At 41.5% G+C, this 55,937-nt stretch carries 63 protein-coding genes, 1 rRNA gene, 2 pseudogenes and 1 other annotated feature (1 of these 67 running past the window's edge); of the genes and pseudogenes, 46 read left to right on the top strand and 20 right to left on the bottom strand.

The window, feature by feature from the left end:
* From ACSLGF_RS14960 to ACSLGF_RS14950, 3 genes are all read left to right on the top strand, one after another.
* Positions 1-773, top strand: the 3' portion of a protein-coding gene (locus tag ACSLGF_RS14960; protein ID WP_456006808.1) for a DNA-3-methyladenine glycosylase family protein. The gene continues 97 nt to the left of window position 1, outside the view; the window shows 773 of its 870 coding nt (coding positions 98-870); the start codon falls outside the window, past its left edge; its stop codon occupies positions 771-773.
* A 96-nt stretch (positions 774-869) separates the two neighbouring features.
* Complete coding sequence (gene rlmD, locus ACSLGF_RS14955; RefSeq protein ID WP_456006805.1) at positions 870-2,261, top strand: 23S rRNA (uracil(1939)-C(5))-methyltransferase RlmD; 1,392 nt, start codon at positions 870-872, stop codon at positions 2,259-2,261.
* Between the two features lie 404 nt (positions 2,262-2,665).
* Positions 2,666-2,839 (top strand): DUF6508 domain-containing protein, encoded by a 174-nt coding sequence (locus ACSLGF_RS14950; protein ID WP_456006803.1) that lies wholly within the window; start codon positions 2,666-2,668, stop codon positions 2,837-2,839.
* A 123-nt stretch (positions 2,840-2,962) separates the two neighbouring features.
* Here ACSLGF_RS14950 and ACSLGF_RS14945 read toward each other — a convergent pair whose 3' ends face one another.
* The gene (locus ACSLGF_RS14945; protein WP_456006801.1) at positions 2,963-3,835 is read right to left on the bottom strand and encodes a LysR family transcriptional regulator; all 873 of its coding nucleotides are present in this window, start codon (positions 3,833-3,835) and stop codon (positions 2,963-2,965) included.
* A gap of 110 nt (positions 3,836-3,945) precedes the next feature.
* Here ACSLGF_RS14945 and ACSLGF_RS14940 point away from each other — a divergent pair, with 110 nt between their 5' ends.
* The 7 genes and pseudogenes from ACSLGF_RS14940 (at position 3,946) to ACSLGF_RS14910 (ending at position 11,025) form a co-directional block, all read left to right on the top strand.
* On the top strand, positions 3,946-4,335 hold the full coding sequence (locus ACSLGF_RS14940; RefSeq protein ID WP_456006799.1) for a tautomerase family protein: 390 nt from the start codon (positions 3,946-3,948) through the stop codon (positions 4,333-4,335).
* 26 nt (positions 4,336-4,361) lie between these two features.
* On the top strand, positions 4,362-4,685 hold the full coding sequence (locus ACSLGF_RS14935; protein WP_456006796.1) for a carboxymuconolactone decarboxylase family protein: 324 nt from the start codon (positions 4,362-4,364) through the stop codon (positions 4,683-4,685).
* Between the two features lie 172 nt (positions 4,686-4,857).
* Positions 4,858-6,045: a DUF1835 domain-containing protein gene (locus tag ACSLGF_RS14930; RefSeq protein WP_456006793.1), complete on the top strand. Its 1,188-nt coding sequence runs from the start codon at positions 4,858-4,860 to the stop codon at positions 6,043-6,045.
* A gap of 74 nt (positions 6,046-6,119) precedes the next feature.
* Positions 6,120-6,344: a binding site (T-box leader), on the top strand.
* 51 nt (positions 6,345-6,395) lie between these two features.
* Positions 6,396-8,307 (top strand): annotated as a pseudogene (gene thrS, locus ACSLGF_RS14925) (threonine--tRNA ligase).
* A gap of 174 nt (positions 8,308-8,481) precedes the next feature.
* Complete coding sequence (locus tag ACSLGF_RS14920; protein WP_456006791.1) at positions 8,482-9,048, top strand: hypothetical protein; 567 nt, start codon at positions 8,482-8,484, stop codon at positions 9,046-9,048.
* A gap of 32 nt (positions 9,049-9,080) precedes the next feature.
* On the top strand, positions 9,081-10,361 hold the full coding sequence (locus ACSLGF_RS14915) for a hypothetical protein (protein ID WP_456006789.1): 1,281 nt from the start codon (positions 9,081-9,083) through the stop codon (positions 10,359-10,361).
* A 382-nt stretch (positions 10,362-10,743) separates the two neighbouring features.
* A complete protein-coding gene (locus tag ACSLGF_RS14910; RefSeq protein WP_456006786.1) occupies positions 10,744-11,025 on the top strand; it encodes a hypothetical protein in 282 nt (93 codons plus the stop codon).
* Positions 11,026-11,066: 41 nt separating this feature from the next.
* Here ACSLGF_RS14910 and ACSLGF_RS14905 read toward each other — a convergent pair whose 3' ends face one another.
* From ACSLGF_RS14905 to ACSLGF_RS14895, 3 genes are all read right to left on the bottom strand, one after another.
* Positions 11,067-11,381: a DMT family transporter gene (locus ACSLGF_RS14905; RefSeq protein WP_099727630.1), complete on the bottom strand. Its 315-nt coding sequence runs from the start codon at positions 11,379-11,381 to the stop codon at positions 11,067-11,069.
* A 1-nt stretch (position 11,382) separates the two neighbouring features.
* Positions 11,383-11,727: a DMT family transporter gene (locus tag ACSLGF_RS14900; RefSeq protein WP_456006784.1), complete on the bottom strand. Its 345-nt coding sequence runs from the start codon at positions 11,725-11,727 to the stop codon at positions 11,383-11,385.
* A 72-nt stretch (positions 11,728-11,799) separates the two neighbouring features.
* Positions 11,800-12,378 (bottom strand): TetR family transcriptional regulator, encoded by a 579-nt coding sequence (locus ACSLGF_RS14895; RefSeq protein WP_456006782.1) that lies wholly within the window; start codon positions 12,376-12,378, stop codon positions 11,800-11,802.
* A gap of 171 nt (positions 12,379-12,549) precedes the next feature.
* Here ACSLGF_RS14895 and ACSLGF_RS14890 point away from each other — a divergent pair, with 171 nt between their 5' ends.
* From ACSLGF_RS14890 to ACSLGF_RS14850, 9 genes and pseudogenes are all read left to right on the top strand, one after another.
* Positions 12,550-13,098: a VanZ family protein gene (locus ACSLGF_RS14890; RefSeq protein ID WP_456006779.1), complete on the top strand. Its 549-nt coding sequence runs from the start codon at positions 12,550-12,552 to the stop codon at positions 13,096-13,098.
* A complete protein-coding gene (locus ACSLGF_RS14885) occupies positions 13,095-13,559 on the top strand; it encodes a DUF6884 domain-containing protein (RefSeq protein ID WP_456006776.1) in 465 nt (154 codons plus the stop codon). Before ACSLGF_RS14890 ends, ACSLGF_RS14885 begins: the two co-directional genes overlap by 4 nt.
* A gap of 151 nt (positions 13,560-13,710) precedes the next feature.
* Positions 13,711-14,340 (top strand): rhamnogalacturonan acetylesterase, encoded by a 630-nt coding sequence (locus tag ACSLGF_RS14880; RefSeq protein ID WP_456006774.1) that lies wholly within the window; start codon positions 13,711-13,713, stop codon positions 14,338-14,340.
* A 155-nt stretch (positions 14,341-14,495) separates the two neighbouring features.
* Positions 14,496-15,536: an NAD(P)/FAD-dependent oxidoreductase gene (locus ACSLGF_RS14875; protein WP_456006771.1), complete on the top strand. Its 1,041-nt coding sequence runs from the start codon at positions 14,496-14,498 to the stop codon at positions 15,534-15,536.
* A gap of 73 nt (positions 15,537-15,609) precedes the next feature.
* Positions 15,610-16,197 carry a hypothetical protein gene (locus tag ACSLGF_RS14870; protein ID WP_456006769.1) on the top strand — a complete coding sequence of 196 codons (588 nt, stop codon included), beginning with the start codon at positions 15,610-15,612 and terminating at the stop codon, positions 16,195-16,197.
* A 263-nt stretch (positions 16,198-16,460) separates the two neighbouring features.
* Positions 16,461-16,964 carry a hypothetical protein gene (locus ACSLGF_RS14865; protein ID WP_456006766.1) on the top strand — a complete coding sequence of 168 codons (504 nt, stop codon included), beginning with the start codon at positions 16,461-16,463 and terminating at the stop codon, positions 16,962-16,964.
* A 90-nt stretch (positions 16,965-17,054) separates the two neighbouring features.
* Complete coding sequence (locus ACSLGF_RS14860) at positions 17,055-18,107, top strand: zinc-binding alcohol dehydrogenase family protein (RefSeq protein WP_456006763.1); 1,053 nt, start codon at positions 17,055-17,057, stop codon at positions 18,105-18,107.
* A pseudogene (locus ACSLGF_RS14855) lies at positions 18,061-18,237 on the top strand (DinB family protein); the annotation flags it as partial. The gene ACSLGF_RS14860 and the pseudogene ACSLGF_RS14855, both read left to right, overlap by 47 nt.
* Before the next feature lie 12 nt (positions 18,238-18,249).
* Positions 18,250-18,531 (top strand): hypothetical protein, encoded by a 282-nt coding sequence (locus ACSLGF_RS14850; protein ID WP_456006761.1) that lies wholly within the window; start codon positions 18,250-18,252, stop codon positions 18,529-18,531.
* A 23-nt stretch (positions 18,532-18,554) separates the two neighbouring features.
* Here ACSLGF_RS14850 and ACSLGF_RS14845 read toward each other — a convergent pair whose 3' ends face one another.
* Positions 18,555-19,034, bottom strand: coding sequence for a MarR family transcriptional regulator (locus tag ACSLGF_RS14845; protein WP_456006758.1), 480 nt, complete (start codon positions 19,032-19,034; stop codon positions 18,555-18,557).
* Between the two features lie 168 nt (positions 19,035-19,202).
* On the opposite strand from ACSLGF_RS14845, the gene mprF reads away from it, so the two are divergent.
* The 3 genes from mprF (at position 19,203) to ACSLGF_RS14830 (ending at position 23,218) form a co-directional block, all read left to right on the top strand.
* A complete protein-coding gene (gene mprF, locus ACSLGF_RS14840; protein ID WP_456006755.1) occupies positions 19,203-21,773 on the top strand; it encodes a bifunctional lysylphosphatidylglycerol flippase/synthetase MprF in 2,571 nt (856 codons plus the stop codon).
* A gap of 91 nt (positions 21,774-21,864) precedes the next feature.
* Entirely contained in the window at positions 21,865-22,416 is a 552-nt protein-coding gene (locus ACSLGF_RS14835; protein WP_456006753.1) for a thioredoxin family protein, read from the top strand.
* Positions 22,417-22,753: 337 nt separating this feature from the next.
* Positions 22,754-23,218 carry a thiol-disulfide oxidoreductase DCC family protein gene (locus ACSLGF_RS14830; RefSeq protein ID WP_456006751.1) on the top strand — a complete coding sequence of 155 codons (465 nt, stop codon included), beginning with the start codon at positions 22,754-22,756 and terminating at the stop codon, positions 23,216-23,218.
* Between the two features lie 18 nt (positions 23,219-23,236).
* Here ACSLGF_RS14830 and ACSLGF_RS14825 read toward each other — a convergent pair whose 3' ends face one another.
* A complete protein-coding gene (locus ACSLGF_RS14825) occupies positions 23,237-24,493 on the bottom strand; it encodes a helix-turn-helix domain-containing protein (RefSeq protein ID WP_456006748.1) in 1,257 nt (418 codons plus the stop codon).
* Between the two features lie 272 nt (positions 24,494-24,765).
* Here ACSLGF_RS14825 and ACSLGF_RS14820 point away from each other — a divergent pair, with 272 nt between their 5' ends.
* Complete coding sequence (locus ACSLGF_RS14820; protein WP_456006745.1) at positions 24,766-25,353, top strand: nitroreductase family protein; 588 nt, start codon at positions 24,766-24,768, stop codon at positions 25,351-25,353.
* A 34-nt stretch (positions 25,354-25,387) separates the two neighbouring features.
* Here ACSLGF_RS14820 and ACSLGF_RS14815 read toward each other — a convergent pair whose 3' ends face one another.
* The 3 genes from ACSLGF_RS14815 to ACSLGF_RS14805 all read right to left on the bottom strand — a co-directional run bounded on the left by ACSLGF_RS14815 (position 25,388) and on the right by ACSLGF_RS14805 (position 26,665).
* On the bottom strand, positions 25,388-25,543 hold the full coding sequence (locus ACSLGF_RS14815) for a YfhD family protein (protein ID WP_099727612.1): 156 nt from the start codon (positions 25,541-25,543) through the stop codon (positions 25,388-25,390).
* 61 nt (positions 25,544-25,604) lie between these two features.
* The gene (locus ACSLGF_RS14810; RefSeq protein ID WP_456006742.1) at positions 25,605-25,715 is read right to left on the bottom strand and encodes a YfhE family protein; all 111 of its coding nucleotides are present in this window, start codon (positions 25,713-25,715) and stop codon (positions 25,605-25,607) included.
* Between the two features lie 53 nt (positions 25,716-25,768).
* A complete protein-coding gene (locus tag ACSLGF_RS14805; protein WP_456006739.1) occupies positions 25,769-26,665 on the bottom strand; it encodes a TIGR01777 family oxidoreductase in 897 nt (298 codons plus the stop codon).
* Positions 26,666-26,759: 94 nt separating this feature from the next.
* Here ACSLGF_RS14805 and recX point away from each other — a divergent pair, with 94 nt between their 5' ends.
* Together recX and ACSLGF_RS14795 are read left to right on the top strand one after the other, a co-directional pair.
* Complete coding sequence (gene recX / locus ACSLGF_RS14800) at positions 26,760-27,551, top strand: recombination regulator RecX (RefSeq protein WP_456006737.1); 792 nt, start codon at positions 26,760-26,762, stop codon at positions 27,549-27,551.
* A gap of 3 nt (positions 27,552-27,554) precedes the next feature.
* Positions 27,555-27,869 carry a YfhH family protein gene (locus tag ACSLGF_RS14795; protein ID WP_105928239.1) on the top strand — a complete coding sequence of 105 codons (315 nt, stop codon included), beginning with the start codon at positions 27,555-27,557 and terminating at the stop codon, positions 27,867-27,869.
* Positions 27,870-28,083: 214 nt separating this feature from the next.
* On the opposite strand, the gene ACSLGF_RS14790 is transcribed toward ACSLGF_RS14795, so the two are convergent.
* Together ACSLGF_RS14790 and ACSLGF_RS14785 are read right to left on the bottom strand one after the other, a co-directional pair.
* Positions 28,084-28,257, bottom strand: coding sequence for a YpzG family protein (locus ACSLGF_RS14790; protein ID WP_008360604.1), 174 nt, complete (start codon positions 28,255-28,257; stop codon positions 28,084-28,086).
* 25 nt (positions 28,258-28,282) lie between these two features.
* Positions 28,283-28,432, bottom strand: a complete 150-nt coding sequence (locus ACSLGF_RS14785) for a small, acid-soluble spore protein K (protein WP_003217849.1) — start codon at positions 28,430-28,432, stop codon at positions 28,283-28,285.
* 116 nt (positions 28,433-28,548) lie between these two features.
* Here ACSLGF_RS14785 and ACSLGF_RS14780 point away from each other — a divergent pair, with 116 nt between their 5' ends.
* From ACSLGF_RS14780 to ACSLGF_RS14770, 3 genes are all read left to right on the top strand, one after another.
* Positions 28,549-28,821, top strand: coding sequence for a YfhJ family protein (locus ACSLGF_RS14780; protein ID WP_099727607.1), 273 nt, complete (start codon positions 28,549-28,551; stop codon positions 28,819-28,821).
* Between the two features lie 301 nt (positions 28,822-29,122).
* Positions 29,123-30,106: a glycosyltransferase family 2 protein gene (locus tag ACSLGF_RS14775; protein ID WP_456006733.1), complete on the top strand. Its 984-nt coding sequence runs from the start codon at positions 29,123-29,125 to the stop codon at positions 30,104-30,106.
* Between the two features lie 87 nt (positions 30,107-30,193).
* Positions 30,194-32,779: a YfhO family protein gene (locus ACSLGF_RS14770; protein ID WP_456006730.1), complete on the top strand. Its 2,586-nt coding sequence runs from the start codon at positions 30,194-30,196 to the stop codon at positions 32,777-32,779.
* Between the two features lie 74 nt (positions 32,780-32,853).
* Here ACSLGF_RS14770 and ACSLGF_RS14765 read toward each other — a convergent pair whose 3' ends face one another.
* Complete coding sequence (locus ACSLGF_RS14765) at positions 32,854-33,984, bottom strand: FAD-dependent oxidoreductase (RefSeq protein ID WP_456006728.1); 1,131 nt, start codon at positions 33,982-33,984, stop codon at positions 32,854-32,856.
* 241 nt (positions 33,985-34,225) lie between these two features.
* Between ACSLGF_RS14765 and ACSLGF_RS14760 the strand changes: the two genes are divergently transcribed.
* The gene (locus ACSLGF_RS14760; protein WP_456006726.1) at positions 34,226-34,693 is read left to right on the top strand and encodes a DinB family protein; all 468 of its coding nucleotides are present in this window, start codon (positions 34,226-34,228) and stop codon (positions 34,691-34,693) included.
* A gap of 10 nt (positions 34,694-34,703) precedes the next feature.
* Here the strand turns inward: ACSLGF_RS14760 and ACSLGF_RS14755 are convergent, their stop codons facing one another.
* The 3 genes from ACSLGF_RS14755 to ACSLGF_RS14745 form a co-directional block, all read right to left on the bottom strand.
* On the bottom strand, positions 34,704-35,126 hold the full coding sequence (locus ACSLGF_RS14755) for a regulatory YrvL family protein (RefSeq protein WP_456006724.1): 423 nt from the start codon (positions 35,124-35,126) through the stop codon (positions 34,704-34,706).
* Between the two features lie 68 nt (positions 35,127-35,194).
* Positions 35,195-36,358: an oxalate decarboxylase family bicupin gene (locus tag ACSLGF_RS14750; protein ID WP_456006721.1), complete on the bottom strand. Its 1,164-nt coding sequence runs from the start codon at positions 36,356-36,358 to the stop codon at positions 35,195-35,197.
* Positions 36,359-36,452: 94 nt separating this feature from the next.
* Entirely contained in the window at positions 36,453-36,617 is a 165-nt protein-coding gene (locus tag ACSLGF_RS14745) for a YvrJ family protein (protein ID WP_008360622.1), read from the bottom strand.
* 166 nt (positions 36,618-36,783) lie between these two features.
* On the opposite strand from ACSLGF_RS14745, the gene ACSLGF_RS14740 reads away from it, so the two are divergent.
* Together ACSLGF_RS14740 and rsoA are read left to right on the top strand one after the other, a co-directional pair.
* Positions 36,784-37,386, top strand: coding sequence for a sigma-70 family RNA polymerase sigma factor (locus ACSLGF_RS14740; RefSeq protein WP_456006719.1), 603 nt, complete (start codon positions 36,784-36,786; stop codon positions 37,384-37,386).
* Entirely contained in the window at positions 37,334-37,555 is a 222-nt protein-coding gene (gene rsoA / locus ACSLGF_RS14735; RefSeq protein ID WP_034664988.1) for a sigma-O factor regulator RsoA, read from the top strand. Before ACSLGF_RS14740 ends, rsoA begins: the two co-directional genes overlap by 53 nt.
* 332 nt (positions 37,556-37,887) lie before the next feature.
* On the opposite strand, the gene ACSLGF_RS14730 is transcribed toward rsoA, so the two are convergent.
* The gene (locus tag ACSLGF_RS14730) at positions 37,888-38,868 is read right to left on the bottom strand and encodes a metal-dependent hydrolase (RefSeq protein WP_456006717.1); all 981 of its coding nucleotides are present in this window, start codon (positions 38,866-38,868) and stop codon (positions 37,888-37,890) included.
* Positions 38,869-39,059: 191 nt separating this feature from the next.
* On the opposite strand from ACSLGF_RS14730, the gene mutY reads away from it, so the two are divergent.
* On the top strand, positions 39,060-40,160 hold the full coding sequence (gene mutY / locus ACSLGF_RS14725) for an A/G-specific adenine glycosylase (protein ID WP_456006715.1): 1,101 nt from the start codon (positions 39,060-39,062) through the stop codon (positions 40,158-40,160).
* Here the strand turns inward: mutY and ACSLGF_RS14720 are convergent.
* Positions 40,147-40,371 (bottom strand): hypothetical protein, encoded by a 225-nt coding sequence (locus ACSLGF_RS14720; protein ID WP_456006713.1) that lies wholly within the window; start codon positions 40,369-40,371, stop codon positions 40,147-40,149. The two genes, mutY and ACSLGF_RS14720, sit on opposite strands and share 14 nt — an antisense overlap.
* An 81-nt stretch (positions 40,372-40,452) precedes the next feature.
* On the opposite strand from ACSLGF_RS14720, the gene fabL reads away from it, so the two are divergent.
* The 10 genes from fabL (at position 40,453) to ACSLGF_RS14670 (ending at position 50,076) form a co-directional block, all read left to right on the top strand.
* Positions 40,453-41,205 (top strand): enoyl-[acyl-carrier-protein] reductase FabL, encoded by a 753-nt coding sequence (gene fabL, locus ACSLGF_RS14715; protein WP_024425211.1) that lies wholly within the window; start codon positions 40,453-40,455, stop codon positions 41,203-41,205.
* Positions 41,206-41,265: 60 nt separating this feature from the next.
* A complete protein-coding gene (locus ACSLGF_RS14710; RefSeq protein WP_456006711.1) occupies positions 41,266-41,502 on the top strand; it encodes a gamma-type small acid-soluble spore protein in 237 nt (78 codons plus the stop codon).
* Between the two features lie 175 nt (positions 41,503-41,677).
* On the top strand, positions 41,678-41,938 hold the full coding sequence (locus ACSLGF_RS14705) for a YgaB family protein (protein WP_456006709.1): 261 nt from the start codon (positions 41,678-41,680) through the stop codon (positions 41,936-41,938).
* Positions 41,939-42,085: 147 nt separating this feature from the next.
* Positions 42,086-42,616, top strand: coding sequence for a nucleoside tri-diphosphate phosphatase (ntdP, locus tag ACSLGF_RS14700; RefSeq protein ID WP_012009337.1), 531 nt, complete (start codon positions 42,086-42,088; stop codon positions 42,614-42,616).
* A 96-nt stretch (positions 42,617-42,712) separates the two neighbouring features.
* Positions 42,713-44,455, top strand: a complete 1,743-nt coding sequence (locus ACSLGF_RS14695; RefSeq protein ID WP_456006706.1) for an ABC transporter ATP-binding protein — start codon at positions 42,713-42,715, stop codon at positions 44,453-44,455.
* A gap of 112 nt (positions 44,456-44,567) precedes the next feature.
* Positions 44,568-45,590 (top strand): ABC transporter ATP-binding protein, encoded by a 1,023-nt coding sequence (locus ACSLGF_RS14690; protein WP_456006704.1) that lies wholly within the window; start codon positions 44,568-44,570, stop codon positions 45,588-45,590.
* Positions 45,559-46,536, top strand: coding sequence for an ABC transporter ATP-binding protein (locus tag ACSLGF_RS14685; RefSeq protein WP_456006701.1), 978 nt, complete (start codon positions 45,559-45,561; stop codon positions 46,534-46,536). The genes ACSLGF_RS14690 and ACSLGF_RS14685 overlap by 32 nt, the downstream gene beginning before the upstream one ends.
* Positions 46,511-48,097, top strand: a complete 1,587-nt coding sequence (locus ACSLGF_RS14680) for an ABC transporter substrate-binding protein (RefSeq protein ID WP_456006699.1) — start codon at positions 46,511-46,513, stop codon at positions 48,095-48,097. The genes ACSLGF_RS14685 and ACSLGF_RS14680 overlap by 26 nt, the downstream gene beginning before the upstream one ends.
* A gap of 62 nt (positions 48,098-48,159) precedes the next feature.
* Positions 48,160-49,161: an ABC transporter permease gene (locus tag ACSLGF_RS14675; protein ID WP_456006697.1), complete on the top strand. Its 1,002-nt coding sequence runs from the start codon at positions 48,160-48,162 to the stop codon at positions 49,159-49,161.
* A gap of 18 nt (positions 49,162-49,179) precedes the next feature.
* On the top strand, positions 49,180-50,076 hold the full coding sequence (locus ACSLGF_RS14670; RefSeq protein ID WP_456006694.1) for an ABC transporter permease: 897 nt from the start codon (positions 49,180-49,182) through the stop codon (positions 50,074-50,076).
* A 199-nt stretch (positions 50,077-50,275) separates the two neighbouring features.
* Here the strand turns inward: ACSLGF_RS14670 and ACSLGF_RS14665 are convergent, their stop codons facing one another.
* Positions 50,276-51,349 carry an FUSC family protein gene (locus ACSLGF_RS14665; protein WP_024718258.1) on the bottom strand — a complete coding sequence of 358 codons (1,074 nt, stop codon included), beginning with the start codon at positions 51,347-51,349 and terminating at the stop codon, positions 50,276-50,278.
* A 247-nt stretch (positions 51,350-51,596) separates the two neighbouring features.
* Positions 51,597-52,892 (bottom strand): glutamate-1-semialdehyde 2,1-aminomutase, encoded by a 1,296-nt coding sequence (locus tag ACSLGF_RS14660; RefSeq protein ID WP_456006692.1) that lies wholly within the window; start codon positions 52,890-52,892, stop codon positions 51,597-51,599.
* 129 nt (positions 52,893-53,021) lie between these two features.
* Between ACSLGF_RS14660 and bcp the strand changes: the two genes are divergently transcribed.
* Positions 53,022-53,489: a thioredoxin-dependent thiol peroxidase gene (bcp, locus tag ACSLGF_RS14655; RefSeq protein ID WP_456006690.1), complete on the top strand. Its 468-nt coding sequence runs from the start codon at positions 53,022-53,024 to the stop codon at positions 53,487-53,489.
* A gap of 159 nt (positions 53,490-53,648) precedes the next feature.
* Complete coding sequence (gene perR, locus ACSLGF_RS14650) at positions 53,649-54,086, top strand: peroxide-responsive transcriptional repressor PerR (protein ID WP_335349641.1); 438 nt, start codon at positions 53,649-53,651, stop codon at positions 54,084-54,086.
* Between the two features lie 34 nt (positions 54,087-54,120).
* Here perR and ACSLGF_RS14645 read toward each other — a convergent pair whose 3' ends face one another.
* Positions 54,121-54,468 carry a YgzB family protein gene (locus ACSLGF_RS14645; RefSeq protein ID WP_024425201.1) on the bottom strand — a complete coding sequence of 116 codons (348 nt, stop codon included), beginning with the start codon at positions 54,466-54,468 and terminating at the stop codon, positions 54,121-54,123.
* Between the two features lie 189 nt (positions 54,469-54,657).
* Here ACSLGF_RS14645 and ACSLGF_RS14640 point away from each other — a divergent pair, with 189 nt between their 5' ends.
* Positions 54,658-55,536, top strand: a complete 879-nt coding sequence (locus ACSLGF_RS14640) for a nucleotidyltransferase-like protein (protein WP_024425790.1) — start codon at positions 54,658-54,660, stop codon at positions 55,534-55,536.
* A 315-nt stretch (positions 55,537-55,851) separates the two neighbouring features.
* A 16S ribosomal RNA gene (locus ACSLGF_RS14635) occupies positions 55,852-55,937 on the top strand; the annotation flags it as partial.

Genomic DNA, 55,937 nt, shown 5'->3' with positions numbered 1-55,937 from the left:
AAAGAGAAATCAAAGTGCCGATGAGGTTGGATCAAAAGCCGTACGTGGTGGTCGTTCAAGCCACAGGAACAAAAGAAACGCCCACGTTCCGAGTGCAAGCAAACGGCCCTGAGGAACCCATCATTTCTGAGGTGAAGCGGATTTTTGGAATGGAGCATCAATTACACGTTGTTCATGACCATTTTTCTCAAACAAATCTTGCGTCGATTTTTGAACGTCACATGGGGACACCGCTCATGCTGGATTTTCATTTGTATCATTGTTTGATGAAATGCATCATTCATCAGCAGCTCAATCTTTTATTTGCTTATGAGCTCACGAAACGGTTTGTCCATACCTGCGGTGAGCAAATAGAAGGTGTTTGGTTTGACCCTTTACCGGAGACCATCGCATCGCTTGAAACAGACGATCTGAGAAAGCTCCAATTCAGTCAGCGGAAGGCGGAATACGTCATTGATGTATCAAAGCGAATTGTGAGCGGCTCTCTTTGTTTAGAGGAATTACACGATTTGCCGGATATAGAAATTGAGGAACGTCTACGTCCGATTAGAGGCATTGGACCTTGGACGGTTCAAAATGTCCTGATGAATGGACTTGGAAGACCAAATCTCTTTCCGGTAGCAGATATTGGTATTCAAAACGCCATCAAACGGCACTTTGACCTGCCTGAAAAACCGACAAAAGAGGAGATGGCAGCCTTAAGCAAGGAGTGGACGCCTTATTTAAGCTACGCTTCCCTTTATTTATGGAGAAGCATTGAGACAGATAAATAAATGAAAGGCATTTTCTCTCTTTGTCCAAGTCGTGATATACTAATGAGATGGAATAAAATGAGGACAACCTATAAAGGTTCAAATAGAACGGAGAGAATGAAATTGAAAGAAAAACAGCAAGGGACCCTTCTGCAAAAGGGCCAGCAGTTCCCGCTTACCATTAAACGCCTTGGTATTAATGGTGAAGGGGTCGGTTATTTTAAAAAGCAAGTGGTCTTTGTCCCGGGTGCGCTTCCAGGTGAGGAAGTGGTCGTTGAAGCAACAAATGTACAGGCAAAATATGCAGAAGGTACGGTCAGAAAAGTGCGAAAGCGCTCGGAGCATCGAGTGAAGCCGCCATGCCCAGTATACGAGCAGTGCGGCGGCTGTCAGCTTCAGCATTTGGCGTACGAGCAGCAGCTAAAGGAAAAACGTGATATTGTCATTCAATCAATGGAACGACACACGAAGCTATCGGTCGAAACGCTAGATATTAGACCAACGATCGGCATGGAAGATCCGTGGCACTACCGGAACAAAAGTCAGTTCCAAGTAGGGCGGTCTCATAGCGGCGACATCATCGCTGGGCTTTACGGACTGAATTCTCATAAGCTTGTATCGATCAAGGAATGTATTGTGCAGCATCCGAAAACGAACAAAACAACAGGCGTTGTCCGCAAAATTTTAGAGAAATTCGGCGTATCGGTTTACAATGAACGGACAAGAAAAGGTGACGTGCGGTCGATTGTCGTGCGAGTCGGCTTTGAAACAGGTGAAGTACAGGTCGTCCTTGTCACATCAAAACCTGAATTTCCAAAGAAAAAAGAAATTGCCGAAGCTATTCAAAAACGTCTGCCAGAAGTGACATCCATTATGCACAATATCAATGGCGAAAAAACGTCTGTCATTTTTGGACATAAGACATCACACTTAGCAGGCAACATGGTCATCCAAGAATTTTTAGGAGACGTCTCATTTGAACTAAGTGCACGTGCATTCTTCCAATTGAATCCGAAGCAGACATTAAAGCTTTACGATGAAGCGAAAAAAGCGGCCAAACTGACAGGAAAAGAAAAGCTCGTCGATGCCTATTGCGGCGTTGGCACCATCGGCATGTGGCTCTCAGATGGCGCAAAAGAAGTCAGAGGAATGGATGTCATCAAAGAATCAATTGATGATGCCAAGAAAAATGCCAAAAAACACGGCATGAAACACGCGACCTATGTGACAGGAACAGCTGAACATTGGCTGCCAAAATGGGTCAAAGAAGGCTTCCGCCCTGATGTCATCGTCGTGGACCCGCCAAGAACAGGCTGCGAAAGCACCTTCTTAGACACCGTCAAACAAGTGAAACCAAAACGCTTTGTCTACGTCTCTTGCAACCCATCTACACTAGCAAAAGACCTCGAATACTTGTCAAAAGACTACAAGATCGAATACATGCAGCCAGTGGATATGTTTCCGCATACGGCGCATGTGGAGTGTGTCGTATCAATGGTAAGAGTGTAAAAAGTGAAGTGAATAAAGACTTTCCGTGATTTGAATACTGGTTTCTAGCTGGTAGGATCATCACGGAATTTTTTTTGTGAACTTATCCAAAATCGGTATGATGCGTATACAGAGGTGTCGATCAGAATAAACCATTATTTGATATTGATGAAATGGAGGAGGATGAGGGTGAGTCAATTAGAGATTCTGACAAACTATATACCTATGTTTCAGGACGATTATATTGGTGAATGGGTGATAGATCAAGCAAATGATGGAACAGCTGAACACGCAATCCAGATGCCCTTTGTGAATGATTCTGAAACGGTCCGTCACTTTATCGAAGATGTCTATACCTTTGCAGAACAACATCAAGAGATGGAGCTTACTCGCTACAGAGATATCCTCAAAGAAAATGGCATTGAATGGGGATTGAACGATATGGAGAACGTGGACGTCTCAAATTTAAATACACAATGTGTACTTGCTCTCATGATGGGGGTTGTGATGCTGAGCGGTTTTGCGATGGTGCCATCTTCAATTTTTTTAAAAGCGGAGCCATATTAAAGTGCCTTGAAAGATTGGATTGTTTGGAGTAAGGGATGTGTACGTCTGATAAAAACTGAACATGAATGGATTGAAACAATGAAAAACCTAGATGATATGAAATCTAGGTTTTTTTGGAACATTTCTTCTGTTTCCGAACAAGATCACGAGCATGTTCACTTCTCAGCTTCTTGACGAAATAGATCAAGCAAGAGCTGCTTGGTGTTTTTCAGAAATAGATGGGGTTCCTTATGAGATAAGATTCCTATAGGAATAAAAGGGTCCTCCATTTCGATTGGAACTTTCACAAACTCGTCTGACAATGGTGTAGAGGAAAGTACGACTCCGACGGAGGGGAATTCCTTTAGAAATGGCGGAATCGCTGAAATCTGGCTGATAGTATAAGTGAACGGCTCAATATTTATTCTTGAGAGTTCCTTTTGTAACTTCATGTGATATAAACAACTTTCCCCACCTATGATCAGTGGTTGTTGATAGAGATCCTTGATCAATGAAATCGTTCCAACTTGATCTGCCTGCTTTTTTGCGATGATAAAAGACATTTCCTCTTTGTACAATTCCTCAAACGGAAGTGGGTTCATCGCCGGTTCTCCTGCAATAGCAAAATCGATCTCCCCCTTGAGGAGCTGCTTGTGAAGGAAATCTGTATTACCGATGATAAAGTGGCATGTGATATTCGGTTTTTGCTTTCTGAAGGTTTGAAGGACTGAAGGAAGAATAGAGATAGCAATTGGTTCTATGACACCTATATTCAAGGTTCCGACTTCTTCTTTTTGGAGTTTTTGAGATTGATCTAATACAAAATTCCAGTGGAGAATCAGCTGATCAATCTCTTTGGCAAACAATTGCCCTGAAGGGGTTAATTCAGCCTCCCATCCTCTCACAAACAATTGAAACCCTAACTCTTGTTCTAATCGTTTGATCTGATTTGTTATCGTTGACTGTGCATAATTCAATTTTTGAGCGGCTTTTGAAAATGTCCCTTCTTGAATCACGGCTTGAAAAGCTTTTAATTCTTTTAAATCCATTTCTAATAATCTCCATTCGTTTTATGAATAATATTTTATATATTATTCAATTATACAAAACGAGTGTTGAGACGTAAAATGAAGTAAGACAGAAAGAGGAGTTGACATACATGCCATTTGTAAAAGTCAGTTATATGGAAGATGAGTACGATAAAGAAAGCTTAGCTTCTATTAGCCAAACGATCATGAAGGCTCTGATGAAAGAATTTCATGTTCCTGAAAAAGACTACTTTCAGGTGTTCCATTCACATAAGAAAGAAGAATTTTATTATGACCCCAATTATCTTCTTCGTCATGATAGGGATCATCGTCTCTTATATATCCATATTACATGTGGTTCAGGAAGAACTTACGAACAGAAGCAGTCTTTATATAAGGAAATAGCTGACCAGTTATACAGCCAACTCCATATACCGAAAGAAAATGTATTCATTATGCTGGTTGAGACGGACTTGGAGAATTGGTCCTTTGGAGAAGGACTTGCTCAAATGATCAAGTAACGAAATGAATGGAAGGGGAAATAGATATGCATCAACCAATTAAGCCAACTGTGAATTTAACCCTCGGAGATTTTGCTCCAGCATTTGTTGAGTACTCCGAAAAAGTTCTCTTTGGGGATTTGTGGCGAAGAGAGGAACTTTCGCTAAGAGATCGAAGTATGATTACAGTTTCAGCCTTAGTAAGTGCAGGCAGCCTAAATCAGCTGGAATACCATTTACATCTAGCCAAAGAAAATGGTGTAACGAAGAATGAATTGATTGAAGTCATCACACACCTTAGTTTTTATATCGGATGGCCTAAAGCAGCTTCAGCATTAGAAGCAGCTAAACACATGTTGGAGGAAAAATAAAACAATCAAATCAACGAGCCCTTATTTGAGTTAGGGCTTTTTTCTATGCGAATAAATTGGATTTTAAAATCTTCTATGTCATACTTTTGAATGAAATTGACTCAATAGAATTGACGCAAGAACCATGAATAGGTCAAGATGAAATGAAATGTAAGATAAAGGGAGACAAATGATGATGATACATATCGTATTTGGGGCAGCACCTGCTGGTAGTTTAAAACAAGCATTACGCGAAATGAAGCAAGATCAGGCTGATGATATCATCGCCTTTGATGACATTTATTCGATTGGACCCCTTCTGCATTTGCATGAACATGAAGGACAAGCGAAGCGTAAAGAGTGGCTGCGTAACGTGATATCAAATGAATTTGGACATTTTGACGACATGGTCAACGATCAGCACAGAATGCTTCAGCAAATAAAAGATATAAAAGATGGCAGTCGTATACTCATCTGGACAGGCAGTAATGCACATGAGCAAATTGGTTTACGTTATGCCATCTATTTATTAAAAGAGAAAAGGATAGAATTGTCTTTAATCAATACAACGACTGCTTTTGACCAGCTGTTCAATACAAATACAAGAATAATGATCCTTCGACATGCCGGGGAGATCACATCTGAAAAATTCAAAATTTTGTACGGAAGTAAAGAGCATATTTACACAGTGGCAAAAGAAGAAAGAGAGAGATTACAAAACGAATGGCTTTCATTCGCTAAAGAAAATCATACACTGCGGATATGGCAAAAAGGACAAACGATCAGCGTACCTGAAGATGAATTTGATGCTTATTTAGTGAAAATGGCTAAGCGAGTTCAGCAGTCCGAGTCAGAAGGGGAGTACATCAAAACTCCACGCTTAATTGGTGAAGTGATAGGTTATTTAGAACAGTATATCGGTGATGACTTTATTGAGTATCGACTGAAGACATTAATTGATCAAGGGATTTTTGACATGATAGGAAGGCGCACTTCCATGCGTTATTACTCAATTAAACTAACAGAATTCGGTCAGCACTTCAAAAAATGGGTGTGCTGTCGCGAGTTTGAGGATCACCCTTATGTGAAAATAGAAGGGACCTACGGTGGTGAACCTTTTCAATGTGGACATTGTCAATGCCATTTAGAAAGAGATGATGTACCTCTAAGCGATGCGCTCCTCTCGAAAATCTGGAATTGGGCCATACAGTATGGCCGCTGGTTTGATGAAGAGACAGAAGACTTGCTGCCAGATGGGGTAGAAATGGAAAAGAAGTTCAATCATGCAGGGGAGCGTATAACGGAAGAAGTGAAGAATGCGTTATCTCCTATGTATCAAGTCGAGTATAGCCCGAGTGAAATGACAAGACATTTCATTTAAAGAATAAAATTCAATAGCAATGTACAAAATAAATCTTTACATGATTACCCATCATCATGTAAGATATGGAGAAATTAAAAGCGAAGAAAAGGACATGAGCAATTTTTTACTGGTTACCAGAGAGGGGAGTCACGCTGAAATCTTCCTAACACAGAAAAGTTGTCTTACCACCTTTGAGCTGTATTGGGGAAATCACAGTATCCAATATCGTCTACGCCACGTTACGGCACCAGAGCCATAAAGCGAATACGCATTATGGGAATTTGGGTGGAACCACGGATCACACATTCGTCCCTCTATGAGGGATGGGTGTGTTTTTTTATTTCAAAAAAATGAAAGGTGTGTCAGTCATGAGAGAAAACATGGTGAAGATTCAATTTCCGGATGGAAAGGCGAAGGAGTTTTCCGCAGGTACGACTGTCGCAGAAATTGCCTCCTATATTAGTCCGAGTTTAAGAAAGAAAGCAGTGGCGGGAAAGGTAAATGATCAAACAGTTGATTTAAGTTATGAGCTAAACAGCGATGCAGTGCTGTCTATTTTGACACTCGATTCGGAAGAAGGGCTTGAAGTGTTACGTCATACATCTGCACACGTATTAGCCCAAGCCGTGAAAAGGTTGTATGATGATGTAACACTTGGGATCGGACCTGTCGTCGAAAATGGATTTTACTATGATATGAAACTAAATCGAACTTTACGTTTAGAAGATTTGGCAGCGATTGAAAAAGAGATGGAAAACATCATGAACGAAAATCATCTGATCCAAAGAATCGAAGTGTCTTACAAAGAAGCTGAAGCGTTGTTTGCGAATGACCCATATAAGCTGGATATTTTAAAAGGTCTCCCTAAACAAGAGACAATCACGGTTTATCAGCAAGGAGAATTTATAGATTTGTGCCGTGGTCCTCATCTGCCATCTACAGGATATATGAAGGCATTTAAATTAACACGTGTTGCAGGGGCTTATTGGCGAGGGGATCGCAATCACGATGTATTGCAACGGGTGTATGGTGTTACGTTTCAACATTCAAAACATCTAGCTGATTATCTTCGTTTCATAGAAGAAGCAAACAAGCGAGATCACCGAAAATTAGGCAAACAATTATCTCTATTTATGTTCTCTGAAGAAGCTCCAGGTATGCCATTTTATTTACCAAAAGGGCAAATTGTCATTTTCAAGAGAAGTGCGAGGTAAAGCACAATATGAAGAAGTGAGTACGCCATTTATGATGAACCAAGAACTTTGGGAACAGTCAGGCCATTGGGATCATTATCATGAAAATATGTATTTCTCAGAAGTAGACCATACAAGCTTTGCTTTAAAGCCGATGAACTGTCCAGGGCATATGCTCATGTTTAAAAACAACTTATATTCATACAGGGATCTTCCAATCAGGATGGCCGAATTTGGTCAGGTGCATCGTCATGAATATAGCGGTGCATTAAATGGATTGTTCAGGGTCAGGACATTTTGCCAAGATGATGCCCATATATTTTTGAGAGAAGATCAAATTGAGTCTGAAATCAAACAGATTTTCCAATTAGTTGATCACGTATATCGAACTTTTGGATTTGAGTATTCAGTTGAACTTTCGACTCGTCCAGAAAAAGCATTAGGGGATGATGCAATTTGGCATCTATCTGAAACAGCCTTAAAGAATGTGCTTGACCAGCTAAAGGTCAACTACCAGCTAAATGAAGGAGATGGGGCCTTTTATGGTCCAAAGATCGATTTTCATATTAAAGATGCACTAGAGCGGAGCCATCAGTGCGCCACAATTCAACTTGATTTCCAAATGCCTGAAAAATTTGACTTAACATATATCAATGAAAAAAACGAAAAGGTCCGGCCGGTTGTCATTCACAGTGCCATTTTTGGTTCTCTTGATCGTTTCCTTGGCATTCTGATCGAGCATTTTGCAGGCGCCTTCCCGTTATGGCTAGCACCAGTACAAGTACAAATCATACCTGTCTCAAGCGTTCACCTTGATCACTGCTTGGAAGTTCAGCAGCTATTAAAAAGTAGTGGGATAAGAGTAACAATTGATGAACGGGATGAAAAACTCGGCTATAAAATGAGAGAAGCACAAATGCAAAAAACGCCTTATATCGCTGTGATTGGCGATACAGAAATGCAAGAAAAAACGCTTAATATCAGGCAACATGGAGAAAAGGCTTCAGAGCAGATGTCTATGGAAGACTTTAAACCCTTGGTAGCTCAACAAATAAAAGATAGAATGGCTGCTCAAGAAAAGATATGATGCGTTTCAGCAAGTAAGATACGAAGGATTAGACGTTCATTGGATGGGCGTCTTTTCATTTGTGAAAAAACCGAATATGCGATGCAAAGGGAAAATATTGAAACATTTACTCAATAAACTCGTAATATAGATAGAGCGCTCATCAGAAACATTTGAAACGGAGAGGAGCATTACATGGAACAAGCAACGCTAAAAAAAATGAGAACAAAACAAATAGCCGCCTCTAATTTAATATTTGGCATCATGATCGTGATCTTTTTTATCATCATTCAAATTTCTGACATTCGATTTACACATTTCTTTTTTTGTTTAGGAATTTTCATGCTTCTTCAAGGTATTTTAGGCTTTATCAAAAAAGGATCAACGAAGTCTTTCATTCCTATTTTTGAGCAGGTAGCTATTTATGAAAAAGAGAAACTGGGGAAAGAGTGGGAGAAAGAACAGAGAATGGAGAATATTCGGAAATTGATATTGAGTGGGCTTATGTTCTTTCAGGCATTTAGTATTCAAAATATACCGAATCCATTCTTTGATATAGATCCTATATTTCTAGTTTTCTTATTGGTTCTGTTTCTAGCTATTATGAATGTAACCATGCTTTTTCGCTTTAGAAAAATTGATCGATCTACTGAAGGCCAATTAAAAGGCTTTACAAAGGAATCAAACATGATGGCAATGGCTTTAGGATTCTTAACAGTGATCGTCATATTCATCTTTATCGTCATCTTTGTCCTTCCATAAGACGAATCACTTAACATGTCGAGGTGAAACAAATGAATGAAACGATACAGCATCTGATAGACGAGACAAGGAAGAAATTTGGCTTAGATCATTATCATTTAAAAAACCACGAGTATTATCGATATGTCAATATGTTCAATGAAACCATTTATAAATTGTGTATGGAGTGGTTTCCTCCTCACGAAACGGAACCTAAGGACGACGATTTAAACCCAGATGGCACAGCCGTAATAGAAGTAAATTTGAATACGGGAAAGGTTGAGAGTGCTGTTTTTGTCATGGGCAAGACATATGCAAAGGAGGGTGTGCAGTTTGATAGCGCCCAGTCCAATGACGTCATCAAATGGATTGAACAAGAAACAGATTTGATTTATGGAGAGCATTTCCACTTACAAAAGGAGGAAAAAGGGGAACTTCTTTTCGAAGAAAAAATTGCTGGTGTACCAGTGACTCCTTCAGGCATGATTGAGGTGAAATGGGATGAACATGGACAGCTCATTTACTTTGTTCATCACGGGCCATTTCTAGCTAAAAAAATGCTGAGAGCTGAAAAATATTCGCTTTCCATTGAGATGATCGAGAGCTTAGCACAGCAGCAAGTGCAAAGGGTTGAATGGCCTTCCTTTGAGCAGAATAAAATCCGTCCTGTTTATGCGTTAGAAGAAGTGTATGTTAAGAATGATGGAACAGGAACGATTCCATTTGAAAGTACGATTCACGAACATCACTGTTTCAATATAAATAAAATCATAGAATGGGAGGAACCGATAACTGAACCTTTTGTAATAAAGGAATTAAATATTCAGGAAGTCATCTCAGCTGATCAAGCCTTTTCATTTGAACCTTCACCAGATACAATGCCAATTTCAGAAGAAGAAAAAGATAAGTGTTTGAAAGCAGTTCAAATCTTTTTGCGCCAGGAATATCCTAACGACACCGGAGAATGGATCTTACTTTCTCTCCACCGTGATCATGGTTACATTCATGCAACAGTAAAAGCAAATAGACAAGAGAAAAGCGTGCTTACAGGTAAAATCATGATATTCATTGATGCCTATACATTTGAGGCAGTCAATTACATAGATAGACAACAAATATTCAAGATGTGTGGGATGTTTGATGAATTCCAATCTCCAGATAAAATCACCCTATCAAAGGAAGAAGCCTTTGGAAAATTGAGAGAGTGCTTGGAGCTTACACCCATCTATGTGTATGACTATGCACAAAAACAATATGTTTTATGCGGAAAACTGGATTGTCATTATGGGGTAGATGCAGCCAGTGGTGAAGTCATTCCATTACAGGACATTTGAAGTAATGAAGACAAAGCACTTTACGACTTTTTAAAGAACAGTGAGGAGCTGTTCTTTTTTCTGTCTATTTAACCTATTTTTTGAAGAAAAATGGAATTTTTCAGCAGGAAGTTGTCGTTTCATCACGAAAGAAAACAGATAAGAATATGATCATAGGTCCATCGTTTGGATTCGTGGTTGAGTTAATGAGAAGATATAGTAAACGTCATATATACTAAACAGTCGTGACAGTACAGTTGATCTACAATTGATCTCTAGAATAGAGAAATTGTGTCTCAAGTAGTATGCGAAAATACGTGTGCCGAGATCATATGATGAGTTGATTACGTTTATTTTTAGGTGAGTTTGAAGTCAAGATAGAAGAAAGTGAGGAATATCTACCTTGAGTACATTGGAAGTGTTTCGTCAGTTTTTGGTTGACCATTATCCTGCGTTACAAGATGAGCTTTGGCTAAAAGATGTTGATACCCTTCGAATCTCTCCTATTCTTCATCCTTTTCTGAAAAGCAAGCTGCCAGAGGGGATCGAAAAATTCACTTGTGTGCTATTCACGCAGCAGACAGATCAAACAGCTGCTCCGCTCAAAGTATATCTTCTGTTAGATGAACATGAGCAGTTAATTTACGCCATTGATTTGATGAATGAACAGATCGTGCTTCATTAAAAAGATAGGCAGGAGAGGATTTCCTGCCTTTTTGTTTTAAATCACGCAAACAACTTCAGCCCAACAACACCAATTACAATCAGCAGCAGGCTGAGCATGCGAATTATGTTTTTCGGCTCTTTAAATAGAATCATATTAAACAAGACAGAGCCCGCAGTTCCAAGTCCAATCCAGACCGTATAAGCGACGGATACTTGAACGGAAGAGAACGAGGCGTATAAAAACAAAAAGGATAAGGCAAAACCGCCGACAAATAGGATGCCTGTCGTGATTTGCTTTTTCTTACTAAACATATTCAAGCCAATGGTTCCGCCGATTTCAAAGGCAGAGGCTAACAACACAAAAAACCAGCCCATATTATACCGCTTCTCCTTTCTGCTCAAGTGTCTCACCATCAGACACTTTTAGTCCAATAATGCCGAGGACCAATATCCCCATAAATAAGAGCTTCTCGAATGAAAACGAACCGCCGAACAGCGCATAATCCATCATAGACGTACCGATTGTTCCAACTCCGGCAAATACGGCGTATACCGTTCCAGTCGGCAGCTTCTCACAGGCTTTCATTAAAAAATAAAAATCAATTGGGATGAGGCAGATAATGACCGCCCATTCCCAGACAGCATCTGCTTTATTTAAACCAAACACCCAAAGTAATTCGAATAAACAGGTGAGGGCGACATACATCCAGCTTTTCTTCATGTTATTTCCTCCTAAAACTGACGATTCGTCATTTTGTAGCCAAAAAAGAGCGTACAGCAAGTGCTGTACTTTTTAAGGTGTCTCTATGCCAAGTGCGTAAACGAGAAATTGCTTGACCTCTCGTTTTTGAATCAGAACCTCTTCTGTATCTGTTTCTGTAAATAAATACATTTGCTCAGCTGACGATTCAAGTAAACCGATAATGAACTTCGCCGCGTAATGACAATTTAAATTGGCACGGACTCTTTCGTCCTGCTTTGCCTTTTCTAAAAAAGCAGCGACCCATTTGTAAATCGGCTCATAAATATCTTCCCATTCCTTTAAATGCTCAGTGGCAGCTAAACCTGAATAGGTCAGGGCAAGGACATCACGGTATTGTCTTGTAAAAGAAAATATAAATTCAACAAGCGCATCTGCTTGATCGAGGACATCCGCATGCTGAGTTAATTCCTTTTCAATTGCAGGGACCATCTCCGAGATAAGATGCTCTGCGATAGCAGGCATGACAGACAACTTTGAAGGGAAGTATAAATAATACGTTCCTTGCGCCACCCCTGCTGCTTTCACAATATCCGAAATGGTCGTCTTTTCAATTCCTTTTTCTTTAAACGCGTCAATGGCAGCAAGCATAATCTTTTCTCGTTTTGACATATCATCACCGACCTTAAATGACTGAATGTCAGTCAGTTTAGCGGAAAACTGACAATTTGTCAATATGCATTTCCTTCATTGATGGAGAGAATAAGTGATGAATAGATGCGGGCAGACCTGAATAAGCTGTAATATGGTCAAGCATCATGTAAGAAAGGGGCAGCACTCCGTATGACATCGAGCGCTATGTTTTCAATGGGTTATTTCCTCCTGCTCGTCCCGCTATATATACATATGAGATACAGACAGGCAAAAAGGCACAAACGCTTTATCTATTTGCGAACAGAAATGGTTCTTGCCTGTCTGTTTGTTTATACGAATGTTTTATTATATTTGACGGTCTTTCCTAATCGTTTCTCCGCACCAAGGGATCAGGTGAGTGTCAATCTTATTCCTTTGCAATCTATTTATCAAAATCTTCACGCCTACCATCACGGCTATCCAAATCTCGTCTTTTTAAATTTGACAGGGAACATCTTATTATTTGTGCCACTCGGTTTTTTTCTTTATCAAGCCTTTCGGACAATGCGCTGGCAAAAAGCGATTTTAGCCGGCTTGATCTTGTCAGCAATGATCGAAGTGCTTCAATGGATGTTCTCACAATCTGGTATGATTACAAGAAGCAGCGATATTGATGATATCCTCTTAAATACACTTGGCACAGCGCTAGGCTGCACCTTGTATCAGATGTATCGACGAAGGAAGGAGAAAATCAGGTGAAGCGAGTTTGTATCATTCCATGTGGCGCTAAGAAAATATGGGACGTAAATCCAGAGGCAGGAAGCCAGCCGGCGAACCTTGTATACTTAAGCCCACTGCATCAGCGTACGAAAAGCTACGCTCAAACATTCTTTTCAGACTGGCTGATTTTATCAGCAAAGCACGGATTCTTAAAGGCAGATGATTTCGTTCATGAAAATTATGATGTGGCATTTGGCACGCCGCACGCTGAACAGATGACACGAGAAGAGCTGAGTCATCAATTTCATGAGAAAAATCTGTCCGCCTATGATGAGTTTGTGATACTAGGTGGAAAGAAATATCGAAAAGTGATCGACCCTTTATTACATCCTCATCAAAAAGCGAATTATCCGCTGGCTCCATATAAAGGAATTGGCTATATGCTTCAGGCGTTAAAGAGAGCCGTTGAGACAAAAATAGAACTTCCGCCGCATATTTAACCCATTCACATCTCCCAGTAAGCAGGGTTTTGATCATCAAAAAGAGAATGATTGAAGTAGCGATGCTGATCGTTTCTTATCTTTTCAGCAGCCACCAGGATGTCTGCATCGCTCATAAGAGGTGGCTCAATGACAAAGGGGGCGTATGAACATGACAACCATCTATTTAGCTGGTGACTCAACCGTTTCATCTTACCCAGATCGTCCTGTTCAAGGAGGATGGGGAGAGTTTTTACACCGCTATACGGCGCATGATGTCAAAGTCGAGAACCGGGCAATCGGTGGAAGAAGCTCAAAAACATTCATTGAAGAAGGACGCCTTGATGCCATATTGGCTGAGATTCAGCCGGGAGACTGGCTTTTCACACAAATGGGGCACAATGATGCTTCGAAGGATAAGCCAGAGCGGCATACAGAGCCTTTTACCACGTATAAAAGCTACTTGTCTCAATATATTCACGGAGTAAGAGCGAAAGGGGCAACCCCGCTTTTATTAACCCCTGTCGGCCGTTTTCATGAAAAAGACGGAGAATATATCAATGATTTCCCTGATTACTGTGCCGCTATGAAAGAACTAGCCGATGAAGAAGAGGTTCTTCTCGTGGATTTAAATACCGCAAGTCTTCAGTTTTATCAAATTTCCGGCATTGAGAAAACGACTTCTTTCTTTATGCTGTCAACAGGCATTGAAGATCGCACGCATTTTACAAAAGAAGGAGCAGATGCGATTGCAAGACTTGTTTCTCTTGAACTAAAGGACCTTGGTTTAACCATTGTATGATGGACGGCAGGACGAGCGAGCGCTCGTCCTGTTCTTTTTTGCAGAAAGCTATTGATTCCCGTAACCAGAGTAGACTACAATAGATACATATGATAATGAGAATCAATATCACTTATAAATAGATCGAACGATGAAAAACAACTGGAGGGACTCAAATGACAGATCAGCTTGAATTGTTTGACGTCACCATTATTGGCGGCGGTCCAGCAGGAATGTACACCGCCTTTTATAGTGGGATGCGGGACTTAAAGACGAAGGTACTTGAGTACAACGAAAGCCTTGGCGGAAAAATCCTTCTGTATCCTGAAAAGGTCATTTGGGATGTGGGCGGTTTGCCGCCAACAAGAGGAGAACAGCTGATTCAGCAGCTCGAGACGCAGGCGAAAACATTTGAACCCGAGATTGCGCTGAATCAAAAAATGACGAAATTCGAGCGCGTAGAGAATGATCACATCTTGCTGACGGCTGAAAATGGCGACCGTCATTTGACAAAGACCCTCATATTAGCCATGGGTCACGGGATCCCAGTCCAGCGGAAACTTGAAATCGAGCATGCAGACCGTTATGAGGTGACAAACCTGTATTACACAGTGCAGGAGCTCAAGACATTTGCAGGGAAGCGAGTGGTCATCTCTGGAGGCGGCGACTCAGCTGTTGATTGGGCAAATGCCCTTGTTTCAATTGCTGAAAGTGTCACCGTTGTGCATCGCCGTGACATGTTTGGCGGACATGAGAAAAACGTCGCCAACATGAAGGCATCTTGTGCACGAATTTTAACCCCGCATGAACTGACAGAGCTTCACGGTCAAGGTGACAAAATTGATGCTGTCACGATTCAGCATTTAGAGACAGGTGACATCGAGCGAATTGAAACAGACGCTGTCATCGTCAATCATGGCATGAAAGGTGATTTAAGTGTTCTATCAGAATGGGGCTTAAAGCAAGGTGAATGGGGACTGATCGAGGTCAATGAAAAGATGGAAACCAATTTACCGGGCGTATATGCGGTAGGCGACTTATGTACACACAAAAGCAAAGTTCGTTTAATTGCTGGTACGTTTGTTGACGGAGTAAATGCGCTGAATAGCGCAAAGCTTTACATCGAACCAGAAGCCGAAAAAGTGGCGTACGTCTCTTCCCATAATGAACGCTTTAAAGAGAAAAACAAAGAATTACAAACAGCTGGAGCTCGTTGATCAACATCCAGTCAAACATTGAAGTGCTGCCAGGGCGGGCAGCACTTTTTTCATATGGAAGGAGGAAGCAAAATTGAAGTCTCATACAGATACAATTCTTTATATGAAAGAAAGCGGTCAACGATTTCTTTCGATGAAACAAACGGTCTACTGGCAAACAACGTCACCTGTGATCCTGACAACTGACGGGGCTGTGAGAATTGAAATGGAAGGAATCGAATATAAGCTAAATGCAAAAGACAGTGTGTTTGTTCGGTCAGATATCGCTGTGATGATGCAATCTTTAGATCACGCACAGGTGGTCATCCATACTGTATCATTTGAACAATACACCTTAGCGAGTAATGCGCAAAATGAATTGATCTATAAATTGAATCACGATGATCTCCCTGATAATGGTGAGCTTGTCAAAGGCTCTTCCCTGCTTTTTTCCTATATCAAACAGATCAAAGCCTGTAAAAGTATACAAGAACAGATGAAATGGCTTGAAGACATGATACACATCTTCCGCCACCAATCTCAGCCATACACTGAAAACGTGCATTATTCAATCGAAATGATTTTGCAATATTTGGCTGAGCATTATGATCAAAAACTAACGAGAAAAAATTCAGCTCATAAGATGGGTTCAAACAAAGTATGGGACAGCAGCGATCTATGAAATGAGAGGGCATGACAAAGTGTATATGTGGTTCTATCAGGCGAGAGGAGCCCTCCACCTTAAAAAGAAGCAAGCGAATCATGGGATACCGTGGCTGTCACCCTTGAACCAAAAAAGGATAACCAGCTTCCGTAAGGTCCTGTCGTACTAAGTGCCGCATTTTAAGTTTTATTCATGAAGGATGCCTTTTTCAGGGCATCTTTTTTGATAGGCAAAGGGAACCTTTTAAAAAATGAGACGTAGTACATGTAGAGGTGAAACACATGCAACCATACACAGAAAAACAACTATTTCTCTTATCATTCAGATACGCATTTATCGCATTGTACTCTTTGGTGATTCCATTCATTGCAAAAGCCCTTTTTGTGCCATCCCCTTTATTTATTGTTTTGATCGCTCTTTTTATAACTCATCATCTAGTCGCAAGTATCGTGTGGTTTTACAAATCGAGACACATCCGAAAGCGTCAGTCAGGCGACCTATCCAAGATGGGACATGTCTTTGTCCAGATCGTGCAAAGGCTCGAACAGCTCATGATGATCGGTTTTGTCATTCTCTGGATCAGCGAATGGATACAGGGAGGGGCAGATACCTTTACCCTCTCGTTTACTATTTTTCTATTGATCATCTTTTCCCTGCATCACATTCAGTTTTATTACGTCCAGCTATTCTTTAAGTCCAAGAGCTGGTTCACTTATGTTCCTTCTTTGAAAAAGGCTCGTCCTTCTTATATGGTGAGGGAGCGAAAGGCTTTGAAGAGGTCATAAATGTGCAATCGCTCTGTTGATCCACCTATAAACATCAGAAAATGATGATAAAATGTGGAAAAGAAGCATGGAGAAAGGGAGTGCGAGCGAGTGAAAGCAGTTGGACTATTTGAGTACTTGCCGATTGAGCATGAGCAAAGCCTGATTGATCAGGAGGTAGCAAAGCCTCAAGCAGCTGGCAGGGATATATTGGTGAAGGTAGAGGCTGTGTCGGTGAATCCAGTTGATACAAAGGTGAGGTCACCGAAGGATCAGAAGGAAGAAGAACTGAAAATTCTTGGCTATGATGCAAGCGGAACGGTTGTTGAAGTAGGCGAAGCGTGTACGTTGTTTCAGCCTGGTGACCACGTGTACTACGCAGGAGATATCACGCGTCAAGGCTCAAATAGTGAGTACCAGCTTGTGGATGAGCGAATTGTTGCGAAAAAGCCTGCAAATCTCTCTTTTGCAGAAGCGGCAGCGATGCCCCTTACAACAATTACGGCATATGAGGCTTTATTTGACCGGATGCATGTCGAGCGAAATGCAGAAGGCTCGACACTGCTTATCATCGGTGGTGCAGGCGGTGTGGGCTCGATTGCCATTCAGCTGGCCAAATTGGCGAAGGCAACTGTGATCGCCACCGCATCAAGACCAGAAACAAAAGAATGGTGTCTGTCATTAGGGGCCGATCATATCATTGACCATCATGAGCCGCTCTTCACGCAGCTTCAGGAAAAAGGGGTTGGCGAAGTGGATTTCATTTTATGCTTAAATGATACAGACGGGCATTTTAAAGGCATGACAGAAGCCATTAAACCTCAAGGCACGATCTGTACCATTGTTGAAAATCAGCACCATCTAGACATTCAATTGCTCAAAAACAAAAGTGCTGCATTTGTGTGGGAATTCATGTTCACACGGCCTATGTACGAAACAGCGGATATGATCAAGCAGCACGAGCTTTTAACTGAAGCGAGCGAGTTATTTGAACAGGGAAAATTAACGCATACCTTAACAAAGGTACTCAGCCCGATCAATGCCGCCAATTTGAAACAGGCACATCAAACGCTTGAGCAAGGGAAGATGATTGGTAAATTTGTGCTAGAAGGGTTTGAGAGAGGGGACAGCATTGCTTCGCGGGATGACAGAGGAAGACTTTAGCACTGCTTATTATCATCCAGCCGATCAACAAACGGTGTCTTTATATGATGCAACAGGAATGTACGTCTGGCATTCACAGCATCATCTTGCCCATATCACGGAATTAATCAAAAGAAATCAGTGGAGTTGAAGGAGTAGCAATATGTCTGGTAGAAGAATTGTCGGCGCTATGTTTATCTGTATGGCTGCATTGTTTTATATAGCAAAATACGTTCTGTTCGAGATACGCTATAGTAAAAGCTTAGGCTCAGAAAGAATAATTGAAGAACTTGAAAATCTGCTGCCTGGCGGGACGTGGATCAGCATCTTTTTTCTCATCATCGGTGTAGGTTATCTCTTATGGGATGACAGGGAAGTCATTCGTCAATATCTCTTCACCCCAGATCGACAAGTAGAAGAAATAAAAAAGACGGATCTCAAGTGACCGTCTTTTTTCCTTTTCTACTGTTAGCCACGCTCGGGACGTAGTGCCTTTTCTAAAATGGCTAGACCTTCATTGACTTTTTCTTTTTCCTCATCATTGAGCCGTTGCAGGGAATTTTTAATTTTTTCGTGTCCTTTTTGATAAATACTTCTGAAAATATTTTTGGCTTCCTCTGTCAGTTCTACAACAATGATTCGCCGGTCACGCTCAGAATGCTTTCGCTCGACAAAGTTAGACTGTTCTAAACGGTCAAGCAGTCCAGTCATATTGGACAAAGAAGCCCCCATTTTTTCAGCAATTTCGGATACCTTGAGAGAGCCATGGTTATTGAGCAGCATGAGCACCTTCATTTGAGGCATACTCATATCAAGCTTCATCCATTCAGAAACATCTCCAAGTCCTGCAGCAGTGAGCACTTTCATATACAGCACCCATGTCTTTTTTTCCTCAGGAGATAGAATTTCCTCGTTTAGTACGGTGGTGTCATGAATATTATATTCCACGCTTGTTCACTTCCTTTAAGCGGCTCTTTTCTTTATATTACTGATTTTCCCTTCTAATTGAAAGTATCATCAAGCTTTTGAATGTTAAACTGCATGAATCAAGTGGTATTTGTTGTATAATAATGTTCAGTTGAAATAAATGAAGCAACCTAGAAAGTTGGGAAAAACATGTGGAACAAAAAAACGGGTATGACGATCTTAAAAATGCTCTTTCCGATCGTGATTATCCTTGTCTTAATTTTTGTCGCCAAGCAGGAGCTGAGCGGCCTTTCCATTAAAAAGACTTTTTATATTATTGACAGCTTGAATCGAATGGACTTGTTTATTCTTGTCTTTCTTGGACTTGTCGCGGTTTTATCGATGTCCTTATATGATTTTATTTTAAGAAGAAGCCTTAATATGCCAATCAGCGGCTGGAAAACGATTCGCATTTCTTGGATTGCGAACTCCTTTAACAGTGTACTTGGTTTCGGCGGCTTATCGGGAGCAGGGCTCAGAACGCTTCTATACAAAGAGTACATAACAGATACGAAAAAACTGCTGAAAGGCATTGCCCTTTTGACATCCTCTGTCCTTTTGGGCCTATCTATTTTCAGTGATTTGATCTTGGTCAGGGTTCTGCCTGTTGAAAGTATTATTAGTCAGGAGCCGTGGCTATGGGCATTTGTCATTATCTTTGCCTGTATTGTGCCAATTTACATCATCATGGCCTCAGTTCGAAAAAGCTCGATTGAGAGCGGTGAAAATGGACTGAAGCACCCGATCTACGCTTATATTGGCGCATCGTTTTTAGAATGGCTGGCAGCAGGTCTTGTCATGTACATGGCTGTCGTCTCAATGGGGATGAACGTCGATGTCCGTATTGTATTAGGTGTGTTTGCCATTGCATCAATCGGCGGTTTAATCAGTATGGTTCCAGGTGGATTTGGTTCATTTGATTTGATCTTTTTACTCAGCATGCAATACATTGGTTTTGACCAAGAGATGGTGCTGACGGCGCTAGTATTGTACCGTTTCGTATACTCGATCTTCCCGTTTATTCTTGGACTATGTCTTGCTGCATATGATTTAACCGGAACGACGCTTAGACGTCTTGAAGGCAACCCAAGAATGGCATCTGCCGTAGAAACAACGAACGTCTTAATTATCTTACACCGCGCCCTATTAATCCGCTTATTGTACGGATCTTTATCCATTTTAACGTTGGGAAGCGGCCTGCTCATTATGGCTTCTGTTGTGCTTCCTGTTGATCGTTTAGGCGTGATTACCAGCATTCCACGCTTTCTGTTATCGGGATTTAATGGTCTTTCTTTAATGTTTGGGATCATTCTGATGATTTTGTCCATAGAAGTGTATAAACGAACAAAAAGATCTTACGTGCTGACGATGATTGCCTTAGCTGGCGGCTTTGTGTTTACTTTGTTAAAAGGGTTTAACCTGAGTCTAATCTTTATTTTGCCAGTCATCATGGCGGTGTTTTTCTCTCTTCGACATCAATTTGTGAAGCAGCAGGCGCCGTATTCCTTGTATCAGTTTGTGGCGGCTGCCGCCGGATATTTACTCGTTTTGTTTAACTATAATGTCATTGGCAACTTTATTTGGACAAAAATCGGGCATTTCTTGAGCAAGGACTATTGGGTTCATAATGAACGGCATATCACGATGACAAGCATGATTGCTTTAATCGGTGTACCGCTTTTCTTTTTCATTAGTAAATTGATTTTTAATAAAAAGGCATTTCCAATTGGAGAAGAAGCAGAGGAAGAAAAATTAAAAGCGTTTTTAGAAGAAAAGGGGGGAAATGCCCTCAGTCATCTTGGCTTTTTAGGAGACAAAAAGCTGTTTTTCTCAAGTGATGGAGAGGCGATGCTACAGTTTGGCCGAATTGGCCGCTGCGTCATTGTGCTCGGAGATCCATCTGGACGTAAAGCGTCTTATCCACTTGTACTTGAAGAGTTTTTGCAGCAGACGGAAAAAGCAGGCTATCGTGTCGCTTTTTACCAAGTAGAACGAGAAGGGATGGCTCTCTATCATGACTTAGGCTTTCACTTTTTTAAGCTTGGGGAAGAAGCCATGGTCGACTTAGAGACGTTTTCTCTATCAGGTAAGAAAAAATCAAATTTACGTGCTGTCGCTAATAAGTTTGAACGAGAAGGCTATACCTTTGAGATGGTGGAACCCCCCTTTTCAGATGAATTTATCTCTACCTTAAAACAGATCTCTGACAGCTGGCTTGGAAAGAAAAAAGAAAAAGGATTTTCTCTCGGCTACTTTCATGAAGACTATCTTCAAAAAACACCGATTGCGATCTTAAAAGATGAAAAGGGACAGATCATTTCCTTTGTGTCATTAATGCCGATGTACCAAGAAGGAGAAATATCCATCGACTTAATGCGTCATATGGATGATGCACCGAACGGAATGATGGATGCGCTGTTTATCCACCTTTTTCAATGGGGGAAAGAAAAAGGCTATAAATCCTTTAACATGGGAATGGCGCCTTTATCAAATGTCGGCACGTTCCATCAGTCGTTCCTCACAGAACGTTTGGCAAGTGTCATCTACAATAACGTCAGGTATATGTATAGTTTCAGCGGATTACGGTCGTTTAAACAGAAATATAAACCCGAATGGCACGGGAAATATTTAGCGTATAAAAAGAATACGTCACTAGCTGTCACCATGGTGCTTGTCACCAAGCTGATTGGGATGGACCCAAATCGGAAACGGCGTCAATAAATCAAAAACCTTTACCTTTCACTAGGTGAAGGTTTTTTTAGACAAAGGAATAGCAAAAGTGGTAAAGTTGAAAGGTAAGGGGGATGTTAAAATGACGACATTGAATGAATGGTTTACAAAGGGATTAGCTGAACGTACATATGTACACAACATGGAGAAAAACCGTGAAAATCTGCTCACGGTGTACAACCAGTACGCAATTCATCAAAAAGAAAAAGAGCTGCTTCAACGGCTACAAAAGAAAAAGCTCAGAGCGCTTGTCATCACAGCGGATTGGTGCGGGGATGCGATGGTCAATGTACCGATTTTCATGCGTATCGCGAGTGAAGCACTCATTGATGTGCGCTATTTCATTCGGGACGAGCATCTAGACCTGATGGATCAGTATTTAACGAACGGGACCGCAAGATCTATTCCGATTATCGTCATCATTGATCAGGATGGGAATGAAGTGGGGAAATGGGGACCTCGCTCAGCAGAAGCGCAGCGCTTTGTCGACGAGAAAAAACCGGACAAGGATGCACCTGACTTTGAAGAAGTATTTAAAGTTTTTGCGAAAGAAGCCGCACATCACTATACGACAGATCGTTTCTTATGGAAAGATATTGAGAAAGAAATAGTAGAAGTTCTGGAAAAAATATAAACCAAAAGACTGCTTCGCCGCAATGGGAAGTAGTCTTTTTTTATCTTGTTTTTGCGTTTTACCTACAAAACACCGCATAAAGTTGTAGAAAAACCGCAGATTTCTATCAAATACCGCAGAAAACCGCAAAGCACCACGATTTTCCCAACCACTTTTAGTTGAAAAACCTCATATATGCCATGAAATCATCAATTTTGCCCTTATCTAAAGGCTCATATAACGCACGTTGGTTTGCTTTTTCCCAATACAAGAGGCCCAGCAACTATAGTAATCTAATTGTAATCTCCTTTGAACGAACTAAAAAAACAAATGACGGAAAAGGACTGGCGATCAATCTATGAAAAAAATCATTTATCTCGACCAAGAAAAGAAGAAGCTCGCTGAATCAAAAAAAAGAGAACAGCGTTCCATCAAATCACTTAGACTGCTTGTGTTTTATGATGGACAAAGTCCTTCATGTGCAAAAGCGATTGACCTGTTAAAATCACTCGATTGGAAGAACCGTATATACTTTGAATCATTTAGACATTCACAGCTGCTTAGGCTGAATAAAATAAGTGAAGAGAAGGCAGAAAAACGAATCGTGTCTATTTCCTTAGCCAAAAATCAGAAAAATTCAGGGATCTATACTTGGCTGCGTATTGCTTGTAACATCCCTGCATTATGGGGAACGGTCCCATTCATTGTGCTCAGCATTTGGCTAGGATTTGGACAACATGCGTATGATTATTTTGCGAGAAAACGGTATATTCATTCTGTTGAACAAGTCACCCGTCCTGATACAGATCAACAAAAAGCATGACCTTCGATCGGCAGAAGGTCATGCTTTTTTGTAATAGGGAACATATGACGCTAAATGATCAAGCAGCTTCCCCGTGTAGGACATATACGCACGTTCGTCAAGCTCAGAAGCTGCATAGGAAAGCAAGGTTCTAAGAGCAAACAAGTACTCACTGTGTAGCTGATTGTGTTCAAAATAAGGAATGGCTGCTTCGACTAAATATGTTTTCAAATCATGAGGATTCTCCTCAATCATCAATTTATATATTTTAATCATATATAAACAGTTTGGCTGAATACGAGGCTGTTTTAACAGCTCGTGTATGTAAGGAAGCGCCTTTTTACGATCATATTCAGCATACAATGTCGCAATTTCATATAGCGTTTCACAGTAACGATCTTCTATCTGTTCTTGATTAAAGTAATTGAGTGAATCTAGTAAATAAGGCACAGCTGAAGAGAAATCACCTTCACGTTTTAAGAGCACCCCATAATAAAAATAAGCCGTCATTTTAATATAGGCATCAGGATGAAGGGAAGTGTGCAAAATCACTTCTTTTAAATATTTCTTAGCTGTTTGAAAAGCTTTTAGTTCCAGTGAGATCACGCCATGAATGAGTGTACAGTGAATGATCCGCTTGAAATTGTTCTTTTGTCTATATAAATCCATCGCTTGATGTGTGGCTTCAAGCGCATCACCAAGATGTCCCATATTTCCAAGTGCTTTTGCATAGTGATAATACAGGTCACTTTGTTCAACAGACGCGTAGGAAAAGCAGCTTTCAAGTTTTTTCAGCCCTTCTTCAAGCTGACCATTTTTAATCTGATGGATGCCATCTAGATATTCAAAAATTTCTTTTTCCGTTTCAATAAAGGTTTTTTCAAACTTTTTGAGAACGCGGTGTGTTTTTAAGGCAAGCGGCTGTTTTTCCGTTAATAAATAAAATTGAAATAAGGACAAATGATACTGAATTCCTAAATCTAGCGAAAAGAACTGTTCCTCGTGTTGAATGATCATTTCTGCATTTTGTTCAGCCTGATCGAGTGCATAGAAATACATATTCATTTGAAACTCATCCAAGAGAGACAGTAGGTGACGCGCCTTTTGCGACAGCGTTTCTTGGCTGATACCAAGCCGTTCAAGCAGCAGATTGATCGTATCTTGATTGGCCTCCTTTGAGCCATTTTCAATTTTACTTAAATGAGAGACAGAACAAATTCCTTCTGCCAATTCAGATTGGGTCATATTTTGTTTATAACGATAGAGTTTAATGATTTGCCCAATATTGATTTTCATTCCATCCAGAAGCCTCCCTTCCAATCATGGGTTGAAAGCCTTTTGAAAAAATGACCGAATCAGACGAAATGGGAATACCTGAAATCATTTCATCATCTTGGCGGATTTCTCAAAATTTGTTTAAAACGTAATATGATTGTAACATTACTTGAAAAAGTCAAACAACTTTTTAGCAGATGGGGAGGGATACTCTATTTGCAACAACACGTGATGATGTTTATAATGTGAATGAGAATCAATTTCAATTAAAATTGATTGAAAGGATGACATATATGCCAAACATGAAACAACAAACAGAAGCGTTAACGGTTCGAGACGCTGTCAGATATAGACGATCGATTCGAACATTCAAAGAAACGGCAGTGACCATTGAGCAGCTTCAGCCATTATTAGAGGATGCGGTCTATGCACCGAATCATAAAATCACTGAGCCATGGCGCTTTCTATACGCGACAACTGATGAAGCAAAAGCGACATTTGTTGAGCGCTTCATTGCTTTCTTTAAACGCAACAACCCAGATGCAAAGGAAGAAAAGATTACTCAATACAGAGACTACTTTTCAAAAGTCCCAGCGCTATTATTTGTCGTATTAAAGGAAGACGAGAACCCAGTGGTGAGAAATGATGATTTTGCCGCAGTGAGCGCTTTGATTCAAAACTTCCAGTTGCTCGCTTGGGATCAAGGGATCGGTATGGTATGGAAGAGTGGCCGCATTTTATACGACAAAGGCTTTCAACAGGAGATGGGATTAAAGGAAAACGAGCGTTTTGCAGCCATCCTTCACATCGGTTATCCAGAAGAAGTCCCTGAGGAAAAATCACGTCAGAAGGCATCAAGTCTGCTTACTGAAATTAAATAAAAGCAGCCCTTTTTGAAAGGGTCTGCTTTTTTACTTATTGTTTTTTGGCGCGCTGATCGGCTGCTTTCATACGTGCCATTGCTTTTACGTCATTTGGATCTGCAAGTTCTTTGGAAAATTCAACAAATTCGCCATCCGTCTCTTGTGCCGCGATTTCTTGGACAGATTTTTTGTGTTGGTCTTTTTTCAAAGCCTTCTCCTCCTTTACAAGATCACTATAGTTATGTGCTTGTTGGAGTGGAATATCCGTCTTATTTGCTTCTTTTTTCTGCTACTCTTTCCGCTTTTTTGAATTCCTGCTGATACAGGACTTCCTGGGTTTTCTTCAGCTTCGAAGTTGGTTGGTGGTCTTTTTTCTTCATCAAATTGGCCCCCTCATATCGTTTCTTCATAGGGTGGGTGTTTTTGACAAACTTTATTCCTCTGAATATAAAATCGCTTCTTTTAGCTCAGGGTGCAAAAATTCATAAGAAGAAAGCTGGGCCTTTTTCGGCAGGGCACGCTGGCCCTCTAAAACAAGTAATGACATTTCGCCAAGTGCCGTTTTGATAACAAAGGGTGGCACCTTCAGCCAGTGGGGACGGTGAAGGGCGGAGGCGATGGTTTGTCCGAGCTGCTTCATTTGAACAGGATTCGGAGACGTGACATTGAGTGGACCCGATACCGCGTCATGACGGATGGCAAAGGCAATGAGATGTGCCACATCTTCCACGTGAACCCACGATACCCATTGTGACCCCGAGCCGATGGTTCCACCGGCAAACAGCTTGTATGGCATGGTCATCAGAGGCAGTGTCCCTTTTTCTCCTAACACAACCCCAAAGCGTGTATAGACAGTACGGATGCCGAGAGCTTCCATTTTTTGACCCTCAGCTTCCCAAAGCTTTGACGTATGACCTAAAAAATCTGTATCGGCTGGAGGGGCTTCCTCCGTAAAATCCTCTGTCTTAGAAGTGCCATAAATACCGACAGCACTTGCTTGAATGAGCACGGACGGTTTCGTTTCCTGCGCTTCTATAATGCGTCTCACTTCTTGTGTTGATTGTAGACGGCTAGAGAGAATGCCTTCTTTCGCCTTGTCTGTCCAGCGTGTGAAAATGGATTTTCCAGCAAGGTTAATCCATACATCGATGGCAGGCAATTCATGTTCAGGCGCAGCACCTTCTGTCAGCCACTGCACGTAATGTAAATGATTTTGTTCGGATTCCTTTGAATTTCTTGTTAAAATATATAGATGATGTCCTTCAGCTGCGAGCACCTTTGTGACGTGCTGGCCGATAAAACCGGTTCCTCCGGTGATGGCGATATTCAATTGACATCTCTCCTCTCATATACATACCTATATCTTTCACAATTTTGAATCAGAAGAAACATCCTGACTGTTTTAGAAAAGGAGTGATTACAGGATGCCCTATATTACAAAAATTTCTGCTCAGAAAAACAATACAGAGCGCGTGAACATCTTTCTTGATGAAAAGTACGCCTTTAGCGTTGATCTAGATGTGCTCGTCCAGCACGATTTGAAAAAAGGGAAAGAGCTGGACGAAGCAGATATCATTCAGATTCAATTCGGTGATTCTGTCAAAAAGGGATTTCAGCAGGCCGTCGATTATTTATCTTACCGCATGAGATCAGTGAAAGAAGTCACCGATTATTTAACGAAAAAAGAAATACCAGCACCTGCTATTAGTGAAATTATACACAAATTAAAGCATTATAAGTATGTAAATGATCTTGAATTTGCAGAAGCATATGTGAGCACCCACCGGAAAACGAACAGCAAAGGGCCGTCCGTCCTGAAAAAAGAATTAAAGCTGAAAGGCATAGACGATGACACCATTGAACAAGCGCTATCGCAATATCCTGATGACTTACAGCTGGAGGAAGCCGTCAAGCAGGTTCTCAAGCTTGCGAGAAAAGAAAAGAATCGTTCTGCAAAAGAGATCGAGAAGCGCATCAAGCTCCAGCTTCAGCGAAAGGGATTTTCGTTTGCGGTCATTGATAAAGCCCTTCAAGAAGCCTATGATGGACAAGAAGAGGAAAAAGAAGAAGAAGCCCTCCTGTATATGCTCGAGAAGGCAAAGCGCAAGGTAGGATATGACGGGTCTTTTGAAAAGAAGATGAAAGTGAAGCAATTTTTATACCGAAAAGGCTTTGATCTCGATACAATTGATCACGTGTTAGACAAAGGGGAATAACAGATGGAAAAACGCTATAGTGAGATGACAGAATATGAATTAAAGCAGGAGATTGCAGCCCTTTCTGAAAAAGCTAGAAAGGCTGAGCAGCTAGGCATTGTGAATGAATACGCCGTCTTAGAGCGAAAAATTGATATGGCCAAAGCCTATTTATTAGATCCAGCCTTGATTCAGACCAAGACGACCTATCAAATCAAAGACACAGACGAGCAATTTTACGTGGAATATCTAAACGGGGTGTTTGCTTGGGGGTACAGAGTGTCGGCTCCAAATAAAGAAGATGCCCTGCCGATTTCAATGCTTACGCAAAAGGACTGATCTGAGGATCAGCGTGTAGAAAAACCCTCGCATTCTTTGTCAGTCCTGCGTGCCGGTGCTCACGAATGTCAAATTCGCTCCGCTCCAGTACTCGTCCTTCCTAGACTGCAAAGGTTTTCTATCACGCTGAAAAGAAGACAAAGGGCTAAAATAAAGATCATTTTAGCCCTTTGTCAACAATCTAAAGGACTGATCTGAGGATCAGTCCTTTTCTTTACTTCGAACGCTGTTTACGGACGTTGTTCTGAAGTACGATGTCGTGCTGCGTTTGCTGCGTTTCTCCGTTGACCTGAGAGGCAGAATGCTTTGCATTCGCCCATGGTTGAGGGTAAGCGGTTGTCCTTAGTTGAACAAAGTCTGCCATATACGATTTCCCATTTGAACTCATATTTCAAGCACTCCCTTTGGAAAAATTAGCGTTTCCCTGATGCCCTCATACGTTCCTGTGGACGTGTATTCGTCTCACCATTCGGCCTTTTAGACGCATAAGCATCTGTGGCGCCTGGTTCGCCTTCAAACTTGTGATTCACTTGATTTGGAAAGCCTTTTGCTTTATTGCGCATATCGATTCCCTCCAAACAATACAAATCATTTGCGTCTTTTGAAGACGTAAGGGTAGTATATGAAAAAAGAGGTTTTTTTTAAAAGGCACTTTCTGCTAGATGAAGGAGGAACCGACATGGAACAATACTTTGAGCGATTAACAGAACAACTCATGGAAAAAAACAATATGCTGACATATGAAGAAGCACGTACATGGGTAGAGCTGCTTTGGAGTGATTTTGAAACGACCTATGCAAAGGCAGGCCGCAAGTATAAAGGACAGGAAACGACAGAACGGATTGTCCAAGAATGGATTGAGAGCTACGGTGCTCAGCTGCATTTATTTCAAAATAAACAATCAAAGGCAAACGAGCATCTGCAACAAAACCACAAAGGGCTTCTGCACTAAAAGAGTTGTCCTTTTCACTTCTACTCATCTTTTTCAAAAAACAGGAAAATATATAAAAGTAAAAACAATTTTATGAAACAATACCCAGTCTGTGATAGGAATTACAGGCTTTTTACAATGTTTAAACTTAAAATTACATTAAATTCATCTTGCTGAAAATCACTGGAAATAAAACTTTGATATAATGAAACGATTAAAGAGACATGTAATTTATGGATAATAAAAAAGGGTTTCGTTTTCTGACAAAAAAGGAATAATGAACATAACAGACTATGTGAAAAAAGTGAAGAGAAGGTGCGATATGGAACGGGAATTGCTCTCTGTTATAATTCCTTCTTACAATGAAGGTGAAAACATCAGACGAATCTTTGAGGCACTCGAGGAAGAGTTTCGCGATTTTCATTATGACTTTGAAATCATCTTTATTAATGATGGAAGCAAAGACAATACGCTTCAATATATGAGAGAGCTCTCTCGCAAAAGTGCAAAGGTCAAATATATTTCCTTTTCGCGTAACTTCGGGAAGGAAGCCGCTATTTTGGCAGGGCTTGAACATGCAAAGGGAGCAGCTGCGATCATTATGGACGCCGACCTGCAGCACCCGACGTATTTGATTCAGGATTTTGTCAGAGGGTATGAAGAAGGCTACCATCAAGTCATTGCCAAACGGAACCGTAAAGGAGACAGCAAGCTTCGCTCTTACTTATCATCGATGTACTATAAAATCATGAACAAGGTGGTTGAAGTAGACTTGCGTGATGGTGTAGGAGATTTCCGTTTAATTTCACGCCAAGCAATCGACGCATTGCTGAAGCTGAAAGAGGGGAATCGTTTTTCGAAAGGGCTTTTTTGCTGGATTGGGTTTGAAGAAAAGGTCATCTATTATGAAAATGTCGAAAGACAGCATGGTGATACAAAATGGTCACTGAAGAAATTATTTAACTATGGCATTGATGGTGTGATTTCCTTTAACAACCGCCCGCTGCGTATTTGTTTTTATACTGGCATACTGATCTTATTCCTCTCTTTGATTTACATCGTGGCCACCTTTATTCAAATCGTCAGAACGGGCATTATGGTACCGGGTTATTTCACTTTAATATCGGCTGTGCTTTTCCTCGGAGGTGTCCAGCTTTTGAGTCTAGGCGTGATTGGAGAATACATTGGCCGGATCTACTATGAAACGAAAAAGAGGCCGCATTATTTAATCCAAGAATCAAATGTCATGGAACAAGAGACAAGCTCAAAAGAACAAGACCGAGTGTTAACGCAGTTATTTAAATAACGTGGAGTCAAATAACCGGCAAGCACGATTCGCTTGCTGGATTGTTTTGTTTCAAAGAACAGCGGATCTTTTGTGGAAAGGATTTAGATGATGAAACGTAGATGGATAATCATTGGAATGTGCCTCATTCTCGCTCTATTAGGACACTCCTTTTTCTTATATGAATATACGCAAGGCCGATATATGACAGGAGATGGGGACGGCATTTCTCAAATGCTCCCATTTAAAAAGCTGCTTTATGACGAATACGTCAAAGGAAACTTCTTTTATTCCTATCAATTTGGTCTAGGCGGCGGTACATACACACAATTAGGCTATTATTTTACAACGTCGACTGTCTTTATGGTCACAGTGCTTGTTGTCTGGATAATGAATGCGCTTCATCTCATTCAGTCAACGGACATTCATTTCTGGGCAAATGCTGTGATTTGGATCAGCGTGATCAAGCTGACGTTGATTCTTTTTATTGCGTATCGCGTTCTTTTTTCGCTGGTTCAAAATAGACTTGGCGCACTGACTGGTGCCGGGATCTATGGGCTGTCTATTGTGTATTTTCGACATGAAACGTTTTGGGAATTTTTCACCGACAGCATGATGTGGCTCCCGCTGCTTGTGCTTGGGATTGAACGTATTTTCAAAACAGGCAAGCCGGCTTGGTTTATTGTGGCTTGCAGCCTCATGCTGATCAACAATTTTTACTTTGCTTATATTCACTTTATCTTTTTAGCGATTTATCTCGTATTCAGATATATGATCAAGCTTCGGAGCGAGGAGCGCGGCTGGAAGGTTTTCTGGACCCTTGCGATTTCAACGCTGCTATCCTTTGGGATCAGTGCCGCCTTTTTTATCCCATCTGTTTACGGCTTTCTCAATAATATAAGACCGCCTTATGAACAGTCGATTCCTTGGTTCGAGCTGCATGATCATCTGCTGTTTACAAGCAGGGTGTATATATTACCTGTCATTTTTCTCATTTGTTTGTTCCTCGTTCCGCTTTACCGGAACAGGTGGTTTTTCATGTTCACATCGATCAGTGTTCTGCTCATGATTTTTCACTACAGTCCAAAGATGGCGAGCGTGTTTAATGGCTTTTCTGCACCGCAGTACCGATTTGAATACATTCTCGCCTTTACAGTTGGTGCGGTCGTTGCGATCACCATGAAGCATTTCACGCAAATAGAGTGGAAGTGGAAAAAGCGAGCGGTATTAGGTGCCTGGATTGTTTTCCTTCTCACTGTATTCTTGTCAGAACGAGCGATGGGAAATATGGATGTCGTTATATTTACAGGCATAGGACTGCTTGTGATTAGCTTGTTCTTCCTTTGGATACATGCTGAAAAACGTCAGCACCTTCGTCTCTTTTCAGCTGTACTCATTGTCGTTAGCCTACTGACAGCAGGCATTTATCAACAGGTTTATTTATCTGAAAGCAGCAATATCAATGAAGTATCAGATACGTATATGAAGAGTGAGGCGTATGCTGGCCCTGAGCAAATGGAGCTCATTCAGCAAATTCAAAGCCGCTCAAAAGACCCGCTCGCCCGAATTGATTGGATGAATGGTGTGCGAAACAATACCCCGTTATTTGAAGGCTTTCAAGGTATGAGTGTGTATTCGAGTATATTGAATCAGCATTTGCTCAATTTCTACTGGAATGACCTGCAAATTGATATGGGACGAGAAAGTGTCAGCCGTTATGCGACAATGGGTGACCGAGCGAATTTATACAGCCTGACCTACGGCAAGTATTATATGCGAGACAAAGCGATGTCTTACTCACCGCCAGCTTATTTCAAGCCGATGTTGGAAAGCGAGCATTATGAGGTGTATGAAAATACACGGCCGCTGCCATTTGCAAGAACAACAAGCACCGTCTATTCAGAAGCATCTCTACAGCACGCCTCAGCGCTTGATAAAGAACACGCGATGCTGCAAGGCGTGATTTTAGACAAAAAAGGAAACGCTGAAATCGAGCACTCACCCGATCGAGTAAAGGATACAACCATTCATACTGAACAAGCGGTGTATGAAAATGGTGTGCTTGATGTATACGGAAAAACGGGCGGCCTGAATATCACCCTTCCAGATGATATGGCCCGTGCTGGGGATGTGTATGTGAGCTTTTATGTGAAGCGGACAGACCGTAACGAAGGGTTTCAGTTGTCTGTTGATGACTACGTCACATCACGAAAAAGCAATACATCGATCTACAAAACAGGCGTAAATGAAGTGACCATTCGGGTCCCTGCTGAAAAGATCCTCTCTATTCGAGTGCCAAAAGGGACGTATGAGTTCAGTCAATTAAAGCTGTATCATGAACCTTACCGTATCCTAGAGCAGGCATATGAAAAAGAAAAACAGGATGATGGCAGCCAGCAGGTGAAGCTCGAAAACAACCGCTTTACGATTTCATATGATAACAAGCGCGGCGATGATTATATGGTCCTGCCTGTTCCATATGAAAAAGGCTGGGAGCTCACAGTAAACGGTCAGCAGACCGATATTGAACAAGCCAATTACGCCTTTATCGGTTTTCCAATAGAAAAAGGCAAAAACGAGATTGTGCTAACCTACTATCCGCCTTATATCAGAATTCTCGCATTGATCTCATTGATCAGTCTGATAGCTGCAATCCTTTATGCACGTAGAAAACACAAGAAACACCACTTTTAATTGATAAGTGGTGTTTTTTTATCTTCCATCTCATCGTGTCATAGAAAAAAACACCTGATCATCGTCTAGCATTTTCATACGTATATTTCTTCTTCCCATTCAATATGGTATTCGTTCATTTTTTTATCAATATCGAATTGAATATTCAAATGCTGAAATAATGCATTCAATTCTTCTGTCCTCTTTCTTCGATCTTTTTCATAATAATAGAACGCATCTCTATAATCATGATCTCTAAGCATTTTTGCTAATACCATGGCATCTTCTAGACTATACGATGCTCCTTGACCAACAAAAGGATTTGCCGTATGCACAGCATCACCTACAAGAACAACTCGTCCTTTTGACCACACAGGAAGATCCTTTATTTCATAGATACTTCGTGGAAAAAACCTTTCTGTATGATCGATGATGTCAGAAAGGTGTTTAGGAATGTTCCAATGTTCCATTTGTTTATATAATAACTTTCGAATGGTTTCTTTACTGGCTTTCTCAAAATGTTTTGCAGGTAACTTTTCAGGACACTGAGAGAAAGCTTGCCATAAAATATTCATTTTATTTGTCGGGTGCGCTTTTCCAAAAATGAATTGAAAGTTTCCATCATTGTAAAAATAACTTGTTGCCTCATCCAATACGAAATCCTTCACATAGGATATCCCTTGAAGTCCCCAAAAACCGCTATAGTCTAATTTGGCGTTAAATGCCACAGCTTCTCTCGTTTTCGAAAAAGTCCCATCTGCTCCTATCACAATATCGCCTGTTATCATGGTTTCATCTTCAAAAAGAACCTCAACGGAATGAGACGTCTGTTTGACCGAAGTTAACTTTTTATTGTATTTCACTTTTATTTCTTGACGGCGAACTTCCTTTAAAAGTGATTTGATGATTTGGTCTCTCATGACATTCAGTAAAGGGGCATGATAATATTTTTCGCTATAATTGTTGAAAATAGCTTCCACTTCATTTTCACTGTTTATTTGATGGATCCTCTTTATCACTGCTGCATTTGCTATCACTTCATCCTTACACCCTATTTCGTCCAAAATCTTTACACCATTTGGAGACAGTAAAAAACCTGCACCTGTTTCTAATTTATTTGATCTACTCTCGTAAATAGTGCTTTCAATTCCAGCCTTTTTCAAAAATAAAGAGGCAGCCAATCCTGCTACACCACTGCCGATAATGATCACATTTTTATTCCTCATCACCTTTTCCTCCTCTTTTACAAACAGACCGGTCGGTTTATTTTGGTGCAAAAAAATAAAATAGGTTCATTTTCATTTAGGTCAACATATCAAAAAATTCCCCCTTTCCATCTGTTTAATTGGTAATTAAAGTATATGATAATATGTTATTAATGATTTCGCAAGAATAAAACCCTTCAATTTCTGTTCATCTTCTTTTAAATAAAATGGATACAAACAAATATCAGGAGGATAACAAAAAATGAACAAAGACACTGTAATCAATCACTATGAACAATCCATTGAATGGGTGCAGTCGTTAACGGATGTAACAGACGAAAAATGGCGCAGGGCCATTGCTGATGGAAAGTGGAGCATCGCTGAAATCATCGCCCATTTGGTTCCGTGGGATGAATTTATTTTACATGATCGTCTAAAGGAATTTTGGAACGACCGGCCGTTACCTCAAGGACCTGATGTGCACGAAATGAATCAGCAGTCAGCCCAAATGGCGAGAAAGGAAGTAAAAAGCGAGACCATTCGACGATTTGTTGCTGTCAGAACAGAATTACTTCAAGAAATGAAGAAAATCAAAGCATCTCGCTGGAACGAATCCTTTCTTATCGGTCAAACCGAACTGACCCTGTTGAGTTATTTCGAAGGGCTCATTCAGCACGATATCCATCATATGCATCAAATCAAAGAAGTGCTCTCACTAGAAAGCACTTAAAGGCCGCAGATTACTCCGTCTCTTTCTCAAACGGAAACGCAGCATAATCAAACAAAAAATGAAACAAACAAAGGCTTAGAGCAAAGAGAATTTCCTCAGAGGTAGACAGCCAAATGTCGCCCACCAATTCATCTGATAAATAGACGGCTCCCCAAATAAACAAAAGATGAAGTGAAATGGCATAGAAAACGATCGATCGTTTTTTGGACCGGCACTTTCTGGCAAACCGCACGAGCACATGTTCCACATGTTCAAAAGATATCCCAAGCACGACATAAATGCCCATAAACAGCAGCATCGATAAAATCGATTGATAAAAAGCACCAGTCAAATGAAAGAACAGCACACAAAACAACAAAAATATGTAACAGACAGCAGAGGCTGCCATGAGCCATTTCAGCCCTTGCCATAAAGCGTGAACAGATTGCTGCATATGTAAACAATCACTCCTTTACATGAAATACCTGCAAAAAGGACAGACCTTTTTGCAGGAAGTATGCGTTAATCCTCTTTTTTAGGTGCAGCGATGACAGGATGTTTTTCTGTAGAAAGCAATGTTAAGAAGTCTTCGCCTTGATCTAAATGGTCTAGCACCAGCTGTTTCGGTGTGGCCGCAAGCCACTGGTTGAGTGAAATGTCTGCATAATGATCGCTCTTGAAGATTTCTAAGAAATAAAGCGGTTCGTCCCCAGTATTTTCTACATAATGCCCCATCGCAAATGGTACATATCCCACGTCTCCCGCCTGATAGTTGAAGGATCTTGCATGTCCGTCAGAAGCAAATACCGTCATTCGTGCCTTTCCAGAAATGAAATATTGCCATTCATCCGTATTTGGATGCCAGTGCAGCTCACGAATGGCACCAGGATCGACTTTGACAAGAGCAGACGCAATCGTTTTAGATGCTTTGAAATTGGTTGAGTCTGCGATCCAGACCTGTCCGCCGCTTGAAGTAATCGGCTCTTGTTTTAACAGCTCATATTTAAAGGAATGAGGGACTTCTCCTTGCGCTGTTTTCACCTTGTCACTTTCAAGAGAGCCAGGCAGACCTTTTTGGAAAATATACTTCTCTTTCTCTGGCAGCTTGTTCAACTGTTCCTTTGTCAGTCCGAAGTTCTTGAGCACGACTTCTTCTGGCGTATGAGCAAGCCAATCGGTCACTTGGAAGGTACTATTTTCTGAGAAAGACCCGTCATCAAACACAAGCAAAAATTCAGCTCCCGGTTCAAGTGCTTGAATGGAGTGCGGCAAGCCAGAAGGGAAGTACCACAAATCACCTTCTGTCACATCCTCTGTAAAATTACGTCCCTCTGCATCAACCGATGTAATCCGCGCTTCCCCATAAATCATGTACGCCCATTCCGCTTCCTTATGCCAATGCAGCTCACGAATAGCGCCCGGCTTTAGCCGCATATTCACAGAGGCAAGACTTTTAGAGATCGGCAATTCACGAACCGTTACTTCGCGTGCATAGCCGCCATTTTCTAAACGGTTGTGCGTATCAGAAAAAGAATATTTCATGTTGGAGACCGTTCCATGATCTGTTTCCGGCGGCGTGAGCATATCTGGGTTTTGTCTGTCTCGCTCGAGATTTCGTGGAATTTTGACCGTTGCTCCTTTTTCTCCTCGGATTGGCTGTGGTACACCATTTTGCTTTTCACTCATGATAAAATCCCCTTTCAACATCGTATTGTGTGAGGTGATAAAAGGCCTCTCATTTCGCCCTCGTTTTCATAAGGTGAAATCAATCAAGTGGATGTCAATCTGATTCATCATTTTTTTGTGCAGCAACTAATGTTTGGATGAGCTTGCTTAATTCATCAAACTTTCGTTCAAAGCGTGTCAGCAAGTAAACCGTCAAAATGGCGGGGAAGCCAGCCTGACCGAGCTGCTTCAGCCATTCCTCTGAAAAAAAGTTCTCCATTTGTCTCACCTCCCAGCTGATGCTCGTCTTTTATATAGGTGGTCTGAAAGAAGGAAAAGGAAAGCAAAGCGGGAGAAAATGAACCATTAGACCCGTTTCATGAAGTTTACTTTTTTTAACTTTTGTCCACTTAATTCAAATAGAGGGAACAAAGGGGAGGATGCACATGGATTATCGGCTGTTATTAAAAGTAAAATGGAAGGAAATCATTGATCACCCGCTCATTCAGCAGTTTTTAAGCAACCCGAAAAACGAGCAGCTGCTCCGGCAAGTCATGGAAGAGCCAAACGAAGAAAATGCGAAAAAGCTAGATTCTGAGTTCAAGCAGTTCTACCAGAAGATCCGCATCATCAAGTATATCTCCACAATGATCCGCATCTTTTCAGTCGACTTTGACAAACGAGTGAAAAAGAAGCAGCAGCGTTTTCCACTCACACTGGATCATCCTGATCGTCAAGAAGTGAAAGACCCTGTTCAAACAGATACGTATGAAGCCGTGCTCTCCAACCAGCAAGACCTAGGGGAGCACCTGCAAGATCAAAGGCTGTACAAGGCCTACCAGCAGCTCACAGACAAACAAAAAATGGTCTTAACCCATATTTATGTCGAAGGCCAAACGATGAAGGAAATAGCCGACCGGCTGGGCAAAACAAGACAAAACATCTCAAACATTCACAAAAAAGCACTCAACAAACTAAAAGAAGAAACAGGGGGAGATGTCCGTGAACGAAGACAAAATCACCAATGGAGAAATGGAAGAACTCATTGAAACCTTCACACCCATGATCAAAAAGAAACTACAAAACACGGCATATCAAGAAAGAGAAGACCTCGAACAAGAACTCTATATCAAACTCATCGAAAAAGTAGACTGGCTGATTTACCAAGAGGGACCTGGCTTCTGGGAGTTTATTGTGGAATATATGACGAAGTTGTAAAAGGGGGGTGATGGTGCGAATGTAAGGTGAACATAAAATCCCCGGGGCATTCGCACCTTTTTATTCGACAAAAATGAGAAAAAATGTATATTTTGTAGTGGGGAAAACAAAATTCTAGTTAGAATCCTGATGATTTTGACAATCATTCCCTGAAAAATGTTACAATTAGGGCGGAAATCGCAGTCGCACTCTACATGAGTGCGTAGAACACAGTTTCTGCGAGTTATTTAAATTCAAGTGCCTATTCAGTTCAAAATCTACACGAATGAATAATCAAAATATTGTACTTTCCTTCTAATGCCAAGCCCTACACAACACAAAAAAAGACTCGCTCACACAGAGCCGAGTCTTAATTTTTTTTGCAGTTTTTCTTCACTGAAAATCCAGCCGGTATAGGAATTTTTGATTTGGTGGTCCATGTCGATATGGCAGATCGCGACGAAAGGATAGTGACCTTTGCTGCGGTAGCGCAAATCAATGAACCGGACCTCATAATGATCCTTGTATTTATCCACTTCCCACCGGTAGACAGGGGAGAAGGAGAGAAAGGCTGAAATGTTTTCATCTTGCTTGGCAATTTTCATAATCTCAGTATCAGGGACCGGCACACGGTTAAATGTGTCTAAAATGACGATCTCTCCATTCATGCTGCGACCGACATGGAAAGAAGATTTGCATTTCACGGCAATGCGCCATTGTCTGAACTTCATTGTAGGCGAAATAATAATGTCCTCAATCTCATCAAATCGTGCACGCAGCTCACGTTTAATCTGAAGCTGCATGATAACCCTGACGATATAGTAACAGAAAATCACGGCATACAGCGTAATGAACGTATAGCCGGGATGTCCGCCAATGGCCCAGATGACAATGGCGGCAAGGTGTGTAAAAAAGATAAACGGATCAAAGGTGTTAATGATCCCAAGTGCTATCCACTTCTTCGAAAATGGACGAATGGCCTGCGTGCCGTATGCATTGAAAATATCGACAAACACATGTAGCACGACGGCTAACAAAGTCCATAACCAAAGGTGAAGTAAATTCGCCCCCGGCACAAATGGGAAAAGCACAGCCGGAATCAGCAACGACCAGAACAGTACAGCCGGAATGGAGTGAGTAAATCCCCGGTGATTTCTTATATAAACCGCATTGTTTTTTAGTTTTAGCACAGTATCAATGTCTGGTGCTTGGGAGCCGGCAATGGTCGCGATCATCACGGCATGTGCCATTTGTGGATCTGCGCTGACGGCTGGGTCTAAAAGTGCAAGTCCCCCAAGTGAAATGCCCATTACTATATGAGTACCAGTATCCAATTGATTACCTCCTAGTTGTCATGCTTAGGAACAATCATACAAAGTATACGTCTTCGTTCAAGACTATGTGCAAAATCACTTTTGCTTTGTCTTGATTTAATGTAACATGTTAACGTATCTACAAACAGTATACAACAAATAAGGTTCTTTTCAGAACGTTAGCCCTTGGTTCAATGAGAAGGAGTATAAAGATGAAAGACATTCAAGAAAAGCTGGACCGCAAAGATATTGCGGGCTTTCAGCATGATTTAATTGATTGGTATGAAAAAGAACAACGGACACTGCCATGGCGTGAAAATCAAGATCCATACCGCGTCTGGGTATCAGAAGTGATGCTTCAGCAAACGAGAGTGGATACGGTTATTCCGTACTTCCACCGGTTTATGGAGCAATTCCCGACGGTGAAGGATCTCGCTTTAGCCGATGAAGAAAAAGTCATGAAAGCATGGGAAGGTCTTGGCTACTACTCAAGAGTGCGTAATTTACAGGCAGCTGTGAAAGAAGTATATGAATCCTACGGTGGTGTCGTCCCTGATACGAAAGAGCAATTTTCAAAGCTCAAAGGTGTAGGCCCTTATACAAGTGGTGCAGTGCTGAGCATCGCCTACAACAAGCCGTACCCTGCGGTAGATGGCAACGTCATGAGGGTCATTTCCCGGATCTTATCGATATGGGATGACATTGCAAAACCAAAAACGAGAAACACGTTCGAATTTGCTGTCGATCAGCTCATTTCCCGGGAAAAGCCGTCTGAATTCAATCAAGGGCTGATGGAGCTAGGTGCGCTCATTTGCACCCCAACATCCCCTGCATGTCTCATTTGCCCTGTAAACATGCATTGCTCGGCTTTAGAGGAAGGCGTTCAGCATGAGCTGCCAGTGAAAAGCAAAAAGAAAAAGCCTACTGCCAAATCAATGGCAGCAGCGGTTTTATTTGATGATGCAGGCCACCTATATATTCATAAGCGGCCAAGTACAGGCCTCCTTGCGAATTTATGGGAATTCCCTAACCTGGAAACCGTGAAGGGAAGAAAAACGGAAAAAGAGCAGCTGCTTGAATTTCTAAAAGAAGAGGCAGGTGTACAAGCGGAGCTTGGTGATTTAGAAGGCACCATTCAGCACGTATTTACCCACCTCATCTGGAATATTTCTGTTTTCTTTGGACGTGTGACCTCTGTATCTGATGACACTGTGTTAAAAAAAATCACAACAGAAGAATTTGAGGCATTTGCTCTGCCAGTCTCACATCAAAAAATATGGAAGATGGCACTTGAGCAGCCTAGTCATATTTAACTGTTGTACCGTGGGTGTAATCGGCTTCATTCCTGTGCAGACCCCCGCGGTTTTCGATTTCAGAAATGATTTCTCGATACTTAGATTGCCCTTCTTCGTTTAAATAAGGTAAAATTTGTTGGAAAGCATGATGAAAGTAAGCAAGCTCAGTATCTTTCCATTGATCCTTGGACATCATGCCAAGCTGGCTTAACTCGCGTCCGACATACATGAATGTAACCTCCTAATAGGAACTTTCCTATTAGTGTGAAGCGAATGAACGAAAACTATTCAAATCAGGAGATGAACCATAATGAGTCAACGTAAATGTGCATTAATTACAGGCAGCAGCAGAGGTGTCGGTAAAGAAGTTGCCCTTCGCCTAGCTGAAAAAGGATATGACATTGTCATTAACTATGCAAGAAGCAAAAAAGCTGCACTTGAAACAGCGGAGGAAATTGAAGCGATGGGCGTGAAAACATTGGTCGTAAAAGCCAATGTAGGCCAGCCTGAGAAAATCAAAGACATGTTTCAGCAAATCGATGAAACATTTGGCCGTTTAGATGTATTTGTCAACAATGCGGCATCTGGCGTTCAGCGCCCAATCATGGACCTTGAAGAAAACCATTGGGACTGGACAATGAATATCAATGCGAAAGCCTTGTTATTTTGCGGACAAGAAGCGGCAAAATTAATGGAGAAAAACGGCGGCGGACATATCGTCAGCATTAGCTCACTAGGCTCCATCCGCTACCTTGAAAATTACACAGTGGTCGGCGTCTCTAAAGCGGCACTAGAAGCTTTAACGCGTTACCTATCCGTTGAATTGTCACAAAAAAATATTGTCGTGAACGCAGTATCAGGCGGCGCGATCGATACAGATGCACTAAAGCACTTTCCGAACCGAGAAGAGCTTTTAGAAGACGCGAAGAAAAACACCCCTGCTGGCCGAATGGTGGAAATTAAAGACATGGTCGACAGCGTGGAGTTCCTTGTATCAGGCAAGGCAGACATGATTAGAGGACAGACGATTATTGTGGATGGCGGACGTTCTTTGCTTGTTTAAAAAAATCATGAATAGGATGTATACCTTCTGCACAAATTAATGTGCGTGGAGGTGATAATGATGGATAAACAACAAAACAAAACAAACGCACAACAAGTGAAAAAACAAAACCAAGCTGCTGCTCAAGGTCAATATGGTACTGAATTTGCTAGCGAGACTGACGCACAACAAGTGAAAAAACAAAACCAAGCTGCTGCTCAAGGTCAATATGGTACTGAATTTGCTAGCGAGACTGACGCACAGCAAGTAAAAAAATACAACCAAAAAGCTGAGCAAAACAAACAACAAAACAGCTAATCACTGAAACAGAGAGAAGCACTTCATCTACGAATGAAGTGCTTTTCTTTTTGCCTGTCACCACCATCCGACAAAACCTGTAAAACCTCTACATAAACAGTCAAAGGACTTCTTCATCCTTTCAAGAAATGGTATAGATACAAAAAATGGATTTGAGTGAAAAGGGAGGAGTTAGATGTCTGATTTCGATCAGCTTGTAAGAAAGCAAATGCAGCTCATGGACCAGCTGCTCGATGTACAAGGGGAACTCGACATGTGCTTAGAAACAGAAAAACGATTGCTGCAAGATGAAAAAAAGGAAGAGCGGCATAGGCTTCATGACCAAATCAAACAGAAACGAGAAGAACTGCTAAAAGTCCAAACATTATTTACAAAACAGACAGAACAGGTCATCAATTCATATAAACAGATGGAGAAGAGTTCAACCGTGATGTAAGAGAGTGTGCCGTTCAATTGGGTTGAATGGCTTTTTCATTTCATTTTTTAACTATGTAACGGTATAATATAATAGAGACATGTTTAGTTGGGAAATTAGGTCTTTGGACTGTTAGGTTTGTTTGTTATAGAAAGTAGGGGAGAAAATATGGGCTATCCCAAGGAAGGAGAAACCATCCAAATTCAAAGCTATAAACATAATGGCTTGATCCACAGGATTTGGAATGAAACCACCATTCTGAAAGCAACGGAATTGTGTATCATTGGTGCAAACGACCGTACAATGGTGACTGAATCCGATGGCCGTACATGGATGACGAGAGAGCCGGCTATTTGCTATTTTCATGCAAAACAATGGTTTAATGTAATTGGGATGCTTAGAGATGATGGGGTATATTATTACTGCAACATTAGCTCTCCTTTTGCGACAGACGAAGAGGCAATTAAGTATATTGATTACGATTTAGATGTCAAAGTCTTTCCAGACATGACGTACAATATTTTGGATGAGGATGAATATGCAGATCATAAGAGGCAGATGAATTATCCAAAAGAAATCGATAGTATCTTAAGAGAGCATCTGAATACATTACTGCATTGGATTCACCAGCGGAAAGGTCCGTTTGCTCCTGAATTTGTGGATATGTGGTATGAACGTTTTTTGCATTATACAAAATAAGCAAGAGCAGCAAAAACCTGTTTGGCTTTACATAAGCTAACAGGTTTTTGACTGCGTACGGATAAGAGGCACTGATAGATTGGGAAGGAGATTTACATGGGGGTCATTAAACGCTACATGGCTTTTGTTACACCGTATAAAAAACAGATTGCATTGACAATGGTAATCGGAATGATCAAGTTCTCGATACCCTTAACCTTGCCTCTGCTCTTAAAGTATGTCATTGATGATGTCATCCAAGGCTCGGGGTCGGCTGAAGAAAAGACATCATCTCTACTGATCATTATGGGAATCATGCTCGTTTTATTTTTAGTGATGAGACCGCCGGTTGAATACTACAGACAATACTATGCGCAGTGGACAGGCAGTAAGGTATTGTTTGATATTCGGGAAAAGCTGTTCTCGCACATTCAAAAGCTAAGCCTCCGTTATTATGCCAACACGAGAACAGGTGAAATCATTTCAAGGGTGATCAACGATGTGGAGCAGACGAAGGAATTTGTCATTACAGGCCTGATGAACATTTGGCTTGATTTGATGACCGTCCTTATTGTCATTGCCATTATGTGTACACTGGATCTCAAGCTCACCATCGTATCTGTCATTATTTTTCCGCTTTATGCGATAGCTGTGAAGTATTTTTACGGACGACTTCGCAAGCTGACAAAAGAACGGTCACAGGCGCTGGCGGAGGTGCAAGGGCATTTGCATGAGCGAGTTCAAGGAATGCCAGTCATTCGCAGCTTTGCGATTGAAGAGTATGAACAAGAGAATTTTCACGGTGAAAACAAGAATTTCTTAAACAAAGCGATCAACCATACAAATTGGAATGCCAAAACATTTGCAGTCGTCAATACCATTACAGACATTGCGCCGCTGCTCATCATTGCATTTGCTGGCTACACCGTGATTAATGGATCGCTTTCGATTGGGACAATGATTGCCTTTGTCGGCTACATTGACCGGATGTACAACCCGATTCGCCGTCTCATTAACTCATCGACGACTTTAACCCAGTCGGTTGCGTCCATGGATCGTATTTTTGAGTTTATCGATGAGCCGTATGAGGTAACAGATCGGCCAAATGCAAAAGAAGCCAACGATTTAAAAGGAGAGGTAGAATTTAAAAATGTGTCGTTTCGCTATGAACATACACAGGAAGAGATTTTACATAATATCTCCTTAAAAGTAGAAAAAGGACAAACAATTGCGCTTGTAGGAATGAGCGGTGGAGGGAAGTCAACGCTCGTCAGCTTAATTCCAAGATTTTATGATGTCACAAACGGGTCACTTGAAATTGACGGCATTGATATTAAAGAGTACAAAGCAAGAAGCCTCCGAAATCAAGTCGGAATGGTGCTGCAAGATACGTTCTTATTCAGCGACACGATTAAAGAAAATATTGCTGTTGGAGACCCGGAAGCGTCTTTTGAGAACATCGTATCGGCTGCCAAAGCGGCAAATGCCGATGAATTCATCATGTCTCTTCCTGAAGGGTATGACACAAAGGTAGGAGAACGGGGCGTGAAGTTGTCAGGCGGTCAAAAACAACGGATTTCGATTGCGAGGGTATTTCTCAAAAATCCGCCGCTCCTCATTTTAGACGAAGCGACGTCTGCACTTGATTTAGAAAGTGAGCATTATATTCAAGAAGCGATGCAAAAGCTAGCGAAGGACCGCACAACCTTTATTGTCGCGCACCGCTTATCGACCATTACCCATGCCGACCAAATTGTCGTTATGGAACAAGGTGAGATTGTGGAAAAAGGAACACACGAAGAATTAATGAACCGAGACAGCCACTATCGCCATCTATTTACCATTCAAACATTAAATTAGTAGAAGCCTATCCGATTCTAGCGGATAGGCTTTTTTATGCTTGTCAAAAACATGACATATTTCCCAGCTTGTCTCAATACAATTTTAAAAAGTATGACGGGGTGGTGAACATGTGAAAGAACAAGACGTGTTGCTAGATGTCAAACAGCTATTCATTGCGTTTCAGCAAAAAAAGCAGAGAGTGCCGATCGTCCATCACATATCGTTCTCGATTCAAAAAGGAGAAACCTTAGGCATTGTTGGCGAATCTGGCTGCGGAAAAAGTATCACATCGATGTCATTAATGGGGCTGAATCAGCAAACAGAAACAACGGGTGAGATTCAATTCGAAGGTCAAAACCTGCTGTCACTTTCGGAGAAACAGTGGCGAAAGGTGAGGGGAAATGACATTTCGATGATTTTCCAGGAGCCAATGACCTCTCTGAATCCATTAATGACCATTGGCAAGCAAATGACAGAAGCTCTTTTCACACATCAGGCAATCGGCCAAAAAGAAGCAAAAATCAAGGCGGTCAATCTTCTTCAGACGGTTGGACTGAAACAAGCAGAATCGTTACTCAAAAAATATCCACATGAATTATCAGGCGGCATGCGCCAGCGTGTGATGATTGCGATGGCCATGCTTTGTCACCCAAAGCTCATGATTGCAGATGAACCGACGACTGCACTTGATGTCACCATCCAAGCACAAATTCTTCGTTTGATCAAAAAGTTAAACGAAGAGATGAACACCGCTATTTTATTTATTACCCACGATCTAGGTGTCGTGCGGCAAATATGCCAGCGTGTCATGATTATGTATGCCGGTCGAATCGTAGAAGAAGGAACCGTTGACCGTATTTTTCAAAAACCTCTGCATCCCTACACGAAAGGTCTATTCGCCTCTGTTCCATCATTTAAAGAGAAAAAAGAAAAGCTCATCTCTATTGCGGGTCACGTACCAAAGCCTGGAGCCATCCAGTCCGGCTGTCAATTTGCACCACGCTGTCCATATCAAATGCCGCAATGTCTAGAAAACGACCCAGCCTTACAATCCATTGAACACAATCATCGCGTGGCATGTTTTCTAATGGAAGGAGGAGAAGACTCTGAGTCACCCACTCTTGCAAGTGAATCAGCTGACAAAACGTTATGAGACATCAGCTTTTTTTTCTAAAAATAAACACACGACCTTGGCGTTAAATCAAGTGTCCTTTCATTTGAAGGAAGGGGAAACGCTTGGCATTGTTGGCGAATCTGGCTGCGGAAAATCAACGCTTGGCAAAAGCTTAATGAGATTGACTGAACCGACTTCAGGTTCTATTCAAATGAAAGGCCAAGAAGTGACACTTCTGAAAGAACGAGACATGCGTTCCTTAAGAAAAGACATTCAAATGATCTTTCAGGATCCATACGCTTCCTTAAATCCACGAATGAAAATCAAAGATATTATAGAGGAACCACTTATTGTTCATAAACACGGGGCGAAAGCAGAAAGGCTGAAGCGGGTAAAAGAGATGCTGCACATTGTTGGGTTTGATCCATCCTATGGAGACCGCTATGCGCACCAATTCAGCGGCGGACAGAGGCAGCGTATTGGGATCGCTAGAGCACTCATCACCCATCCAAGCCTTGTCATTGCCGATGAACCCGTTTCGGCGTTAGATGTATCCGTTCAAGCACAAATTCTGAATTTGATGCTCGAATTGCAAAAGACGCTTTCTCTTACGTATCTGTTTATTTCTCATGATCTCGGCGTTGTCAGGTATATGAGCGACCGGATTGCTGTGATGTATGCTAGCCGCATTGTAGAGATGGGTCCTGCGGAAGACGTATTTCAGAAGCCGCTTCATCCCTATACTTCGCTGCTGCTGAAATCCATTCCACATATGGATCACGTGCTAGAGACGCAGGATGTGGAAGCAGAAGAGTCCACTTTGGCGGTAGAAGGCGGCTGTCCTTTCTACAAAAGGTGTCCGAAAAGGTGGGCACAATGTCTGCAAGCTGTTCCTTCTTTGTATGAGGAGGAAACTGGCCACGCAGCTGCCTGCTATTTATATCAAAAGGAGGAACACAATGAAGAAGACATGGTTATTCAGTAGTTTCATTTTTGTGCTGGCACTTGCGCTATTTTTAGGAGGATGTTCGTCTGCACCAACATCAGAAGAAAAGGCAACAAAAGACACCCTCGTATTCGGCAGAGGAGGAGACTCCACTTCACTTGATCCGATTACAACGACAGAAGGTGAAACCTTCAAGGTCACAGAGAATTTGTTTGAAAAGCTTCTGAATTACGGCGAGAAAGACACGACCATCCATCCTGGCCTAGCTACAGAATGGGATGTTGCAAAGGACGGGAAATCCTACACGTTCTACTTAAGAGAAGGTGTGAAATTTCACGATGGCACAGACTTTAACGCAGAAGCAGTCAAATTCAACTTTGACCGCTGGATGAATGGCGATGCAGAAAAATTTCCTTACTACGGCATGTTTGGCGGCTATAAAAAAGATAAGGGGCATGTCATTAAAGACATCATCGTCAAAGGCGAGCATGAAATTGAATTTCAACTAAAACGCCCGCAGGCGACGTTTCTGAAAAACATCGCCATGTCACCATTTGGCATCGCAAGTCCTGCGGCTGTTGAAAAAAGCGGCAATTCATTTCGTAAAAATCCAGTTGGTACAGGACCATTTAAATTTAAAGAGTGGAAGCAAAACGACCGCATTGTCTTAGAAAAGAACGAAAATTACTGGCAGAAGGATAAACCAAAGCTGAATCAAATCATCTTCCGCTCCATTCCAGAAAACTCTGCTCGTTTAAATGCGCTGAAAACAGGCGAAATCGATTTAATGGATGGCGTGAATCCGTCTGATTTAGATGGCATTAAAAAGGACAAAGCCCTCCAGCTCATTGAAAGACCATCGATGAATGTAGGCTATATCGGGCTGACAGTGACGAGAAAGCCGCTTGATAACAAGCTGGTTCGTCAGGCGCTCAATTATGCAGTTGATAAAGAATCCATCATTGAGTCATTTTATGGCGGACTTGCTGAACCAGCGAAAAATCCGCTTCCTCCCTCTTTAGAAGGCTACAATGACGACATAGAGCCATATCCATATGACCCAGAAAAAGCGAAAGAGCTATTGAAAGAGGCAGGTTTCCCTGACGGCTTTCGCATCAAGCTTTGGGCAATGCCTGTTCCGCGTCCGTATATGCCTGATGGGATGAAGGTAGCAGAGGTCATTCAGTCAAACTTTGAAAAGGTCGGCGTCAAAGCAGAAATTGTGACATATGACTGGGCGACTTATTTAGATAAAGCAAGTAAAGGGGAAGCGGATGTGTTCTTGTTAGGCTGGACAGGAGACAATGGCGATCCTGATAACTTCATCTACACACTACTGGACGAAGACAGCATTGGCGGCAACAACTATACATTCTTTCAAAATGATAAAATGCATGACATTTTAATTGAAGCGCAAACAGACACAGATCAAAAGAAACGAAATGAACTGTATAAAAAAGCGCAGGAGATCATCCATGACGAAGCGCCTTGGATTCCATTGGTGCATTCAATTCCAATGCTCGCAGCATCTAGTGATTTAAAAGAATACCAGCCGCACCCAACTGGTTCAGAAGCTTTGACTGACGTGTATTTCGAATAAGCAAATAAGGGGGAGAATTTTATCCCCCTTATTCAAACAAATCAAAAGGCGGTGAAAGCTGTTTGTTTGCTTATTGTATGAAACGAGCAGGAATGCTCATCCCAGTACTGATCGGAATGACATTGGTCGTGTTTTCGATTATTCGGTTTATACCGGGGAATCCAGCACAGGTCATCTTAGGGCAGCGGGCAACAAAAGAAGCAGTAGAGCAATTAACCAGCCAGCTTGGTTTGAATCAGCCGTGGTACGTTCAATACGGCCATTACATGCTGGGCCTTTTAAAAGGTGATTTAGGGACTTCCATTCGAACAGGAGCAGCTATTGCCCAGGAAATGAAGCCTTACTTATTTGCGACGTTAGAACTAACATTTTTTGCGATGGTGCTGGCGATTTTTGTGGGAGTGAATGCTGGAATCATTAGTGCTTGGTTTAAGCATTCTTTCTTTGATTATGTCGCGATGTTTATTGCTCTCATTGGTGTGTCCATGCCGATTTTCTGGTTAGGCTTAATGGGGCAGTGGTTATTCTCGATCGAATTAGGCATTTTGCCGACAACGGGCCGAGAAAATGTGAGGAATCCAGTGGAGTCAATCACTTATATTCATACACTGGACACGCTTTTGCAAGGCCGGTTTGATCAATTCACTGATAGCATCAAGCATTTGATTTTACCAAGTACAGCACTCGCAACAATCCCTGCTGCGATTATTGCGAGGATTACGAGGGCAAGTATGCTGGAAGTGCTCCATTCAGATTATATTCGAACAGCAAAAGCAAAAGGGGTACGTTCGTTTTTCATTATTTATGAGCATGGGCTGAAAAATGCGCTCATTCCGATTTTGACGATTATCGGTCTTCAGACAGGTCTCTTGCTTGGCGGGGCCATTTTAACAGAAACGATTTTTGCTTGGCCAGGAATTGGGCGGTATATATACGATGCGATCAGCTATCGTGATTACCCAGTCATTCAAACAGGTATTCTCGTTGTTGCGCTCATTTTTGTCCTGATCAATTTCATCGTGGACATATTGTATGCAGTTATTGATCCAAGGATTAAATATTAGAGAAGGGAGAGTGACAACATGGAAGCGCAAAAGGAGCTTCAAGCACCTAAGCCAAAAAAAGAACGCTCTCAATCACTGATTCTTGAATCGATGAAGCAGTTTTTTCAGCACAAGCTTGCGGTTATTGGCAGTGTGATTGTCTTTTTATTTCTCATTCTAGCGATCTTCGCACCGCTCATTGCTCCTTATGGAATCAATGAACAATCACTCGGTGAGCGGTTTAGTGCACCTTCAACTGCGCACTGGTTTGGTACAGATGATTTCGGCAGAGATATATTTTCAAGAGTTGTACATGGAGCGCGGATTTCCTTATGGGTTGGTTTCTTCTCGGTTCTCGGGTCAGTCATTTTAGGCACATTGCTTGGATTGATGGCCGGTTATGGCGGAAGGGTGCTGGATGCTGTGATCTCGAGACTATTTGATATTTTACTCGCCTTTCCTAGCATTCTATTAGCGATTGCCATCGTCTCCATCTTAGGTCCTTCCTTACAAAATGCCCTTATTGCCATAGCGATTATTAACGTCCCGACCTTTGGAAGGCTGGTTCGATCAAAGGTGCTGAGTATTAAACAAGAAGAATATGTGCTAGCAGCAAAGGCAGTTGGGATGTCACACCGCCGCATCGTCCTGCGGCACATCCTGCCAAATAGTATGGTGCCGGTCATCGTACAGGCGACGCTTGCGATCGGAACGGCAATTATTGAAGCGGCAGCTTTAGGTTTTTTAGGACTGGGTGCACAGGCGCCAAGTCCGGAGTGGGGAAAAATGCTAGCCGATGCAAGGCCTTATCTCGTTCAAGCCCCATGGACTTTATTCTTCCCAGGGATAGCCATCATGCTGACGGTTCTTGGCTTTAATCTGATGGGAGATGGGTTAAGAGACACACTTGATCCTAAAATGAAGAAAATAAAATAAGACCGATTCTAAGAATCGGTCTCAGCGTGTAGGCAAACCCTCTCATTCTTTGTCAGGTCTGTGCTTCGGTGCTCGTCCTTCCTAGAATTCAAGGGTTTTCAGGCTACGCTGAAAAAAGAAGACAAAGGGTTAAAATAAAGATCATTTTAGCCCTTTGTCAACAATCTAAGGCCGATTCTCGGAAATCGGTCTTTTCTGTTTATGCTTCTTTTTCTTCTGTCTCAATTTCACTATCTTTTGGGTGATACGTCTGGAAGCTTGTAATCAATGTATCTAAATGTTCCAATTCATCACGGTATTCGATGATGCTGGACATCACATTCAGCATATTGTAATCGAGCAAGTCGTTTTCTTGGTTTTGCTGATGCTGAATAAATGATTTCGTTAATGTTTCAAGACGAAGAGAGCATTCATTTTGAAAATCATCGTCCTGCGGCTTCATTTTTCCGACAAACTTCATCAAGGTGCGCTCATGCCAATATAGTAAATAATCAATCTCATCAGTTAAGCTTTCCCTGAAATGCTCTGGCATCAAATGAATTTCATTTTCTAATTTATGAAGCTTTTTCAGCAAGTACAGAGCTCGATTAGACGTCATAATTGCCTGTCTGAACAAAACCAGCTTTCTTGATTTTACATACGTGGTTTTCTTTAAATAGCTTCGTTCCTCTTTGTATAACAAGTAAATGTGATCTAATTTGATCATACGTTCTTTTATTTGATCGATGTCATCCTTTAAAGTGGAATGATCAGTAGACTGTCTGGAGCTCAGACGGATCCATTTTAAAATCTCCTCCGTATTTTCCATAATGTGATGAACCAGCTTTGTTTCATACTTTGGCGGCAGGAAGATTAAATTCACTAAAAATGAAGAAAGTACCCCTAACACCACAGTAGCTGTTCGAATTAAGGCAAAGGAAAGGAAATGATCCCCTGCACTTTCTAAAATCGCGATGACAGTTACAAGTGCAATCGGAATCGTGTGTTCAATCTTCAGCTTTAAATTAATGGCGATGACCATGACGGCGGTTAAGCCGATAATGACTGGTCCTGTGCCGAAAAGCAGACCGAACGTAATGGCAAGTGCTGCTCCAATAATATTAGCTTGCACTTGATCGACAATCGTTAAAAATGATCGATAAATAGATGGCTGGATAGCAAATACAGCTGCAATTCCCGCGAAGACGGGCGTTGGCAACCCAAGCCATGTTGCCAGGTAAAGCGCGAGTACAATGGCGATACCAGTTTTTAAAATACGGGCTCCAAGTTTCATTGGTTTTGTCCCTGCATTCCTTTCTTTTTGATAATAGATGATCACTCGTCATTTATTATAAATATTTTGATGAAACAACTAAGTAATATACAGCGGTCTTCCGAAATATTCAAGTGATTTTTGAAAGTTCATGAAAACATCAAAAGAAGGTATTGAGAAAAAATGTAACAGATTCGCTTGCTTTTGACAATCAAGAGCTGGTCAATAAAAAAACAGACGCACAAATTCACGTCTGTTTTTCACTCAATTATGATTGTTTCAGCTGTTCAAACGCATAATCTACCGCTTGCAGCGTCTCAGAAATATCTTTTTCAGTATGTGCGATGGTTAAGAACCAAGCTTCATATTTAGAAGGGGCAAGGTTGATGCCTTGCGTGAGCATCAATTTGAAGAAGCGCGCGAACATCTCGCCATCCGTATTTTCAGCCTGCTCGTAGTTCACAATCGTTTCTTTTGTAAAATAAATCGTGAGAGCGCCCTTTAAGCGATTCACTGTAATATCTACTTGATGTTTTTTGGCATGGGCTAAAATTCCTTCTTCTAACATAGCGCCAAGCTGATCAAGACGCTCGTAGACTCCGTCTTCTTTTAACACTTCCAAGCATGCAATACCAGAAAGAATGGACGCAGGATTTCCTGCCATCGTGCCAGCTTGATAGGCTGGTCCAAGCGGGGCGACTTGCTCCATAATTTCTTTTTTTCCGCCGTAAGCGCCGATTGGAAGACCGCCGCCAATAATTTTACCTAATGCAGTGAGGTCAGGTTTTACTTGAAGCAAGTCCTGTGCACCGCCGTACATAAAGCGGAAAGCTGTAATCACTTCATCATAGATCACCAGTGCGCCTTTTTCATGAGTGAGGTCATTGACCTGCTGCAAGAAACCATCCTTAGGCTCCACAATCCCAAAGTTCCCGACAATCGGCTCAACAAGGACAGCCGCTACTTCATCGCCCCAGCGATCTAATGCTTCTTTGTAGCTGTCAATATCATTAAATGGAACGGTTATGACTTCATTCGCGATACTTTTTGGTACGCCCGCTGAATCAGGAGTTCCTAAAGTTGAAGGGCCAGAGCCAGCTGCCACTAGCACAAGGTCAGAGTGACCGTGGTAGCACCCGGCAAATTTAATGATCTTTGTTCTGCCTGTATAAGCGCGAGCTACACGAATCGTAGTCATCACAGCTTCCGTACCTGAATTGACAAAACGAACTTTATCTAAAGCAGGCATCGCTTCCTTCAGCATCTTCGCAAACGTGACTTCATGCTTCGTCGGTGTTCCGTAAAGGACACCCGTTTCAGCCGCTTTCGTGATGGCTTTTGTAATATGAGGATGAGCATGTCCGGTAATAATTGGGCCGTATGCTGCTAGATAGTCGATATAGCGGTTCCCGTCAACATCCCAAAAATAAGCGCCTTCTCCTCTTTCCATTGCCACGGGTGATCCGCCGCCTACTGCCTTATATGAACGAGATGGGCTGTTAACCCCTCCTACAATATGCTCCAGCGCCTCTTGATGTAATGTTTCTGATTCTGTGAATTTCATAAATAGCCTCCTATCTCAACGTATCACGTCGTCTATCATTATTTTAACATGCCGATGCAAGCGTCTTTAGTTGAATATCCTCTCAAAATTGGATAGGCTAATTAAAAAATAGGTTGGAGGGATTGTGTCATGACAATCGAAGTGGGGCAGCAAGTACCTGATATTGAATTAACCGGTGACAATGGGGAGAAAGTAAAGCTTTCTGAATTTAAAGGAAAACATATTGTCCTTTATTTCTATCCAAAAGATATGACACCAGGCTGTACAACAGAAGCATGCGATTTCCGTGACCGTCATCAAAGCTTTGCAGAATTAGATGCCGTCATTATTGGCGTAAGCCCAGACAGTCAGGACAAGCACCAAAAGTTTAAAGAAAAACATGATTTACCGTTCCTGCTTCTTGTAGACGATGAACAAAAATTGTCTGAAGCCTTTGGGGTATGGAAGCTGAAAAAGAACTTTGGCAAAGAATACATGGGAATCGAACGATCAACGTTTCTTATTAATAAAGAAGGAGCGCTTGTGAAAGAATGGCGAAAAGTAAAGGTGAAAGACCACGTAGAAGAAGCGCTTGAGGAATTGAAAGCTCACGCTTAATCACATCACCGGATGAGATCGGCAGACATGCCGGTCTTTTTCTTGTAAAGAAGAATAGGTAAAAAAGAGGATTGTAATTGACAAAGTTTCGGCTCTGGGGGTACACTATTTATAAAGATTATAATATAAGAATATTTTTGAAGAGAGGTGCATGATGAAATGGCTGCTCACGAACTAAAAGACGCTTTAGATGCTCTAAAAGAAACCGGTGTTCGAATTACTCCGCAGCGCCATGCCATCTTGGAGTTTCTCGTAAATTCTATGACTCACCCAACCGCGGACGATATATATAAAGCACTTGAAGGAAAATTTCCAAATATGAGTGTAGCAACGGTTTACAACAATTTACGAGTCTTCCGGGAATCTGGATTAGTAAAGGAATTAACGTATGGTGATTCCTCAAGCCGATTTGATTTTGCGACATCTGACCATTACCATGCGATTTGTGAAATTTGCGGAAAAATCGTTGACTTCCACTATCCTGGCCTTGATGAAGTTGAACAGCTTGCATCCCATGTGACGGGCTTTAAAGTCAGTCATCATCGCTTGGAGATCTATGGAACTTGTCAAGAATGTGCGAAAAAAGAAAATCATTAATGAAAAAGCTGACCAGTTGAATGGTCAGCTTATTTTATGACTTTTTTCGATTGTAGGATTCATCAAACTCTTTACCCTCTAATGCTGGATCGAGAGTAAGCGGCTCTCTGCAATGCATGCACATATCCACTCGTCCGAGCACCTTTGTTTCCTTCTCACAGCCTGGACAAACGACTCGTACCGCCTTCGTAGAAAGCATGCCAATCCAAAAGTAAACGGCTGTACTTAATCCGATCGATAAGACGCCAAGCAGCATAAAAAAAGTCGACAGCCAGATCGATTCCTTAAAGAACACACCGATATACATGATCAGAAAGCCAACAAAAACCAAACTAAGTGCAAATGTTCTGATTTTATTAATCTTACTGGAGTATTTCGCCATCCCTAGTCCCCCTTATTTCCAATATAGCACATTTTACCTTTCTGTTTGAATTAGTTATAGAGTTTTGTGAATAAATTGCTTATAATGATTCAATGATCTTTTTTCATGTATTGAAGGAATTTTGATTCTATGAGGAGAAATACATAGCATTAGAGAAGAACCTTACACCCGAGTATTGGAGGAATCACTATGGAAAATCTTCTCCGTCCTATTTATCAAGAGCGAGCGAGCCATCCAGACACATTAGCTGTGATTATAGTAGAAAGAAGACATAAAGTATCTTCTGAGACGGATAACTTTGATGCAGCACTTCTTGTCATTGTAAAAGAAGCGGAAGAGCCGTTATTTATCAAACACTATGAATCCGATCACCAAACAGCTTCTTTAAATGTTGTCACAGATGATCAGCTGAAAGAATGGATTACCCTCGGCACTAACCGCCGAATCATTGATTGGATTTTGAATGGAAAAGTCCTATTTGATCGAAATGAATATATCTTCAACTTAATTGATGAACTAAGTACATTCCCGTTTTCAAACCGCAAGCTCAAAATCGGTTTAGAATATGGCAAGCTCATTCGCAGATATATAGAAGGAAAAGCATTTTTTGAGTCAAATCAATTCCTTGATGCATATAATTCCATTGTGCATGCCCTGCATCACTTAGCACGTATTGAAGTGATTGATAAAGGCTTCCATCCAGAAGTGACGGTTTGGAACCAAGTGCGTCATATGGAGCCGGAAGTATATAAACTTTATTCAGAACTGATTGAAAGCCACGAAAGCCTGCATAAGCGTTTGGAACTTTTATTTTTAGCGAATGATTTTTTGATCCATTCAAAAGCAGAAATTGGTGCCGCTCATTTGCGTCATGTCATGGAACAGAAGGATATATGGCTTTTTGGTGAGCTTCTTGCACATCCTGATCTTAAGTATTTCACGCCTGACCTTAGCGTCATGATTGATTTCTTTGTGGAAAAAGGAATTGTTCAAGTGGAGCCAATTGAGACAAAGGGACAAAAAATCTATCATCGAGGATATTTTGTGAAAAAAGATATTGACGCATGAATATTATGATGGTATATTATTAAACGTCGCTAATGAGCAACTGAGTTGCTTTGAAAGAAAAGCTGACAAAAAGAATTTCTAAAAAACACTTGACGCACACGGTGCTCAAATGTTATATTAAGAAAGTCGCCTCTGAGCGATAACGAAGATGATCTTTGAAAACTAAACAAGACAAAACGTACCTGTTAATTCGAGTTTTTATAAAAAAATCCTATGATACATCATAGGTAGTCAGTCAAGCTGACGAGGCAGGAAGGATCACATACTAAGTTCGCTGCATCGTGCAGCAGCGCATGTGTGATATGCATCCTGCATACCTCGGAGAGTTTGATCCTGGCTCAGGACGAACGCTGGCGGCGTGCCTAATACATGCAAGTCGAGCGGACAGAAGGGAGCTTGCT

The organism is Bacillus sp. A015, from assembly GCF_053851875.1.
The sequence above is the reverse complement of the archived record's forward strand: the minus strand, read 5'-3'. Positions and strand labels throughout refer to the sequence as shown.

What these genes read in the sequence shown, in the direction of transcription:
- rlmD (WP_456006805.1), top strand. Translation starts at nt 870, where the DNA reads ATGAAATTGAAAGAAAAACAGCAAGGGACCCTTCTGCAAAAGGGCCAG.
- ACSLGF_RS14950 (WP_456006803.1), top strand. Translation starts at nt 2,666, where the DNA reads ATGGGGATTGAACGATATGGAGAACGTGGACGTCTCAAATTTAAATAC.
- ACSLGF_RS14945 (WP_456006801.1), bottom strand. Translation starts at nt 3,835, where the DNA reads ATGGATTTAAAAGAATTAAAAGCTTTTCAAGCCGTGATTCAAGAAGGG.
- ACSLGF_RS14940 (WP_456006799.1), top strand. Translation starts at nt 3,946, where the DNA reads ATGCCATTTGTAAAAGTCAGTTATATGGAAGATGAGTACGATAAAGAA.
- ACSLGF_RS14935 (WP_456006796.1), top strand. Translation starts at nt 4,362, where the DNA reads ATGCATCAACCAATTAAGCCAACTGTGAATTTAACCCTCGGAGATTTT.
- ACSLGF_RS14930 (WP_456006793.1), top strand. Translation starts at nt 4,858, where the DNA reads ATGATGATACATATCGTATTTGGGGCAGCACCTGCTGGTAGTTTAAAA.
- ACSLGF_RS14920 (WP_456006791.1), top strand. Translation starts at nt 8,482, where the DNA reads ATGGAACAAGCAACGCTAAAAAAAATGAGAACAAAACAAATAGCCGCC.
- ACSLGF_RS14915 (WP_456006789.1), top strand. Translation starts at nt 9,081, where the DNA reads ATGAATGAAACGATACAGCATCTGATAGACGAGACAAGGAAGAAATTT.
- ACSLGF_RS14905 (WP_099727630.1), bottom strand. Translation starts at nt 11,381, where the DNA reads ATGGGCTGGTTTTTTGTGTTGTTAGCCTCTGCCTTTGAAATCGGCGGA.
- ACSLGF_RS14900 (WP_456006784.1), bottom strand. Translation starts at nt 11,727, where the DNA reads ATGAAGAAAAGCTGGATGTATGTCGCCCTCACCTGTTTATTCGAATTA.
- ACSLGF_RS14895 (WP_456006782.1), bottom strand. Translation starts at nt 12,378, where the DNA reads ATGTCAAAACGAGAAAAGATTATGCTTGCTGCCATTGACGCGTTTAAA.
- ACSLGF_RS14890 (WP_456006779.1), top strand. Translation starts at nt 12,550, where the DNA reads ATGACATCGAGCGCTATGTTTTCAATGGGTTATTTCCTCCTGCTCGTC.
- ACSLGF_RS14880 (WP_456006774.1), top strand. Translation starts at nt 13,711, where the DNA reads ATGACAACCATCTATTTAGCTGGTGACTCAACCGTTTCATCTTACCCA.
- ACSLGF_RS14875 (WP_456006771.1), top strand. Translation starts at nt 14,496, where the DNA reads ATGACAGATCAGCTTGAATTGTTTGACGTCACCATTATTGGCGGCGGT.
- ACSLGF_RS14865 (WP_456006766.1), top strand. Translation starts at nt 16,461, where the DNA reads ATGCAACCATACACAGAAAAACAACTATTTCTCTTATCATTCAGATAC.
- ACSLGF_RS14850 (WP_456006761.1), top strand. Translation starts at nt 18,250, where the DNA reads ATGTCTGGTAGAAGAATTGTCGGCGCTATGTTTATCTGTATGGCTGCA.
- mprF (WP_456006755.1), top strand. Translation starts at nt 19,203, where the DNA reads ATGTGGAACAAAAAAACGGGTATGACGATCTTAAAAATGCTCTTTCCG.
- ACSLGF_RS14835 (WP_456006753.1), top strand. Translation starts at nt 21,865, where the DNA reads ATGACGACATTGAATGAATGGTTTACAAAGGGATTAGCTGAACGTACA.
- ACSLGF_RS14830 (WP_456006751.1), top strand. Translation starts at nt 22,754, where the DNA reads ATGAAAAAAATCATTTATCTCGACCAAGAAAAGAAGAAGCTCGCTGAA.
- ACSLGF_RS14825 (WP_456006748.1), bottom strand. Translation starts at nt 24,493, where the DNA reads ATGAAAATCAATATTGGGCAAATCATTAAACTCTATCGTTATAAACAA.
- ACSLGF_RS14820 (WP_456006745.1), top strand. Translation starts at nt 24,766, where the DNA reads ATGCCAAACATGAAACAACAAACAGAAGCGTTAACGGTTCGAGACGCT.
- ACSLGF_RS14810 (WP_456006742.1), bottom strand. Translation starts at nt 25,715, where the DNA reads ATGAAGAAAAAAGACCACCAACCAACTTCGAAGCTGAAGAAAACCCAG.
- recX (WP_456006737.1), top strand. Translation starts at nt 26,760, where the DNA reads ATGCCCTATATTACAAAAATTTCTGCTCAGAAAAACAATACAGAGCGC.
- ACSLGF_RS14795 (WP_105928239.1), top strand. Translation starts at nt 27,555, where the DNA reads ATGGAAAAACGCTATAGTGAGATGACAGAATATGAATTAAAGCAGGAG.
- ACSLGF_RS14790 (WP_008360604.1), bottom strand. Translation starts at nt 28,257, where the DNA reads ATGAGTTCAAATGGGAAATCGTATATGGCAGACTTTGTTCAACTAAGG.
- ACSLGF_RS14785 (WP_003217849.1), bottom strand. Translation starts at nt 28,432, where the DNA reads ATGCGCAATAAAGCAAAAGGCTTTCCAAATCAAGTGAATCACAAGTTT.
- ACSLGF_RS14780 (WP_099727607.1), top strand. Translation starts at nt 28,549, where the DNA reads ATGGAACAATACTTTGAGCGATTAACAGAACAACTCATGGAAAAAAAC.
- ACSLGF_RS14775 (WP_456006733.1), top strand. Translation starts at nt 29,123, where the DNA reads ATGGAACGGGAATTGCTCTCTGTTATAATTCCTTCTTACAATGAAGGT.
- ACSLGF_RS14770 (WP_456006730.1), top strand. Translation starts at nt 30,194, where the DNA reads ATGATGAAACGTAGATGGATAATCATTGGAATGTGCCTCATTCTCGCT.
- ACSLGF_RS14765 (WP_456006728.1), bottom strand. Translation starts at nt 33,984, where the DNA reads ATGAGGAATAAAAATGTGATCATTATCGGCAGTGGTGTAGCAGGATTG.
- ACSLGF_RS14760 (WP_456006726.1), top strand. Translation starts at nt 34,226, where the DNA reads ATGAACAAAGACACTGTAATCAATCACTATGAACAATCCATTGAATGG.
- ACSLGF_RS14755 (WP_456006724.1), bottom strand. Translation starts at nt 35,126, where the DNA reads ATGCAGCAATCTGTTCACGCTTTATGGCAAGGGCTGAAATGGCTCATG.
- ACSLGF_RS14750 (WP_456006721.1), bottom strand. Translation starts at nt 36,358, where the DNA reads ATGAGTGAAAAGCAAAATGGTGTACCACAGCCAATCCGAGGAGAAAAA.
- ACSLGF_RS14745 (WP_008360622.1), bottom strand. Translation starts at nt 36,617, where the DNA reads ATGGAGAACTTTTTTTCAGAGGAATGGCTGAAGCAGCTCGGTCAGGCT.
- ACSLGF_RS14740 (WP_456006719.1), top strand. Translation starts at nt 36,784, where the DNA reads ATGGATTATCGGCTGTTATTAAAAGTAAAATGGAAGGAAATCATTGAT.
- rsoA (WP_034664988.1), top strand. Translation starts at nt 37,334, where the DNA reads ATGTCCGTGAACGAAGACAAAATCACCAATGGAGAAATGGAAGAACTC.
- mutY (WP_456006715.1), top strand. Translation starts at nt 39,060, where the DNA reads ATGAAAGACATTCAAGAAAAGCTGGACCGCAAAGATATTGCGGGCTTT.
- ACSLGF_RS14720 (WP_456006713.1), bottom strand. Translation starts at nt 40,371, where the DNA reads ATGTATGTCGGACGCGAGTTAAGCCAGCTTGGCATGATGTCCAAGGAT.
- fabL (WP_024425211.1), top strand. Translation starts at nt 40,453, where the DNA reads ATGAGTCAACGTAAATGTGCATTAATTACAGGCAGCAGCAGAGGTGTC.
- ACSLGF_RS14710 (WP_456006711.1), top strand. Translation starts at nt 41,266, where the DNA reads ATGGATAAACAACAAAACAAAACAAACGCACAACAAGTGAAAAAACAA.
- ACSLGF_RS14705 (WP_456006709.1), top strand. Translation starts at nt 41,678, where the DNA reads ATGTCTGATTTCGATCAGCTTGTAAGAAAGCAAATGCAGCTCATGGAC.
- ntdP (WP_012009337.1), top strand. Translation starts at nt 42,086, where the DNA reads ATGGGCTATCCCAAGGAAGGAGAAACCATCCAAATTCAAAGCTATAAA.
- ACSLGF_RS14695 (WP_456006706.1), top strand. Translation starts at nt 42,713, where the DNA reads ATGGGGGTCATTAAACGCTACATGGCTTTTGTTACACCGTATAAAAAA.
- ACSLGF_RS14680 (WP_456006699.1), top strand. Translation starts at nt 46,511, where the DNA reads ATGAAGAAGACATGGTTATTCAGTAGTTTCATTTTTGTGCTGGCACTT.
- ACSLGF_RS14670 (WP_456006694.1), top strand. Translation starts at nt 49,180, where the DNA reads ATGGAAGCGCAAAAGGAGCTTCAAGCACCTAAGCCAAAAAAAGAACGC.
- ACSLGF_RS14665 (WP_024718258.1), bottom strand. Translation starts at nt 51,349, where the DNA reads ATGAAACTTGGAGCCCGTATTTTAAAAACTGGTATCGCCATTGTACTC.
- ACSLGF_RS14660 (WP_456006692.1), bottom strand. Translation starts at nt 52,892, where the DNA reads ATGAAATTCACAGAATCAGAAACATTACATCAAGAGGCGCTGGAGCAT.
- bcp (WP_456006690.1), top strand. Translation starts at nt 53,022, where the DNA reads ATGACAATCGAAGTGGGGCAGCAAGTACCTGATATTGAATTAACCGGT.
- perR (WP_335349641.1), top strand. Translation starts at nt 53,649, where the DNA reads ATGGCTGCTCACGAACTAAAAGACGCTTTAGATGCTCTAAAAGAAACC.
- ACSLGF_RS14645 (WP_024425201.1), bottom strand. Translation starts at nt 54,468, where the DNA reads ATGGCGAAATACTCCAGTAAGATTAATAAAATCAGAACATTTGCACTT.
- ACSLGF_RS14640 (WP_024425790.1), top strand. Translation starts at nt 54,658, where the DNA reads ATGGAAAATCTTCTCCGTCCTATTTATCAAGAGCGAGCGAGCCATCCA.